Below are 57,671 nucleotides of genomic sequence, written 5' to 3'. Positions count from 1 at the left end.
CCGGCAGAGCGTGCAGCGCGTCGCCGACCTGCTGGTGGAGCGGGGCCTCGCCGCGTACGAGCCGAACCCGGCGCACCGCCGGGCCAAGCTGCTGCGGCCCACCGAGGCCGGGCGCGCGGCCGTCGAACGGATCCGGCCGGGCCACGCGGAGCTCGCGGCGCGACTGCGGGACACCCTCGGCGAGGAGCGGTTCGCCCGCGCCGCCCAGGCCCTGGAGGAGCTGTCGGACGCGCTCGCACGGCTGGAGTCCGCGGAACCGTAGAGGTGCGCCCGGTTCACCAGCGCCGCCGCCTCGGCCGCGGCGGCGGCAGCTCCGCCCACAGCACGTCCTGCCTGGCGTCGCGTAGGCCCCTGCGCAGGTAGAAGGCGCCGCGGCACCGCTCCTTCCAGCCCAGGGCGCAGCGCGGGCAGGTCCGCAGGTGCTCCAGGTAGACCAGGTACGCGGCTTCGGCGCGCCGCTCCAGCGAGGCCGGGTCGGCGGACGTCACGGCACCACCGCCCGCAGCGGGTCCGCCGTGCGGAGCAGCGCGCGCAGGTGCCGGGCGTCGCACAGGCCCCCGGGCGTCCGGGGCTCGACGACCCAGCGGGTGAGCATGGTCGGGTGGCCGGGGCGGGGAACGCCGAGGTAGGTGTCCGTGGAGAGCCGCTCCTCCGGCCCGTCCCACTCGACGCCCGGCCCGACGAGCACGTAGTAGGGACCGAGACCGCTCCGCAGATCTCGAAGCACGGGCCCCGCGAGCCAGTCCCCCAGCGCGTCGGCCACCGTCCGCGGCTGCTCACTGCCCGCCGCGGCGTGCATCCGCTCAGCCGGAACGCGCACCGCGTCGAAGCGACGCCCGAGCGGGATCAGGGCGACGCCGCACCTCTCCCACTGCGCCCAGGCGTTCTCGGGGTCCGGGTCGGCGTGCGCCAGCCAGTCGGCGATCAGCCTTCTGTTCTCCGCTGTGGTCATCCGGCTGCCCTCACGGTCACGGTGCTGTTTCCTCACAACGGCGACCGTAGGGCGGACAGCGACGGGGCGGGGGTAGGAGACCTACCCCTGGGCGAGGGGGTAGGTTCCCTACCCGTCCATCGATCACCTCACAGGGGCACGCCGAGCTCCCTGGCCAGGTCGGCCGCGTCCTCGCGCACCATCCGCGGGCCCGTCCTCGCCAGTTCGGGCAGTGTGCTGCGGGTGTGCAGGTTGTACTGGATCGTCTCCGGGGACTCCCGGAAAGCGCGGTGCAGGTAGCTCACGGCGGCGGCGCCCTCGTCGAGCATGTGGTGCGCGCGGGCCGTCTCGATGAGGTGGTAGGACCGGCGCGTCGCCGACGGGATCTTGTCGAGGTCGAGGCTCGCGGCGACCTCCAGCGCTCTGGCGGGCTGCACCAGGTCGTTGTGCATGGTGATGGCGTAGCCGTCGACGACGCCTCGCCCGAACATGAGCCAGGGGTGGGCGTAGTCCTCGCCGAGCCGGCGTGCCGCGTCGTCGGCCTTGTCCCAGTACCGCCAGGCGTCCCCCGCCTGCCCGGTCTTGGCGTACGACAGGGCGACGGCGAGGTGCAGCAGCCCCCGCCGGGCGATGTGCTCGGGGTCCTCCGTGCCGGGCAGCAGCGCGGCCGCCTGTTCGGCCAGGTCGACCCGGGCCTCCGCGGCTTCACCGGCGTCGCGGTGGACGTGGTTGACGTACCAGGCGGCGGAGGCGATCGCGCGCGGGCTGTCCGCCTCCTGCGCGGCGGTCATGGCCCGGTCCCCGGTGAGCGCGACGAGATCGGGGGCGGGCTGGAAGCTGAGGAACAGTTGAGCGAGGTGGTAGGCCTCGGCCTGCGCCACGAGGGCACGGCGGCGCTCGGCGCCCTCCAGCACCCGGGCGGCGTACCGGGTGTCGTCGAGCAGCGCGGGCAGGAGCCGCGCGATGCGGGTGCGGTTGCCCTCGGTCGCGCCCCGCTGTCCCGCCCGGCGGTCCCGGGCGTGCCACAGCTTCCATGCCTGGCGCAGCCTCGCGGCCAGCACCTCGGCGGGCTCGGGCCGCCGGTCGTCGGGGGCGAGCCGGTAGCTGTTCAGTGCCTGCTTGATGAGCGGGAGTTGCCGGTGCTCCGCCTTGGTGTAGGTGGCGGCCGCGATGCGGTCGTCCCCGGTGAGTTCGGTGAGGTCCTCGACGCCGAGAACCCGTGCGAGCCGCACCAGCTTGGGCAGGCGCGGCATGCCGATGGCGCCCTTCTCGACGGCTTTCACCCATTCCACGGAGTGGCCCATCACGTCCGCCACGTAGGCGCGCGTCCTGCCCGCACGGGTGCGGGCCCGCTGGACACGCTGGCCGAAGGTGAGCTGCGGTACCGGTGCGGTGTCGGCGGTCTCGGGCATCTGGTGCCTCCGTTCAGGGCATGGAACATGTACCTACCCATGGGGGTGGAAGAAGCCGGCCAAGTCCCGTTGCTTCGCTGTCAGGCGGCGCCGCTTGCTCTTGCCGAGGGCGTCCTGGAACGTCTCCCTGGCCATCCGCTGGTGACGCAGCCACTCCGGCGTCTCGTGCCAGAGGGACCACAGGATGTCCGTCGCCTCGTCGCTCTTCCGCAGCATCACGTGGGCCTGCGCGACGTCGAGCAGATGCCGCCGCATGAAGAGCCGCCCCTTCTTGCCCGTCGGGGGCGGCATCCGTTCGGACAGCCGCAGCACGCGGTCCGGCTTCTCCGCCACGAGCTGGTTCTCGATGCCCTGGAAGGCGACGGTGCGCCAGTCGAAGCGCCCCCAGGACGACACGGCGACCGCCTGCCCCGCGCCGAGCGCGACACCGGCCGTGCGGCCGAGTCGCAGGATCTCCCGGGCTTCCCTGGGGCGGTTGTTGCGGGCGGCTGCCGCGCTGCTGTGCACCAGCAGCTTTCCCCACGCCCCGAGGGAGTGGCGGGTGGCCCTGGAGATGCGCGGCTCCACGGCGTCCGCCGTGGTGATGCTCACCTGCTCGGCCTCGTCCAGCCGTCCCTGCCGCATCAGCAGCCAGCCCTGCTGGTAGACGGCTGCGGCCACGCCTCCCGTGTCGTTCACCCGCACGGCGTCCTCGATGGCGTCGCGCAGGGCGATGTGGGCCAGGTCGTATGCGCGGACCTGCGTCAGGTACCGGCCCGCCATCTGGAGCGCGTCGGAGCGGATGCGCAGTGCCTCGCAGTGCTCGGGGCCGTTATCGAAGTGCCGTACGGCGGCGTGCGCCGCGTGTACCAGGCTCGGGAGGAGTTCGGCGACTTCGCCGTAGCGGTCCTGGTGGTAGGCGTTCCCGACCTCCTGGGCGGTCGCCCGGAGGCGGGAGAGGTCCGGTTCTGTGGCCACGGTCTCGGGCACGCCGACCCGTCCGGTGAAGGAGACCGGCGGCGCGACGGCCTGGCGCAGCGGCATCAGGCCGAGGTTGTCGTTGTCGTCGTCGTTCCGGGTGCGGGAGTGGGGGCCGGAGGACTCGAACAGCGCCGACGTGCGGACGTTCAACGCACGGGCGAGGGCGTGGTACGTGTCGAGGCGAGCGGTGCCGCCGCGCTCCAGCTTCTTCAGAACTCCCAGGCTCAGGTTCGCCCGTTGGGCCAGGCCTTCCTGGGTCAGGCCGCGGTCGCGACGGAGTTCGCGCAGCCGGGCACCGGGATGTGCGGACGCGGGGCGAATCGGATCGGGCATCTGGTGCTCCGTTCTCAAGGTCGCACTGGAAACGGTACGCCTGGCGGCCCCCGCCTCGGCGGCCCTTCCGCGCCGCTGTCTCACGGAACTGTCACAGATTCCGTCGACGGCTGCGGAAAGAGCGCCCATGATGTGGGCTAATACGGACCGGAGGGGTGTTCCACGGACCGTGTGAACGGTCCGTAGACTCCTCGGTCTGTTGCACGGCGGCACACGCACAGTCGCCGCCGCGAAGTGGCTGGAACTGGGGGAGGACGGCGCCGCGATGGCCATGGAGAAACTGGGCCCGGGGGATCCGCAGCGGATAGGCGCCTACCGGCTGCTCGCGCGGCTCGGCGCGGGCGGCATGGGCCAGGTGTACCTGGCGCGGTCCGGCCGCGGCCGGACCGTCGCCGTGAAGCTGGTGCGCGAGGAGCTGGCCGCGCAGGACGAGTTCCGCGGCCGCTTCCGGCAGGAGGTGGAGGCCGCGCGGCGCGTCGGCGGCGCCTGGACCGCACCGGTGCTCGACGCCGACACCGAGGCCGCGATCCCCTGGGTCGCCACGGGGTACGTCGCCGGGCCCTCGCTCCAGACCGTCGTCTCGCACGACCACGGGCCGCTGCCCGAGCGGTCCGTGAGGATCCTGGCCGCCGGGCTCGCCAACGCCCTGAAGGACATCCACGCCGCCGGGCTCATCCACCGCGACCTGAAGCCGTCCAACGTGCTGGTCACCATCGACGGCCCGCGCGTCATCGACTTCGGGATAGCCAGGGCCCTGGAGACCGTCACCGACGGAGGCCTCACCCGCACCGGGGCACTCGTCGGCTCTCCGGGGTTCATGGCGCCCGAGCAGGTGCGCGGCGACCGGGTCACCGAGGCGGCGGACGTCTTCTGCCTGGGTTCCGTGCTCGCGTACGCGTCGACGGGCGCGCTGCCGTTCGGCACGGCCAACAGCGGCGTGCACGCGCTGATGTTCCGCATCGCGCAGGAGGAACCGGACCTGGAGCGGGTGCCGGAGTCGCTGCGCGAACTCATCGGGCACTGCCTGACCAAGGCACCGGGCGACCGGCCCTCCCTGGACGACATCCTGGACCGCACCGGGGCCGGGGACACCCTCTTCGAGGGCAAGACCCGCGACCCGTGGCTCCCGGGGGCGCTGGTGGCGCAACTGGGGCGGCATGCCGTGCAGTTGCTGGAGGTCGAGGACCCGGAGGGCGACGCGGGGGCCGAGGCCCGGCCGGACGGCGGCCCGGCACCCGCGCCCGCCCTATGGAACGGCGACCAGCCGGGGCCCCAGCCGGGAGCCCACCAGCAGGGAGCCGCCGCGCGGCCCCAGCAGCCGGGCACGCCGCCGCCCACCGGCCCGCCCCTGCCGGGCACCCCCGCGCAGGCCCCCCCGCCACCCGGCACCCCCGGCCAGGGGTCCGTCGACCACCTGCCCACCATGGTCAGCGGCGTGCCCCCGGCCCCCGCGCCCACGCCCGCCCTGCCCGCCACGCCGCCGCACGGCCACCCGCCCGCCTACGGCCATCCGCAGCCCGCGCAGCCCATGCCGGCCGCTCAGCCCGCGTACGGCTATCCGCAGCCGCCCGGCGGCGTCACACCCCCGTACGGGCCGCCGCCGCTCGACCCGCCGCGCCGCAGCACCCGCTCCACGGTGCTGCTCGTCGCCGTGGCCCTGGTCGTGGCGCTCGGCGCGGGCGGAACCGTGTACGCGGTGATGAAGGACAAGGGCGACCCGAAGGCGCACGGCGACGACAAGGGCCGCCGGAACAGCGCCCCGACGACGCCGGGCACCCCCTCGGAGACCGCCGGCCCCACCTCGCCGACGCCCTCCCCGTCCCCCGAGGACGACGAGGGCACCGTGCCCGACAAGTTCCTCGGCACCTGGAACGGCACGCTCACCGGCGACGCGGGCGTCAGCACCCGGCGCCTGACCATCCAGCAGGGCGAGGTCGGCGACACCGTCCTGTCGCTGACCGCCGACGGCCCGCTGGCGGGCGGCGGCACCTACCACTGCGTCTTCCAGGGCACCCTGACCTCCGCCTCCGACACCGAGCTGCGCATCTCCGCGACCCAGGTCACCGTCGGCCCCGCCACGACCTGCGAGCCGGGCAAGCCGAGCGTCGTCACCGTCCTGCCGAGCGGCGAGCTGCGCCGGGCCGACGCGGACGGCGGCAAGGCGCTGACGTACACCAAGGGCTGACGGACGCCGAGGACTGACGGGCATCCGGGGCGACGGGCACCACGGGCCGGGGGCCGGGCGCCTGCCGCGGGCGGGCGGCGGCGCGTACACGCCGGAGGGGCGCCGGGCCTGTCGGCCCGGCGCCCCCTACATCAGTCCTCCGCCTGTGCTCCCCCGTCGGCTCAGGCGCCTGTGGCCCAGGCCGAGGACGCTCTCCCGCGGCCGGCGACGCCTCAGTAGGCGATCTTGCCGGTGCTGCGGTTGGCTCCCTTGAACTGGATGTAGAAGCCGGCGCCGTCCCGCACGTTCGAGGCGGCCACCTTCCACACGCCCTTCTTCGCCTTCTTCCAGCCGTTGCACTGGCCGGTGTTCTTGAAGCAGACCCGCACGTCACGGGTGTAGTTGACCTTCAGGTTGATGTCGGTGCAGTTCCTGGTGGCGTAGGCGTAGGTGCCCGTGGCCGGCCAGTGGGCGTTGCGGCCGGGGCCGCCCGGCGTACCGGTGTAGTTCCGGGCGCTGCCGTAGCAGGACTGGGCCGTCACGTCGCCCTTGGACTCCGCGGCGCCGGCCGCGCCGGTCGCCAGGACGCCCGTCCCTCCCGCGAGCAGCGCGGTGGTCATGGCGAGCGGCACGATACGGGTCTGCATGCGCACGGGAATTCCCCCTGTGTGTCGGCTGTCGTTCGGTGGCCCCGCCTCCGTCGCCGGGCGGCGGTCGGGCCGTTCAGCAGCGATTCCAGCGGCCGCGGAGTTGTCCCGCAGCCCGCTTCCGTGCCGCGGGACAAAGAACTGCGCCGGGAGCCGGCCGGTGGGACACCCGTGGCGGGCCCGTGAGTTGGCTCGCGCGCCCCTTTGCCGGGCCCCGCCGCCCGGTGTAGGCCTGTCCCTCACGCACGCCGGCGCGCGACACGGAGGACGCGCGGTGGGACGCCGGGGAAGGCCCGGTGGGACACGGGGAGCGCGGTGGGACGCCGGGGACGTGCGGTGGGACGCGGGGAAAGTCCGGTGGGACACGGGACACGGGGGACACGGGGGAGGCGTGGTGGGACGCCGGGAGAAGCCGATCGACCCGGACGCGGGGCCGGTGCAGCGGTTCGCGTACGAGCTGCGCGCGCTGCGCCGCGAGGCGGGCACGCCCACGTACCGGACGATGGCCAAGGGCTCCGGATACTCCGTCACCGCCCTCGCCTACGCGGTCGCGGGCGAGAAGCTGCCGTCCCTGCCCGTCACGCTGGCCTACGTGAAGGCCTGCGGCGGCGACCTCGCCGACTGGGAGCGGCGCTGGCGCGAGGTCCGCCGCGAGGAGGCCGCGCTCCCCGCGCCCGGGGACGACGACGCCGAACCGCCCTACCGGGGGCTCGCCCGCTTCGAGGCCGGGGACAGCGACCGCTTCTTCGGCCGCGACCGGCTCACCGGCGACCTCGTCCGCCTGGTCCGGGAACACCGCCTGGTCGCCGTCTTCGGCCCCTCCGGCAGCGGCAAGTCCTCCCTGCTGCGCGCCGGGCTCATCCCCCGGCTGCGGCAGGCCGGGCCCGGCGCGCCCCGGCCCGCCGCGATCCGCATCCTCACCCCCGGGCCCCGGCCCGCGCACACCCACGGGCGGCTCCTTCGCCCGGCGGCGGGCGAGGGCGAGACCTGGCTGGTGGTCGACCAGTTCGAGGAGGTCTTCACCCTCTGCCGGGACGCGGACGAACGGGAGCGGTTCATCGGCCGGCTCCTGTCCGCCCGCGACCCGGACCGCCGGCTGCGCGTGGTCCTCGGCGTCCGCGCGGACTTCTACGGCCACTGCCTCCAGCACCGCGGGCTCGCCGGGGCGGTGCGCGACGCCGCCCTGCCGGTGGCGCCCATGAGCCCCGCCGAGCTGCGCGAGGCCATCGTGAAACCGGCCGCCGCCCAGGGCCTGCTCGTCGAACGCGCCCTGACCGCCCGGCTGATCGAGGAGACCGCGGCCGAGCCCGGCGGCCTGCCGCTGACCTCGCACGCCCTCCTGGAGACCTGGCGCCGCCACGAGGGCCGCACCCTGACCATGGCCGCGTACGAGGCCTCCGGCGAGGTCGCCGGGGCGGTGGCCCGCACCGCCGAGGAGCTGTACACCGGGCTGCCCGCCGGGCAGCGCGAGGTGGCCCGGCGGGTCCTGCTCCGCCTGGTCACCCCCGGCGACGGCGTGCCCGACACGCGCCGCCCCGTGCCGCGCGCGGAGCTCGACGCGGCCGGCGCCACGGACGTCCTCGACCGGCTGGCCCGCGCCCGCCTGCTCACCCTCGACCACGACACCGTCGACCTGGCCCACGAGGCCGTCATCACCGGCTGGCCCCGCCTGCGCGCCTGGCTCGACGAGGACCGCGAGCGGCTGCGCTGCCACCGGCGGCTCACCGAGGCCGCCGCGGCCTGGCGGGAGCTGGGCCACGACGCCGGGGCGCTGTACCGGGGCACCCGCCTGGCCACCGCCGATGAGCACTTCCCCCGCGCCCACGAGCACCCCGAACTGACGCCCCTGGAACGGGACTTCCTCACCGCGAGCCTCACCGCCCGCGACCGGGAGCGGCGGGCGGCGGCCCGCGTCACCCGCCGTCTGCGCCGGTTCGCCGCGGCCCTGTCCGTGCTGCTCGTCCTCGTCCTGGCGGCCGGACTGATCGCCTGGCGGGAGAGCCGCGACAGCGCGCGCGAACGCGACCGGGCCCGGGCCGCGCAGCGCGTGGCCCAGTCCCGCCAGCTCGCCGCGCAGTCGGCGGCCCTGCTCGGCAGCGACCCCGACCGGGCCGCGCTGCTCGCCGTGCGGGCCCACCACACGGCCCCCACCCCCGAGGCCGCGAGCAGCCTGTACGCCGCGGCCGAGCTGCCGCTGCGGCACCGCTTCACCGCCGACGGCGGGCCGGTCCTCGCGGTGGCGTTCAGCCCCACCCGGGACACCCTCGCCACCAGCGGCAACAGCGGGACCGTACGGCTGTGGGACGCGGCCACCGGAAAGGCGCGGGCCGACCTCACCGGGCACGGGGGCGAGGTCTACTCGGTGGCGTTCAGCCCGGACGGGCGCACCCTCGCCGTCGGCGGCGGCGCCCGGGTCCGGCTGTGGGAGGTGGCCACCGGCACCGTGCGCACCACCCTCGCCGGACGCGGCGACGCGGCCTCCACGCTCGCCTTCAGCCCCGACGGGCGCACCCTGGCCACCGGCGGCGACGACGGCACCGTACGCCTGTGGAACACGGCCACCGGCCGGGCCCGCGCGACGCTCACCGGCCACCAGGGCGAGGTCTCCGGGATCGCGTTCCGCCGCGACGGGCGCACCCTGGCCACGAGCAGCGCCGACAAGACCGTACGGCTGTGGGACACGGCCACCGGCCGCGGGCGCGCCACCCTCACCGGCCACCGGGGCGAGGTCTCCGCGGTGGCCTTCAGCCGCGACGGGCGCACCCTCGCCACCACCGGCTACGACCGGACGGCACGGCTGTGGGACGTCGCCACCCGGGCGCCGCGGGCCGTCCTCACCGGGCACGCGGCCGAGGTGTCCGCCGCCGCGTTCAGCCCCGACGGGCGCACCCTCGCCACGAGCAGCGCCGACCAGACCGTACGGCTGTGGAACACGGCCACCGGCCGGACGCGGACCGTCCTCACCGGTCACACGGCCGCGGTCTCCGGGGTGGCCTTCAGCCCCGACGGGCGCACCCTCGCCACCAGCGGCTACGACCGGACGGTCCGGCTGTGGAACACGGCGCCGCGCACCCCGCACACCACGCTCACCGGGCACACCGCCCCCGTCTCCCTGGTGGTGCCCGGCCCTGACGGGCGGACCCTGGCCACGGGAGGCGCCGACGGCACCGTACGGCTGTGGAACACGGCCACCGGCCGGACGCGGACCGTCCTCAAGGACCGTGGCGGACCGGTGCTCGCGGCCGCCTTCAGCCGCGACGCGCGCACCCTGACCACCGTCGACGACACCCAGCGGGTACGGCGCTGGGACGTGGCCACCGGCGAGCGGCGCGGCGCGTCGGGCGACCGTACCGACGTGCTCGCCGCCGCGGCGATCAGCCCGGACGGGCGCACCCTCGCCACCCTCGTCGAGCAGCAGACGGTGCGGCTGTGGGACCGGGCCGCGAGCCGGACCCGGGCCAGGCTCCACCACTCCGCGGCGGTCCTCGCGCTCGCGTTCGGCCACGACGGGCGGCTTCTGGCCACCGGCGGTGTCGACGGGACCGTACGCGTGTGGCACACGGCCACCGGACGCGTCCGCGCCACGCTGCGCGGCCATCCCGACGCCGTCGAGGCGACGGCCTTCAGCCGGGACGGACGGCTCCTCGCCACCGGCGGCGCCGACGGGGCCGTACGGCTGTGGGACACGGCCACCGGCCGGACGCGGGCCGTGCTCACCGACCGCACCGGCCCGGTCCTCGCGGTCGCCTTCAGCCCCGACGGGCGCACCCTGGCCAGCGGCGGCGCCGACGGGACGGTGCGGCTGTGGGACACGGCCACCGGCCGCGTCCGCGCCCGGCTCGCCGGGCACACCGAGTCCGTCCGCGCGGTGGCCTTCGGCCCCGGCGGGCGGACCCTGGCCACCGGCGGCGAGGACCGGACGGCCCGGCTGTGGCGCCCCGACCTGCCGACGCCGCGCGAGGCGGTCCGGCGGATCTGCCGGGCGCTCGGAAACGGACCGGCCCGGCAGGAGGACGGGAGTCCCCTGCCGGGCCGGTCACGGAGCGGTCCCTGCTAGACGTCCGCGTTGGACGCCCGCGTTGGACGTCCGCCGAGCGCCTGTTGAGTGCCCGCCGAGCGCCTGCTAGACGAAGGAGTTGATCTCGATCGTCTCGTCGCGGCCCGGGCCCACGCCGATCGCGGAGATCGGGGCGCCCGACATCTCCTCCAGCGCCTTCACGTAGGCCTGCGCGTTCTTCGGCAGGTCGGCGAAGGTCTTGGCCTTGGTGATGTCCTCGGACCAGCCCGGCAGCATCTCGTAGACGGGCTTCGCGTGGTGGAAGTCCGACTGGCTGTAGGGCAGTTCCTCGACGCGCTCGCCGTCGATCTCGTACGCCACGCAGACCGGGATCTGCTCCCAGCCGGTGAGGACGTCGAGCTTGGTGAGGAAGAAGTCCGTCAGGCCGTTCACCCGCGTGGCGTAGCGGGCGATGACCGCGTCGAACCAGCCGCAGCGGCGGTCGCGGCCGGTGGTGACACCGCGCTCGCCGCCGATCTCGCGCAGCGCCTCGCCGTCCTTGTCGAACAGCTCCGTCGGGAACGGGCCCGCGCCGACGCGCGTGGTGTACGCCTTCAGGATGCCGATGACGCGGCTGATCTTCGTCGGGCCGACGCCGGTGCCCGTGCAGGCGCCGCCCGCGGTCGGGTTCGACGAGGTGACGAAGGGGTACGTGCCGTGGTCCACGTCCAGGAGCGTGCCCTGGCCGCCCTCGAACAGCACGACCTTGTCGTCGTCGAGCGCGTTGTTGAGGATCAGCGTGGTGTCGGCGACGTACTGCTTGATGTTCTCGCCGTGCTCCAGGAGCTGCTCGACGATCTGCCCGGCCTCGATGGCGCGCCGGTTGAAGACCTTGGTCAGGAGCTGGTTCTTCTGCTCAAGGGCCGCCTCGACCTTCTGCTTCAGGATCGACTCGTCGTAGAGGTCCTGGACGCGGATGCCGGTGCGGTTGATCTTGTCGGCGTACGTCGGGCCGATGCCGCGGCCGGTGGTGCCGATCTTGCGCTTGCCGAGGAAGCGCTCGCCGACCTTGTCGACGGTCACGTTGTACGGCGTGATGATGTGCGCGTTACCGCTGATCAGCAGCTTCGACGTGTCGACGCCGCGCTCGTCCAGACCGCTCAGCTCGGAGAGCAGGACCGACGGGTCGACGACGACACCGTTCCCGATGACCGGCACGCAGTCCGGCGAGAGGATCCCGGAAGGGAGGAGGTGCAGCGCGTACTTCTGGTCGCCTACGACGACCGTGTGGCCGGCGTTGTTGCCGCCCTGGTAGCGCACCACATAGTCCACGGATCCACCGAGCAGGTCGGTGGCCTTTCCCTTGCCTTCGTCACCCCACTGAGCACCGAGCAGCACGAGTGCGGGCACAGGCGTACACCCCTTCCGGGCGGGGCATGTCCAAGGTCGAGGGGCCACGGCCGGGAGCCGTCGCCGCCGGGTGTGGGTGTGCCTTGGACGCCCCGGAATAGACGAAGCCCCTGGCGCAATAGCGCAAGGGGCTCTTGCACAAAGATGCTACCCGAGGACTAAAGAAAGGGCGCACGTGTCGGCCAGCGACCAGCGCGATGACCTCGTCGTGATCATCGATCCGGTCGCCCGGCGCGCGGACGGCGAGTCCGTACGCATCGCCAAGGACGTCCTTGGCGCGGGCGCGTCGCTCAAGGTCTGCCTGCCCGAGGGGCCCGAGGAGTTCGCCCGCGCCCTGCTCCGGCGGGGGACGCGGCGGCCCGTGGTGGTCGGCGACGACGCGGCGCTGCGGCGGGCCGTCGGGGTGCTGCACCGGGAGCGGGCGCTCGGCGGGACCGACCTGGCGGTCGTACCCGTCGCGGGCGTGGCCGCCGGGGTGCGGCTCGCTCGCGGGCTCGGCGTGCCGGCCGGGGCCGTCGCCGCGGCGCGCGCCGTCCTGGACGGGGCGCCCCGGCGGCTCGACCTGCTCGTCGACGACCGGGGCGAGGTGGTGCTCGGGGACGTGCGGATCGCCGTCCTCGGGGGCGGCCCGGCCCCCGTCGCCGGGCCCGCGGGAGGCTCGGCCGCGGCCGGGGAGCGGCACGGGCACGCCTGGCTGCGGACCTGCCAGTCCCTGGTACGGACGCTGGGCGCGCGGCCCGGTGGCGGGCGGGGGGCCGGGCCGGCGCGGCTGCGGGTCGAGGCGGACGGGGTGACGCTCGTCGACCTCGACCAGCCCGTCGAGGGGGTGTCCGTGGTGCCGGGAAGCGGGGGGCTGGCCCGGGTGGAGGTGCGGCCGTCGTCCGTCGGGGCGGGGATCGCGCCCGTGCGGGCGCGCGCCCGCTCCGTGACCGTGGCCGGGCCCGACTTCCACTACCACTGCGACGGGGCCCTGGCGGGACCCGTCCGCCGCCGCACCTGGACCGTACGCCCGGGAGCCTGGTCCCTGACCCTGCCCCGGCCGAGCCTGCCCCGCCCCTGACAGGCGCGGCTCGGCCGGGCGGGCGGGCCCGAGGTGCGGGGCTGTTACGCGAGACCGGGGCGTGGGGCTGTTACGTCGGAGGGCCGAAGCGGGAGGCTCGTTCCGTGCGCCAGCGGCTCATCATGCCCGCCAGCTCCTTCTCGATGAACTCGAAGAACGCCAGGGTCTCCTCCAGGCGGCGCCCGGCCGGCGAGTGCGGGCCGAGGCTCGCCATCCCGTCCCGCAGCGCGGTCTCCCAGCGCTGCAGGACGGAGTCCCGGTTCGTCAGCGCCTCGTACCACTGGTTGCTGTGCACCCGGAAGAGGTCCCGCCGCGAGCCGGGCGCCCGCTCGCGGGTGACCATGTACTGCTGCGTCAGGTAGCGCACGGCCCCGGAGACGGCCGCCGGGCTCACCCGCAGCCGCTCCCCCAGCTCCGCCGCCGTGAGCGCCCCGGCGTCGGAGGCGAGCAGCGCGGCGAAGACCCGCGCGGGCATCCGGGGCATGCCGGCCCACACCAGCTGCGCCGCGAACTGCTCGGTGAACCGCGACGCCGCCGCGAGGTCCTCCTCGCGTCCCGGCCCCGCACCCTCCGCACCCTCCGCGCCCTCGGCACCCCCGGCGCCCGCGCTGTCCCTGCCGTCCGTGGTCATCCGCCGATCATCTCCCCTTCCCCGCACCCCGCCCAAGTTTAGGCAGTTCAGACACTTCATACAGTTTCTTAACTTCACAAATTTGTGAAACCGGCGTACGTTCGCAGGCATGACGACGGCCCACACCGCCCTAGAGGTGTCCGACCTGCGTAAGACCTTCGGCCGCACCCGCGCCCTCGACGGCCTCGACCTGCACGTGCGCGGCGGCGAGGTGCACGGCTTCCTCGGGCCGAACGGATCGGGGAAGTCGACCACCATCCGCGTACTGCTCGGCCTGCTGCGGGCCGACGGCGGGACCGCGCGCGTGCTCGGCAAGGACCCGTGGCACGACGCCGTGGAGCTGCACCGGCGCCTCGCCTACGTCCCCGGCGACGTCACCCTGTGGCGCAACCTCTCCGGCGGCGAGGTCATCGACCTGTACGGGAGGCTGCGCGGCGGCCTCGACCGGGCTCGGCGCGCCGAGCTGGTCGAGCGGTTCGAGCTCGACCCGACCAAGAAGGGGCGCGCGTACTCCAAGGGCAACCGCCAGAAGGTCGCCCTCGTCGCGGCCTTCGCCTCCGACGTGGACCTGCTGATCCTGGACGAGCCGACGTCCGGCCTCGACCCGCTGATGGAGGGGGTCTTCCAGGAGTGCGTCCAGGAGGAGCGGCGGCGGGGGCGGACCGTGCTGCTCTCGTCGCACATCCTCAGCGAGGTGGAGAGCCTGTGCGACCGGGTCTCCCTCATCCGCAAGGGCCGTACGGTCGAGAGCGGGTCCCTCGCCGAGCTGCGGCACCTCACCCGCACCAGCGTGCACGCCGAACTCGCGGCCGAGCCCGACGGCCTGGCCCGCCTCCCCGGGGTGCACGGCCTCGACGTCCAGGGGCGCCGGGTCCGCCTCCAGGTGGACACCGACCAACTCGACGGCGTCCTGCGCGCCCTCACCGCGTCCGGAGTCCGCTCCCTGACCAGTACGCCGCCCACGCTGGAGGAGCTGTTCCTGCGGCACTACCAGGAAGACGCGACCGACGAGCACGTACAGGCGGTGGCGCGATGACCGCCGTCCTCGGTACCGCTCCCGTCCGGCCGGGCCCCGGCGGACTCCACCGCCACCTCGCGGGCACCGCACCCCTGCTGCGGCTGGCCCTGCGCCGCGACCGGGTGCTGATCCCGGTGTGGCTGGGGGTCATCACGCTGATGGTCCTGAGCATGCCGAACACGCTGCGGCAGGTGTACGGCACCCCGGAGAAGCGCGCCGACCTCGTCGCGTCGCTCACCACCGACGCCACCCTGCGCGCCTTCTACGGCCCGGTCTTCGACCAGTCCGTCGGCGGCCTCACCGCCTGGCGCGTGGGCACCTTCGCCGGGGTGCTCGCCGCCGTGATGAGCCTGGTCGTGGTCGTCCGGCACACGCGTGAGGAGGAGGAGACCGGGCGGCAGGAGCTGATCTCGTCCGCCGGGGTGGGCCGCCTGGCGCCGCTGACGGCCGCGCTGCTCGCCGCCCTCGCCGCCAACACCGCGCTCGCGCTGCTCCTCGCGGCCGGTCTCGCGGGCGAGGGCGGCACCGGTGCCCTGGCGCTCGGCCTCGCCGTCGGCTGCACCGGCATGGTGTTCGCCGCGGTGGCGGCGGTCGCCGCGCAGCTCACCGAGAGCGCGCGGCTCGCCAAGGGGATCGCCGCGGCGGTGCTCGGCGCGGCCTTCGTGCTGCGGGCCGCCGGTGACGCGGCGACGAAGGACGGCTCCTCGCTGCTCACCTGGTTCTCGCCGGTCGGCTGGGTGGAGCACACCCGGGCCTTCGCCGACGAGCGCTGGTGGGTCCCGCTGCTGTCCGCGGGCGCGGCCGCCGTGGGGTGCGTCGCGGCGTACGAACTGGCCGGGCGCCGCGACCTCGGCATGAGCTTCCTGCCGTCCCGCCCCGGGCGCGCGCACGGCCGGCTCGCCACGGCGGGCGCGCTCGCCCGGCGGCTCCAGCGCGGCGCGGTCCTCGGCTGGAGCGCCGGCTTCCTGCTGGCGGGGGCCGTCCTCGGCGGCATGGCCGACGGCGCCACCGACCTGGTCGGCGACAACGCCGACACCCGGGCGATCTTCCGGCGCATGGGCGGGCAGGCCGGGCTCACCGACGCCTTCCTGTCCGCGATGGTCGGCGTCGTCGCCATGGTCGGCGCCCTGTACGTCGTCGGCTCGGTGCTGCGCCTGCACGGCGAGGAGACCTCCCAGCGGGCCGAGCCGGTCCTCGCCACCGCCGTCGGGCGGCTGCGCTGGGCCGCGGGCCACCTCGTCGTCGCCTTCGCGGGCACCGCCCTGCTGATGTCCCTCGCCGCCTGCGGCTTCGCCCTCGGCCGCGGCGAGGACGCCGGGCCGATCGCCGCCGCCTGCCTGGTCCAGGTCCCCGCGATCTGGGTGGTCGGCGCGCTCGCGGTGTTCCTGTACGGGCTCTCGCCGCGGCTCGCGCCCGCCTCGTGGGGCGCGGCGGGCGCGGTCCTGCTCATCGGCTGGCTCGGCCCCGCGCTCGACGTACCGCGGGCGGTCATGAACCTCTCGCCGTTCTCCCACCTGCCGAAGCTGCCCGGCAACGACCTCACCTGGACGCCGGTGCTCGTGCTCACGGGCCTGGCGGTGGTCCTCACGGCGGCGGGCCTCGCCGCCCTGCGCCGGCGGGACCTCGCCACCGGCTGAGGCCGGGGGCCCGGCGGACTCAGCAGGCCACGAGCAGCTCCCGCAGCCCCCGGATCACGAAGCCCGGCTTCCGCTCCGGCTCGGCGGCGAGCCGCAGCCCCGGCGCCCGGCGCAGCAGCGCCCCCAGCGACGCGGCGAGCTCGACGCGGGCCAGCGCGGCCCCGACGCAGTAGTGGATGCCCGCGCTGAAGGAGACGTGCGGGTTCTCGGCGCGGCCGAGGTCGAGCGCGTCCGGGTCGCGGAAGACGGCCCCGTCCCGGTTGGCCGAGCCGAACAGCATCGCCACCTCGCTGCCGCGCGGGAGCACCGTCCCTCCGATCTCGATGTCGTCGAGCACCCAGCGCTCGAAGAGCTGGAGCGGGGTGTCGTACCGGAGCAGCTCCTCCACGGCCGTGGGCAGCAGCCTCTCCGGCTCCGCGCGCAGCGCGGCGAGCTGCTCCGGGTGGCGGAAGAGCGCGTACCAGCCGTTGACGGTGGCGTTGACCGTCGCCTCGTGCCCGGCGTTCAGGAGCAGCGCGCAGGTGGAGACCAGCTCCTGCTCGCTGAGCCGGTCGCCCTCCTCGTGGGCCGCGATCAGACGGGTGAGCAGGTCGTCGCCGGGGCGGGCGCGCCGGGCGGCGATCAGCTCCCGCAGGTACGCGGAGAACTCGGCCGAGGCGCGGACGGCCCGCGCGGCGGCCGCCGCCGTCGGGTTCAGCTCGTACATGCCGCAGATGTCCGCCGACCACGGCCGCAGCGGCCCCCGCTCCCCCTCCGGGATGCCGAGCAGCTCGGCGATCACCGCGACGGGCAGCGGTTCGGCGACCCGGGCCAGCAGGTCGCCGCCGCCGTCCGCGACGAGGTCGCGCACCAGCTCGTCCGCGAGCCCCTCCACGTACGGGCGCAGCCGCTCCACCGTGCGGGGCGTGAACGCCTTCGCGACCAGGCGGCGCACGCGGGTGTGGGCGGGCGGCTCCAGGTCGAGCAGGCCGTGGTCGTTGAGGACGTGGAACGGCTCGTGCCCGGGCGGCGGGGCCTGACGCCCGAACTCCTCGTGGCGGTACCGGTGCAGGTAGGTGCGGCCGAGCCGCCGGTCGCGCAGCAGCGCGGCGACGTCCGCGTGGCGCGGGACCAGGTACTGGTCGCTGGGCCCGTAGTAGTGCACCCGGCCCCGGGCGCGCAGCTCCGCGTACGCCGGGTAGGGGTCCGCCACGAAAGCGGCCGACGAGGGTGCGAACAACGCGAACACGTCGGCGGCGTCTGCCGGTTCAGCCATGTACGGACGCTAGCCGCGGCGCCCCGCCCTGTCACCCGTGGGCGCCGCCGGGGCACGGCCCGCCCGCCGTCCGTGGTCCGTCCCTCACCCCGGGGTGACCAGCCGCGCCTCGTACGCGAACACGGCGGCCTGCGTGCGGTCCCGCAGCCCGAGCTTCACCAGGACCCGGCTGACGTGCGTCTTGATGGTGGACTCGGCGACGACGAGCCGCGCGGCGATCTCCGCGTTCGACAGGCCCTGCGCGATGAGGACGAGCACCTCCGTCTCGCGCTCGGTCAGCTCCCCGTACTGGGCCTGCGCCTGGGCGGACGTGCCGAGCCGGGGCCGGTCCGCGAGCCGGGAGAACTCCGTGATCAGGCGGCGGGTCACGCTCGGCGCGAGCAGCGCCTCGCCGGACGCCACCACCCGCACCCCGTCCGCGAGCTGCCGGGCCGAGGCGTCCTTCAGCAGGAACCCGGACGCGCCCGCGCGCAGCGCCTGGTACACGTACTCGTCGAGGTCGAAGGTGGTCAGGACGAGCACCTTGGTGGCGCTGTCGTCGGCGGCGACGATCTCCCGGGTGGCCTCGATGCCGTTGAGCTCGGGCATGCGGATGTCCATCAGGACGACGTCCGGGGCGAGTTCGCGCACCTGGCGCACGGCCTCGCGGCCGTTGACCGCCTCGCCGACGACCTCGATGTCGGGCATGGCGTTGAGCAGCACCGAGAACCCCTCGCGGACCATCATCTGGTCGTCGGCGATGAGGACGCGGATGGGCGCCCCGGTCACGCGGCCTCACCCTCCACCGGGCCGGTGGCCGCCGCGGCGGCCTGGAGCGGGACCGGCAGGAACACCGTGACCTCGTACCCGCCGTCCGCCGTCGCCTCCGCCGTCATCTCCCCGTCGAGCATGGCGACGCGCTCACGCATGCCGGTGATGCCGTGGCCGGCGCCCGGCGAGGGCTTGCGGAGTCCCGTGGGCGGGCCGTTCACGACGCGCAGCCCGAGGCCGCCGAGCACGTACCCGATCTCCACCCGGGCGGCGGCGCCCGGCGCGTGCCGCAGGCTGTTGCTGAGGGCCTCCTGCACGATGCGGTACGCGGACAGCTCCACGCCCTGCGGCAGCTCCCGCACGGCCCCGGTGACGACCTTCTCCACGCTCAGGCCCGTCTCCCGTACGTTGTCCAGGAGCCGGTCCAGGTCGGCGAGCGTCGGCTGCGGGGCGTCCGGCGCCTCGTAGTCCTCCGCGCGTACGACACCGAGCACGCGGCGCAGCTCGGTCAGCGCGACCACCGCGTTCTCGCGGATCGTGGCGAAGGCCTGCGCCAGCTCCGGCGGCGGGTTCTCCACCCGGTAGGGGGCCGCCTCCGCCTGGATCGCGACCACCGACATGTGGTGCGCCACGACGTCGTGCAGCTCGCGCGCGATGGTCGTCCGCTCCTCCAGGAGCGTGCGCCGGTCGCGCTCGACGGCGGTGACGGTGCGCTCGGCGACGACCTCGCGGCGCGCGTGCCGGTTGGCCGTCGCCATCGCCACCAGGGCCAGCACGACGCCGCTGAACGCCAGCATGTCCGCCGTGTTCGAGTCCCAGCTCACCGTGGTCTCCGCGCACAGCGAGTACACGGCGGTCAGCACCCACATCCAGCCCGCCGTGCGCGGCCGGGTGCGCGCCGCGACCACCGCCATCACCGCCGTGTGCCCGGCGATCGAGCCCGGCGCCCAGGGGGCCCACGCGCCGCCGCTCAGGACCAGCACGAACGGCGTCATCACCAGGGAGCACCACCAGGCGAGCACCGGCCGGACCATCGTCAGGAGCACCGCCCCCGCCGGCAGGAGGCCGGTGAGCGCCCACGCGACCTCCCCGCCCGTGTCCCAGCCGCCGAAGCCCCCGGCGTACGCGGCGAAGAGGGTGAACGCCGCGAGCGCGACGACCACGCCGTGCGGCAGCCACACCGCGTACCTGGCGGACCGCCCCGGCATGTTCGCGGCCCACCCGTCGCCCTCCCGCGGCAGCGGCGGCAGCGGCCGGTAGGCGAAGGCGTCGTGGAACAGGTCGGCGCGCAGGCCCTGGAGGGCGTGGTGCGCCAGACGGAACTCGGGACTGCGGGTTCTCTCGGTCACGCCTTCGACGGTACGGGGCCCGGGGAGGCGGGTCGTCCCCTCCCAGACGGGTTCGCGGGGGTCCGTCGCAGGTACTACACGCGCCGCCCGGCCGGGTTCCGGGGCCCGGGGGCGCCCGGGGAGGTCAGAACGCGAGCTGGGCGATCTCCTCCGCCACCACCGCGCACGCGTCCGCCGCCGGGTCGATGAGGGGGAAGTGGCCCACGTCCTCCAGGAGCGTCAGGCCGACGACCTCGCCCGCCTTCGCGGCGGCGTCCGCGTACGCCTCGGCCACGGCCTGCGGCACGACGATGTCGGTGCGGCCCTGGACGACGGTGGTGGCGATGCCGGTGGGCAGCAGCGCGGCGGGGTCGGCGTGGGCGAGGCGCTCCTCGTGGCGGGCCTGTGCGCCGGCCCCGGACGGGTCGTCCGCGCCCAGGAACTGGCGTACCGCGCCGGAGCAGACGTCCAGCTCCTCCGCGACGCGCAGGTCCGCGATCGGGGCCAGCGCGACGACGCCGCGCAGCGGCGCGGGCCGCTGGCGCCGCCAGGGCGAGCCCTCCGGCAGCACGTGCCGGGCGGCCGCCCACAGGGCGAGGTGGCCGCCCGCGGAGTGGCCGGTCACCACGGTGCGGCGGACGTCGGCGGCGGGCAGCGCCTCGCGGACGAGGCCGGGCAGCGCGTCGAGCGCCGCGGCCACGTCGTCGAGGGTCTCCGGCCAGCGCCCCGCCACGGGCCCGGCGCCCCCGCCCTGCGCGGGGATCGGCCCGGAGGCCGAACCGCCCCTGCGGTACTCGACGTTGGCCACGGCGAAGCCCCGCCGGGCCAGGAAGTCCGCGAACGGCGTGACGTGCCGGCGGTCGTAGGGGGCCCGCCAGGCCCCGCCGTGCAGCAGGACGACGAGCGGTGCCGGGCCCTCGGTGCCGCGCGGCGCGTAGAAGTCCACGACCTGGTCGGCGCCCGGCCCGTACGCGGCGGTGGCGTCCGGCTCCACCGCGGGGTGGGCGAAGGCGGACCGCTCCTCGGCCTCGTCACGGGCCACGGCGGCGTCGTCAGGCATACGGCTACCTCCCAGCTCTGCGGATGGCGGGCCCGCCGGGCGCCGGCCGCAACGGGCCGGTGCCCGACGGGCGTTCGTACCGGGGTCCGGACCAGCACACGTACCACGCACGGGTACCACGCACAGGTGTCACGCACACAGGTACCGCGTACGCGGGTACCACGTACGCGGGTACCCCGCACACAGGTGCCATGATCCGGATTGGCCGGACGTTATCAGGTGGCCGCGCCGTCCCCGGGCGTCAGCTCCCCCGAACCGCCGAGGACGCGCCCCAGCACCCGCGCCGCGCGCTCCGTGTCCGCGAACGACACGTACAGCGGCGTGAACCCGAAGCGCAGCACGTCCGGCGCGCGGAAGTCGCCGACCACGCCCGCGGCGACGAGCCGCTCCATCACCTCCCGCGCGTCCGGGCAGCGCAGCGCGATCTGGCTGCCGCGCTCCGCGTGCGCGGCCGGGGTGACGGACGTGACCCGCCCGGCGGGGGCGTAGGCCGCCACGCACTCCAGGAAGAAGTCCGTGAGCGCCAGGGACTTGGCCCGCACGTCGTGCAGCGAGACGCCGTCCCACACGTCGAGGGCGGCCTCAAGGGCCAGCAGCGACAGGATGTCCGGCGTGCCGACGCGGCCGCGCACCGCGTCACCGGCCGGTGCGTAGTCGCGCCGCATCCCGAACGGCTCGGCGTGCGAGTTCCAGCCCGGCAGCGGCGAGTCGAAGCGGGGCTGGAGCTCCCGGCGCACGTACAGGTAGGCCGGCGCGCCCGGCCCGCCGTTCAGGTACTTGTACGTGCAACCGACCGCCAGGTCCACGCCGTGCTCGTCCAGGCCGACGGGCAGCGCGCCCGCCGTGTGGCACAGGTCCCACACCACGCGGGCGCCCGCCGCGTGCACGGCCGCCGTCAGGCCCGGCAGGTCGTGCAGCCGGCCCGACCGGTAGTCGGCGTGGTTGAGCAGCACGGCGGCCGTGCGCGGGCCGAGGACGCCCGGCACGTCGGCCGGGGCGGCCGGGACCACGCGGCAGCCGGTGAGCCGGGCCGCGGACTCGGCGATGTAGCCGTCGGTGGGGAACGTCGTGGCGTCGACGACGACCTCGTCCCGCTCGCCCGGTCCTTCCGCCCGCGCCATGCGGACCGCCGCGACGACCGCCTTGAAGACGTTCACGCTGGTGGAGTCGGCGACGACGACCTGCCCCGGCCCCGCGCCGAGCAGCGGCGCGATCCGCTCCCCGACCCGCTCCGGCGCGGTCCACCAGCCGCTCTCCTCCCAGGAGCGGATGCGCATCCGCCCCCACTCGCGTGTGACGACGTCGGCGACGCGCGCCTCGACGTTCACGGGCAGCGCGCCCAGCGAGTTCCCGTCCAGGTACGTGACCTCGTCGAGCACGAACTCCTTGCGCTTCGCGGCGAGCCGGTCCGCGGCGTCCAGGGCGGCGGCCCGCTCCCGCAGCTCGCGCTCCCGCGCGGGTCCCCCCGTACCGGACACGGCCGCCCTCCTCGTCTCAGACATGGCTGCGCGCCGTCCACAGCTCGGGGAACACGTTCTTCGACGCGCGCTTCTCCAGCCAGGCGACCCCGGCGGAGCCGCCGGTGCCGGTCTTGGCGCCCATCGCGCGGCGCGTGGCCACCAGGTGGTCGTTGCGCCAGCGCCACACCAGCTCGGCCACGTCGGTCAGGGCCTCGCCGAGCCGGGCGAGGTCGCCGCTCTCGTCGCCCGCGTACAGCTCGGTCCACACCGCCTCGACGCGCGGGGACGGCTCGTACTTCAGCGACACGTCCCGCTTCAGCACGTCGTCGGGGATGTCGTACCCGCGCCGGGCGAGCAGCCGCAGCACCTCGTCGTACAGGCTCGGCTCGTGCAGCGCCTTCTCCAGCTCCGCGTGGACGCGGGGCGCGCCCCGGTGCGGGACCAGCATGGACGCGGACTTCTCGCCGAGCAGGAACTCCAGGCGCCGGTACATCGCCGACTGGAAGCCGGAGCCCTCGCCGAGCGAGCCCCGGTAGGAGTTGAACTGCGCGGGGGTGAGCTGGCCGAGCGGCTTCCACGAGTGGTTCAGCGCCTCCAGCTCCCGCACGGACCGCTTGAGCGCGGCCACCGCGGTGGGCACGTCGTCCTCGCGCAGGGCCCGCGACGCGGTCTCCCACTCGTGGACGATCACCGTGAACCACAGCTCCATGACCTGGGTCGTGACCAGGAAGACCATCTCGCCGGGGTCGTCCGAGAGGAGGTGCTGGAGGTGGGTGAGGACGTCCGCCTTGACGTAGTCCTCGTACGGGGTGGTGCCGGCGAAGTCGAGGTGCGGGCTGTCCGGGCTGTCCGGGCTCCCGTCGGGAGTCCCGTGAACCGCATGAGCCGGTCCTGTTTCCCGCGTCTCATGGGTCGCGTGTGCCGCGTTCGCCTCGTGGGACATCGCTGTCTCCTTGATGCGTACTCCGGGTAGCGGTCCGCCCCTGCCGGTACCGGCACGGGGGCCCCGGTCCCCACCGGCATCCTCCGCAACATCCCGGGAAACGGCAAGGCCTGCCTGGTCACACCGGGTGTCCAGGCAGGCCGGGCGGGGGGCGGCGCCGCTAGCCGAGGGTGTCGGCCGCCGTCTGCGAGGAGTCCCGCAGGAAGGTGCTGCAGCGCTCGTACTCCTCCTGCTCGCCGATGGCCCCGGCCGCGCGGGCCAGCGCGTGCAGGGCCCGCAGGAAGCCGCGGTTCGGCTCGTGCTCCCACGGCACCGGGCCGTGGCCCTTCCAGCCGGCCCGGCGCAGCGCGTCCAGGCCCCGGTGGTAGCCGGTGCGGGCGTACGCGTACGACTCGACGACGCGGCCCGCCTCGAACGCCTCGTCGGCGAGGCGCGCCCAGGCGAGGGACGACGTCGGGTACTTGGCGGCGACGTCGGCGGCCGGCGTGCCGCCCGCGAGCAGCTCGCGCGGCTCGGGCTCGTCGGGCAGGTGGGTCGGGGGCGGTCCCCCGAGCAGGTTCTCGTGAATGGCCATGTGCCTCAGTCTGCGCCATGCCCGGCCCGCGCGGGCGGCCGGTCCCGCTTCCGCGGCCGCCTCCCCGGGCAGCGGGCGGGGAGGGCGCCGCGGGCTCGCCCGGTGCTCGGCTCCCGGGGGCGGCCCGGGCTCCCGGTGCTCAGCTCCCGCGGGCCGCGCGCCCCCGCCCGGCGCTCAGGCCCCGTGCCCGGCGGCCACCGCCCGTACGGCCCGGACCAGGGCGTTCACCCCCGCCTCGGCCTTCGCCCTGGGGCAGCCCACGTTCAGGCGGACGAAGCCGGGGGCGCCGTAGGTGGTGCCCGGCATGACGGCCACGCCCTGGCGCTCCACCAGCTCGCGCTGGAGGTCGTCGTCACGGTCCTCGCCCAGGAGCGGGCGCAGGTCGATCCAGGCCAGGTAGCCGGCCTGCGGGGGCTGCCAGCCGAGGCCGGGGAAGGCGGCTTCGAGGGTGTCGGCTACGCGCCGGAGGTTCCCGTGGGTGTAGGCGCGCACGGCGTCCAGCCAGTCGGCGCCCTCGCGGTAGGCGGCGACGTGCGCGGTCAGGGAGAGCACGGCGGGCGAGGCGAGGCCCTCCCCGGTCTCCATCCGGCGGACGAAGGCCTCGTGGTCGCCGGGGTCGGATATCAGCCCGTAACTCCCGCTCAGCGCGGGGAAGTTGAAGGCCTTCGTGGCCGAGGTCACCAGGGCCCAGCGGCCCCGGCCGTACCGCGCCCAGGGGCGGTGCGTGTACCCCGCGTGCGTGAGGTCGGCGTGGATCTCGTCGCTGACGACGGCCACGCCGTGCCGCTCGCACAGCGCGGCCACCGCCGTCAGCTCGGCGTCGTCCCAGACCCGCCCGGTCGGGTTGTGCGGGGAGCACAGCAGCAGGACGCGGCTGTCCGGCCGCGCCAACTCGGCCTCCAGGGCCGCCAGTCCGGGGTCGTCGAGCGGCACCCCGCGCAGCTCGCGGCCGAGGCCCGTGACCACCTTGCGGAAGCCGTCGTACGTCGGGGTGTGCGCCACCACGCCCTCGCCCGGCCGCGTCCACATCCGAAGCAGCTGGGAGACCTGGCTCAGCACCGACGGGGCGTACACGAGCGACGCCGGGTCGACGTCCGTGTCGTGGCGGCCCTTGAACCAGTCGCGGACCGCGCCGCGGAAGTCGTCGTTGCGCCAGTCGGTGTAGCCGAACACGCCGTGGCCGACGCGGCGGCGGAGCGCGTCGAGGACCTCGGGCGCGCACGGGAAGTCCATGTCGGAGATGGTGAAGGGCAGCAGGTCCGGCACCGGGGGTGGGGTCTCCCCTGTTCGAGCGGAGCCGAGAACTCGGGGAAGGTCCTTGACGCCGTCCCACTGCACGCACCAGGTGCCGTGCCGGTCCACGGGGGTGTCGAAGTCGTAGCGCACTGCCAGGGTCCCTCCGGGTACGCCGTCGGGCCCGGCACCCCCAGGGGTACCGGGCCCGACGGACGGTGGACTTACTTGAGCTTGGTGCCGGTGGAGCGCAGCGCGGCGCAGGCCTCGGTCACGCGCTTGGCCATGGAGGCCTCGGCCAGCTTGCCCCAGGTGCGCGGGTCGTAGGTCTTCTTCGAGCCGACCTCGCCGTCGACCTTCAGGACGCCGTCGTAGTTCTTCAGCATGTGGTCCGCGACGGGCCGCGTGAAGGCGTACTGGGTGTCGGTGTCGAGGTTCATCTTCACGACGCCGTTCTCGAGCGCGGTGGCGATCTCCTCGGCCGTGGAGCCGGAACCGCCGTGGAAGACGAAGTCGAAGGGGTTCGCCTTGCCGTACTTGGCGGCGACGCCCTCCTGGAGGTCCTTGAGCAGCTCGGGGCGGAGCACGACGTTGCCCGGCTTGTAGACGCCGTGGACGTTGCCGAAGGACGCGGCGAGCAGGTAGCGGCCCTTCTCGCCCAGGCCGAGGGCCTCGGCGGTGCGCAGGGCGTCCTCGACGGTGGTGTACAGCTCGTCGTTGATCTCGTGGCTGACGCCGTCCTCCTCGCCACCGGTCGGGGTGATCTCGACCTCGAGGATGATCTTCGCGGCGGCGGCCTTGGCGAGCAGCTCCTGGCCGATGGCCAGGTTGTCCGCGAGGGTCTCGGCGGAGCCGTCCCACATGTGGGACTGGAACAGCGGGTTCTGCCCGGCCTTGACGCGCTCGGCGGAGATGTCGAGGAGCGGGCGGACGTAGCCGTCCAGCTTGTCCTTCGGGCAGTGGTCGGTGTGCAGCGCGATCGTGACGTCGTACTTCTTGGCGACGATGTGCGCGAACTCGGCGAGGGCCACCGCGCCCGTCACCATGTCCTTGTTGTGCTGACCGCCCAGGAACTCCGCGCCACCGGTCGAGATCTGGATGATGCCGTCGCTCTCCGCCTCCGCGAAGCCACGCAGGGCGGCGTGCAGGGTCTGCGACGAGGTCACGTTGATGGCCGGGTAGGCGAACTTGCCTGCCTTCGCCCGGTCGAGCATCTCGTTGTAGACCTCGGGGGTTGCGATGGGCATGTGTCCGCTCCTTGTGATGTGCGGGTGAGTGCTGCTGTGCTGCTTGTCCCTGACCTGGGGAACCCGGGGGCGACGCCGATGTCGTCGCCCCCATCTTTCCAGACGTACGGGACGTACCCGGTCCGGTACCGGGACTCGCGCCGAGTCCCGTACCCGTACGGGACCCGGTCCGCTCCTCAGTCCAGTCCGAGCTCGTCCTTGGAGTACGCGAAGAGGTACGGGACCCCGGCGCCCTCGGTGATCTTCTCGGCGGCGCCGGTGGCCCGGTCCACGATCGTGGCGACGCCCACGACCTCGGCGCCGGCCTCGCGCACGGCCTCCACGGCGGTCAGCGGGGAGCCGCCGGTGGTGGAGGTGTCCTCGACGACGAGCACGCGCCGCCCCTTGATGTCCGGGCCCTCGACGCGCCGCTGGAGGCCGTGCGCCTTGGCCGCCTTGCGCACCACGAAGGCGTCGAGGCGGCGGCCCCGCGCGGCGGCGGCGTGCAGCATCGCCGCGGCGACCGGGTCGGCGCCCATGGTCAGGCCGCCCACGGCGTCGAACTCCAGCTCGCCCGTCAGGTCGAGCAGCACCTGCCCGACGAGCGGGGCGGCCTCCCCGTCCAGGGTGATGCGGCGCAGGTCGACGTAGTAGTCGGCCTCCAGGCCCGAGGAGAGGGTCACCTTGCCGTGCACGACGGCCTTGTCCTTGATCTGCCGCAGCAGGTCGCCGCGTACGTCGTTCGTCATGGCTACGAGCTTAAGGGCGCGGCCGGGGCGTCAGAGCCGCCGCCAGGTCCAGGTGGTCGCCGCCTCCAGGGGCTCCAGCGGGGTGACGAGGCGCGGCTGGGTGTTCAGGCCGTTGGGCGGGCCGGTCTGCGGCTCCACGCACACGGCGGCCTCCGGCTCGTCGTAGACGACGACCCACCGTTCACGGCTGGCCACGGTCAGCTCCAGCTGCCCGGGCCAGGTCAGCGTGACGTGCACACCGTCCGGCATGCCGAAGCAGTCGTCCCAGGGGCCCGGCGTGGGCGCGACCCGGTCGCCGGTGGGCAGGTGGTCCTCGCCGCGCAGCTCCTGCCAGGCGGCGTCGAACGCGATCCGTACCGGTTCGCCGTCCTCGCTCAGGCGCCGGTTGAACCAGGGGTGCCAGCCGGCCTGCGCCGGGAAGGAGTCGTCCCACGCCTCCACGCTCATGCGCAGCGTCAGCGCGGTGTCCGACACCTCCACGGACTGGGTGACCCGGCCGGGGTACGGCCACGGGTCCGCCAGGTCGTACGTGAACACGGCCTCGCGGTCGGTCACCCGCGCGGGCTTCCACGCGGTGTCGCGGCCGGTGCCGTGGATGGCGTGCGGCGGGGAGTTGAGGGGCAGGTGGTGCTCGCGGTCGCCGGTCCAAAAGACGCCGTCCCTGACCCGGCCGCACCACGGCACCATCGGGAAGCTGCCGTACCGCTCCCCCTGCCGCAACAGCTCGTGCCCCGCCACCTTGAGGCTTCCGAGGCGGCCACCGTGGCCCGGCCGCACAACGACTTCCGCGTCACCCGCGGTCAACGTGATCTCTTCGCTACTCACCCTGCCGACCCTAAGACCCCCCGAGCCCACCCGCCCCCAATCGGCCTCCGGCCTCGTCCTCAATCGCCGGACGGGCTGACATCGCCCACCTCGCGCCGTCGTCGGCTGACGGCGTGTTTCCCCACCCACCCGCCCTCAATCGGCCTCCGGCCACGTCCTCAATCGCCGGACGGGCTGTAATGCTCCTCTCGCGCCGTCGTCGGCTGTCCGCCGCTCCCGCCCTTGTCGGCGCTCCGCGCCTTGTCCTCAAACGCCGGACGGGCTGGAGTACCTCTGTCTCTCCGTCGTCGGCGGTCCGCCAGTCGACGACGGCGCTCAGCGGACAATTTCAGCCCGTCCGGCGATTGAGGACGAGGCGCGGAGCGCCAATGCGGGGGAGAGGGGCGGAGCCCCAGGTGGGAAGGCGGGGGGCCGGGGGCGGCAGCCTCCGGGTTCGGGAAGGGGTGGGGCTGGGGCGCCCCGCGAAGGCTCAGCGGCGCCTGCGCCACGCCCTCCCCGCCACGATCGCGGAAGCGACCAGCACCGCGGCAGCAGGCGCAGCCCACCGCAACGTCGCCCCACCCCCGAGCGCCTCCGGCGCCGGCACCGGCGCGTACCGCCCCCGGGGCGGCGCGTGGTCGACCTCCTCCGCACTGCGCCCGATCATCGTCCGCCGCGCGTGCGCGGCCTCCGCCGCCACCGGCTCCTCGTCCGGACCGGCATCGGCCCCGGCCCCGGCGACCACGTCGAACTCGTCGGCGAGCGGATCGAGCGCCGGCGGCGGCACCTCACCCTCGAAGAGGCGGGACACATCACCGGGCACCTCGGTCCCGGCCCCCGACGCCGCGCCCCCGCCCTCGCCGCCCGCCGCAGGCGGCTCCCCGGCCGCAGACGCCCCGTCGGCCTCCCCGGCCAGGGGCGCCTCGCCGGACACCACCCCGAGCCCCTCCGCGAACCGCCCGAGCAGCCGCCGCAGCGCGCTCTCCACCGCCTGGGGGGACGTCTTCGCGACCTCGGCGACCCGCCCGTCCCCGGTCGCGGTCCCGGCGAAGGCCACCTGGGTGCCGCCCTCGGGCCCGGCGGCCAGGCGCAGCGCGAGGGAGAACGTTACGGCGCCACTGCCGCGGACCTCCTCGGCCGAGCCGGTCAGCTCGTACGCGCCACCGTCGTCCGGGACGACCCGCAGGCCGCCGCGGTAGGTGATCGAGTGCCCGCCGACGCGCACCTTGAGCCGCCCGCTGACGGGCGCCGCGTCCGCGCCGGGGTCGGCGTCGCGCTGCAGCCCGGGCACCGCGCGGGCCACCCGCCCGGGGTCGGCCAGTGCCTCGCGGAGCTGCTCTTCCGGGACCGGTACGAACACCTCATGCTCCATGGGAGCCGAGGGTACCCACGCCGCCTCGCGGATGTACGCCACTTCGGCCCGCCCGGGCGAGGCGCCGCGCCGTCAGCCGGCGTAGCGCGGGTGGACGAGCGTGGAGGGCGGCAGGGCCCGCCAGCCGGCCGGCCGGACGCGTTCGGCGGCGCGGGTCCCGGCCCGCAGGACGGCGCAGTCGCGGTCCCCGCCCGCCCCGGTCCGTCCGCGCGAGGCGAGCACGAAGCCCCAGTCGCGGGGCGCCCCGCCGGGGCCCGCGATGCGGTCGGGCCCGGCGGCGTACCCGCCGCGGCGGCCGGTGACGCGGTAGGGCTCGGTGCCGTACCCGGCGGCGCGCAGCGTGGCGTCGACGGTCCAGTACGTGTGCGGCCGGGTCGCGGCGGGCCCGGCGTGCACGGCGAGCCGCCCGCCGGGGGCGAGGACGCGGGCGACCAGGCCGTAGAACTCCTGGGAGTACAGCTTGGTGCTGGCGGTGATGCCGGGGTCGGGCAGGTCGGCGAGGACGACGTCGTACGTCCGCCGGTGCGGTCCGCGCAGCCACCGGAAGGCGTCGGCCTCGGTGACGTGCACGCGCGGGTCGCGGTAGACGTGGCCGTTGAGCCCGCTGAGCACGGGGTCGCGGCGGGCGAGGCCGACGACGGCGGCGTCGAGCTCGACGACGTCGACGCGGCGCACCCCCGCGTGGCGGAGCGCCTCGGCGGCGGCGAGCCCGTCGCCGCCGCCGAGGACCAGCACCCGCTCGTGCCGGCCGGCGCGCAGGGCGGGCCGCACGAGGGCCTGGTGGTAGCGGCGCTCGTCGCGGCCGCTGACGCGCAGCCTGCCGTCGAGGAACAGGCGCAGGGACGCGCGGTCGGCGCCGGTGAGGACGACCTCCTGCACCGGGGTCCGGACGGCGACGCGGACATCGGAGCCGTACACGGCGCGGCGCGCGGCACGCTCGAAGTCGTCGACGTGCACGGCGGCGGTGGCGAGCACGGCGAGGACGACGGCGTTCACGGCGAGCAGCAGCCGGCGGCCGCGCGCGGTCAGGTCGCGGCCGAACAGGCCGAGGACGAGCGCGCCGCCCGCGAGGACGTTGACGGCGCCGGTGAGCAGCGCCCCGGTGAGCTGCCCGAACCAGGGCAGCAGCAGGAAGGGGAAGGCCAGGCCGCCGACCAGGGCGCCCACGTAGTCCGCGGCGAACAGGTCGGCCACGGCGCCGCCCGCGTCCTGCCGCCGCACCCGCTGGATGAGCACCATGAGCAGGGGCACCTCGGCGCCGATGAGCACGCCGATGGCCAGGGAGAACGCCACGAACAGGTAGCGGGAGCCGCCGGCCCACATCTCGCCCCGGTCCCCCGCCCACGCGAACGCCGCGTACAGGGCCATGGCGCTGCACCCGCCGACGAGCGCGAGGGCCGCCTCGACGAGGCCGAACCCGGCGGCGGCCCGGCAGCGCAGGCGCTTGGCGAGCAGCGAGCCGAGGCCCATCGCGAAGACCATGACGGACAGCACGACGGAGGCCTGGGTGACGGAGTCGCCGATCAAGTACGAGGCCAGGGCGACGAGTTCGAGTTCGTACACGAGTCCGCAGGCAGCGCAGACGAACACGCCCGCGAGGACGAGGAACCGGCCTGTCCTGGGCGTGACGGGCAGACGCTGACGCGGCTCGATCACGCCCCGAACGCTACGTCACCGCCGCCTCACACCAAGTCCCCCACATGGGTGGAGGTGCTGGCAAGGATGTGTGAAGGCCTTTTCGGCCCCACGCCCGGGGGCCGCTCAGAGCGCCACCGGCGTCCGCACGCCGACCCGCGTGCGCGTCGCCACCAACTGCCCCTCCTGCGGGTACGCGTGCCACGTGCGCCACATCACCGAGCCCTCGTGCCGCTGCGCGAGCAGCGCCGTGAACGCGTGCGGGCTGCCGGGGAAGACCCCGGCGAGACCGTGCGGGTGCTCGGCGACGAGGGCTAGCAACTCCTGCGCGCGGCCCGCGAACTGGCCCCGCGACAGCGTCTCGACCCGGGCCGCGAACTCGTACTCCCACTCGCCGACCCGCTTGGAGACGCCGAGCGGCAGCGGCGTGCTGCTGCCCGGGATGCACGCGACGGTCTCGGAGCAACTGCCCTGCTCCTCTTCGAGGATGACCTGGTGGGAAGCCCCGAGAAGTCGCAACTGCACGTCCGCTCCCGCCAGTTCGAGGTCCAGCGTGGCCAGCGCGGGCAGCGGCTCGCGGCCGAGGGCCCAGGCCAGGTCCCCGGCGCGCGTGTCGGTGTAGACAGTCTTCAGGGTCGTGAGCATGGGTCGGCTCCGCTAACACGCAAAGTGAGGGGGTGGGGCCGGCGCGCCCGGTCGGACACCAGACGGGAAGGAATGCCGGCGCGTGCCCACGGAGACGCCAGGCTGCTCTGCCGAGCCGAGAACGTCCGAGGGCGGTGTGACGGTTAAGAGGGAATCATGAACTGCGACACTGCCACAGCGTTTTTACCCAACTTCGTAGGCTTTCCATTCCAGGGAGGGCCGAACAGTTCATCTGTTCACATGCCTGGGAATCGGGCCGGTCCGAAATCGCCGCCTTCCGGTCGCCGACCGATCTTCACCCCGGTCACCGTCCTGCCGCCCGGTGTCAAGGGGCCGTCCAAAGACGAGACGCCCGGCGGGAGTTGCCTCCCGCCGGGCGCTTCGACCGGTGGACCAGCTGCCCCGTGTCAGCTGCCTCCGCCGCCGCAACCTCCGCCCCCGCCACCGCAGGACGAGGAACCGCCGCCGCACGACGAGGAACCGCCGCACGACGACCCGCCGCCGCACGACGACGCCGAGGCGCACGAGGTGGAGCCGCTGGAGGACGCGTGGGTACCGGACCCCGCCCACCAGCCGGCGCTCCCGGACCGCGTGCTCCTGGTCGTGCCCTGCCTGCCGCGCTGCGCGAGGACGGTCGCCATCACCGCCATGAACACCAGCAAGCCGATGAAGAGAAAGATCAGGATCATTCCTCCCCACCTTCCTTTCTTTTCCCCCGTGGGCCCCGAGGGCCCCTGAGACGGTCCCGGCCGTTTCCCCCGATCCGGTCCCGCCGTGCGGATGTCGTGCCCGCGCCGTTGCGTGACAAGGGCATGCCCCTCGCCGCACACCGCCAAAGCAGAGTTGAGGAAGACCAGAGGTTCGGCGGAGGATGACGGCCATGACGTCAACTCCCGGTGCCTCCCGCGACGGCCGCCCGCTGCTCAACAGCCGCCTCGCCGAGTTCGGCACGACGATCTTCGCCGAGATGTCCGCGCTCGCGGTGGCGACCGGAGCGATCAACCTCGGCCAGGGCTTCCCCGACACGGACGGCCCGGAGGAGGTGCGGGAGGCGGCGGTGCGCGCCCTGCGCGACGGCCGCGGCAACCAGTACCCGCCGGGACCCGGCGTCCCCGAGCTGCGCACGGCGATCGCCGCCCACCAGGAGCGCCGCTACGGCCTCACCTTCGACCCCGACCTGGAGGTCCTCGTGACCGCGGGCGCCACCGAGGCCATCGCCGCCTCGCTGCTCGCCCTGGTCGAGCCGGGCGACGAGGTCATCGCCCTGGAGCCGTACTACGACTCGTACGCCGCCTCGATCGCCCTGGCCGGGGGCACCCGGGTGCCCGTCACGCTGCGGCCCGACGGGGACGCGGGTGCCGGACGCCGCTTCACGCTCGACCTGGACGAGCTGCGCGACGCCGTCACCCCGCGCACCCGGCTGCTCCTGCTCAACACCCCGCACAACCCGACCGGCACCGTCCTCAGCCGCGAGGAGCTCGCCGAGATCGCCCGGCTCGCCGTCGAGCACGACCTCCTCGTCGTCACCGACGAGGTGTACGAGCACCTGGTCTTCGACGCCCCCGGCCACCTCCCGCTCGCCACCTTCCCCGGCATGCGCGAGCGCACGGTGACCATCTCCTCGGCGGGCAAGACGTTCTCCTTCACCGGCTGGAAGGTCGGCTGGATCACCGCGCCGCCGGACCTGGTCGCGGCCGTGCGCTCGGCGAAGCAGTTCCTCACGTACGTGTCCTCGGGTCCGTTCCAGTACGCGGTCGCGGAGGCCCTGGCCCTGCCGGACGCGTACTTCACGTCCTTCCTCGACGACATGCGCGCCAAGCGCGACCTGCTGGCCGCCGGCCTCGCCGCGGTCGGCTTCGCGGTCCACCGCCCGGCGGGCACCTACTTCGTCACCACCGACATCCGCCCCCTCGGCGAGGAGGACGGCATCGCCTTCTGCCGCGCCCTGCCGCAGCGCGCCGGCGTCGTCGCCATCCCGAACGCGGTCTTCTACGACCACCGCGAGGCGGGCGCCCCCTTCGTCCGCTTCGCCTTCTGCAAGCGGACGTCCGTACTGGAGGAGGCGGTGGCCCGCCTCAAGTCCCTGTAGCCGTCGCGGGCGGGGCGGCGGCCACCCGCACGGACCACCCGGCTCGCGCCCGCCCCCGAGGGCCCGCAAGGTGCCGGTGTGACCCACCCGACCCCCACCGTCCCCGCCCCCGTCCGGCGCTCCCCCCGCGCGGAGTACGAGCGGACCGGGAGCCACCGGGAACCGGCGCCCGCGGCACGGGCCGTCGCCCAGGCCGTCGCCGCGTTCGCCGCCGCCCGCCTCACCGGCCTGCTCGCCGTGGCCGTCGCGGCCCACACCGGCGACCAGAACGCCCTGCGGCTCCTCGGCCGCTCCTGGGACTCCCGCTGGTACACCGGGATCGCCGCCCAGGGCTACGGCCGCACCCTGTTCTTCGACGAGGGCGTCGCCCAGAGCGACCTCGCCTTCTTCCCGCTCTACCCGGCCCTGATCCGCGCGGTGCACACGGTCACCCCGTTCGGCTTCGGCGCCTGCGGCCTCGTCGTCTCCTGGCTCGGCGCCGTCGCCGCCGCCGTCGGCATTTACAAGATCGCCGCCCGGCTGCACGACCACCGCACGGCCACGGTCCTGGTGCTGCTGTGGGGCCTGCTCCCGCACTCGGTGATCCTGACGATGGCGTACACCGAGCCGGTCCTGACCGCGCTCGCCGCCGGTTCCCTGTACGCGCTGCTGACCGGCCGCTGGATCTGGGCCGGGACGCTCGCCGCGCTCGCCGGCCTGTCCCGCCCGAACGGCTTCGCGGTGGCCGCCGCCGTCGCCGCCACGGCCGCGCACGAGCTCGTGCGGCGGCGCGGCCGCGTCTCCCCCAGGCTGTGGACGGGGGTGGCGCTCGCCCCGGCCGGCTGGTGCGCGTACGTGCTGTGGGTGGGGTTCCGCCGGGGCGACCCGCTGGGCGGCTACTTCACCGTGCAGCGCGAGTGGGGCTCGCGCTTCGACTTCGGCCGGGGTTCGTGGCGGTTCGTCCAGCACCTGCTCCTGGACGGCGACAAGGTCGTGTTCACCGTGACGGTCGCGCTCGTCGCGGTGGCGCTGCTCCTGTACGGGCTGCTGCTCTGCGACCGGGCGCCGCTGCCGCTGCTCGTCTACACCGGCGTGCTGCTGGTGATCACGGTCGGCGGCTCCGGCTTCTTCGAGTCGAAGCCGCGCTTCCTGCTGCCCGCGTTCCCGCTGCTGCTGCCGCTCGCCTGCGCCCTGGTCCGCACGGCGAGAGCCCGGCCACGGCACGCCGCCCTGGTGGTCGGCGCCCTGGCCGGGCTCTCGCTGGCGTACGGGACGTATCTGGTGACGACGGCCCGTATGCCGCTGTGACGGGTCGGGCTCAGGCCTCGTCGCCGGGCTTCTCGTCGCCCTCCGCCGAGTCGACGGCCTGCTCCAGGCCGAGCTGCTCCACGAGCCAGCGGTCGAACTCGATCGCGGCCCGCACCCAGCTCACCGTCGACGACACGAAGTGCTCCAGGGAGACACCCGTGCCGATCAGCATCTGCGCCTCACCGATGAGGCGCACGGTGCCGTCGTCGTGCGTGTGCGTGTAGACCTTGGGCCACAGGGTGCGGCGGTTCCAGTCGTCGATGGCCTCCAGGATCTGCGGCTTCTGCTCGATGCCGTGCGGCCGGTCGTAGAAGGTCCGCACGGAGAAGACCTGCTGGTCGTCCTCGCCGCGGAACATGAAGTAGGTGCGGAACTCCTCCCACGGCGCCGCGAGGTCACCCTCGTCGTCGACGACGTACTTGAGCTCCATCTGCTCCAGGAGCTGCTTCACCAGGTCCTGGTCCGGGACGACGGGGCCCGCCGGTCCTTCATTGGGCTGCGGCTCAGGCTGGCCCCCGAAATTCGGAATCGAGGACGGGTCGATGCTCACCGTGTATTTCCCTTCGTACGGATTCCGCCATCCTCTCCCAAGAGGGGGCCCCGCCCGCAACCCCGGCACCGCCTTCGCCCGGTTTCCGCCGTGGCCGCGCCCTGCCGGAGCGCCCCGCAAGGTGCGCGGGGCCGGGCGAGGCGCCCCCTCAGGGGCGCGGGGAACTGCGCGAGCAACCACGACCTGCCGCGGACGGCACACGACCGACCACGGCAGACGCGGCCCCGCTCACAACGACTTGCCCGCAGCCTCGCCCGCAGGGCCCACGCTGAGCCCCTCCCCGGACGTGTCCACGCGGACCACGTCACCGTCCTTCACCTCGCCCGCGAGAATCTCCTTCGCCAGCCGGTCCCCGATCGCGGTCTGGATCAGGCGGCGCAGCGGCCGGGCGCCGTACGCCGGGTCGTTGCCCTGGTCCGCCAGCCACTCCAGCGCCGCGGGCGTGATGTCGAGCGCGAGCCGCCGGTCGGCGAGGCGCTTGGCGAGCCGGGCGATCTGGAGCTCGGCGATCCGGGCCAGCTCGTCCTTGTGCAGCGCGGAGAACACCACCAGGTCGTCGAGACGGTTCAGGAACTCCGGCTTGAAGGAGGCCCGCACGACCTCCAGGACCTGCTCCTTCTTCTCGTGCTCGCTGGTCAGCGGCTCGACCAGGAACTGGCTGCCGAGGTTCGAGGTCAGGATGAGGATGGTGTTGCGGAAGTCCACGGTGCGGCCCTGGCCGTCCGTGAGCCGCCCGTCGTCGAGCACCTGGAGCAGGACGTCGAAGACCTCCGGGTGCGCCTTCTCCACCTCGTCGAGCAGCACGACCGAGTACGGGCGCCGCCGCACGGCCTCGGTGAGCTGGCCGCCCTCCTCGTACCCGACGTAGCCGGGCGGGGCGCCGACGAGCCGGGCCACGCTGTGCTTCTCGCCGTACTCGCTCATGTCGATGCGGACCATGGCCCGCTCGTCGTCGAAGAGGAAGTCCGCGAGCGCCTTGGCCAGCTCGGTCTTGCCGACGCCGGTGGGGCCGAGGAACAGGAAGGAGCCGGTGGGCCGGTCCGGGTCGGCGATCCCGGCGCGGGTGCGGCGTACGGCGTCGGAGACCGCGCGCACCGCCTCGCCCTGGCCGATCAGGCGCTTGCCGAGCTCGTCCTCCATGCGCAGCAGCTTCTGCGTCTCGCCCTCCAGGAGCCGCCCGGCGGGGATGCCGGTCCAGGCCGCCACGACGTCGGCGATGTCGTCGGGCCCGACCTCCTCCTTGACCATGGTGTCGGCCTTCGCGCCGGTCTTGGCGGCCTCCTCCTCGGCCTCGGAGGCGGCCTCCAGGTCCCGCTCGAGCGCGGGGATCTCGCCGTAGAGCAGCTTGCTCGCGGTGTCGAAGTCGCCGTCGCGCTGGGCGCGCTCGGCCTGGCCGCGCAGCTCGTCGAGCTTCTCCTTCAGCTCACCGACGCGGTTGAGGGACTGCTTCTCCTTCTCCCAGCGGGCGGTGAGGCCGCGCAGCTCCTCCTCCTTGTCGGCGAGGTCGCGGCGGAGCTTCTCCAGGCGCTCCTTGGAGGCCTGGTCGGTCTCCTTGCTGAGCGCCAGCTCCTCCATGCGCAGCCGGTCCACGGCCCGCTGGAGCTCGTCGATCTCCACCGGCGAGGAGTCGATCTCCATCCGCAGCCGGGACGCCGACTCGTCCACCAGGTCGATGGCCTTGTCGGGCAGGAACCGCGAGGTGATGTACCGGTCGGAGAGGGTGGCGGCCGCGACCAGGGCGCTGTCCGCGATCTGCACCTTGTGGTGGGCCTCGTAGCGGCCCTTGAGCCCGCGCAGGATCGCGATGGAGTCCTCCACGGACGGCTCGGCGACCAGCACCTGCTGGAAGCGGCGCTCCAGGGCGGGGTCCTTCTCGATCCGCTCGCGGTACTCGTCCAGGGTCGTCGCGCCCACCATGCGCAGCTCGCCGCGGGCGAGCATGGGCTTGAGCATGTTCCCGGCGTCCATGGCGGAGTCGCCGCCCGCGCCGGCCCCCACGACGGTGTGCAGCTCGTCGATGAAGGTGATGATCTGCCCGTCGGAGTCCTTGATCTCCGCGAGCACGGTCTTCAGGCGCTCCTCGAACTCGCCCCGGTACTTGGCCCCGGCGACCATGGCGCCGAGGTCCAGCGAGACGAGCCGCTTGTCCTTCAGGGACTCCGGCACGTCGCCCTTGACGATGCGCTGGGCGAGGCCCTCCACCACGGCGGTCTTGCCGACGCCGGGCTCGCCGATGAGCACGGGGTTGTTCTTCGTCCGCCGCGACAGCACCTGCACGACCCGGCGGATCTCCGGGTCCCGGCCGATCACGGGGTCGAGGCGGCCCTCACGGGCGGCGGCGGTGAAGTCCGTGCCGAACTTCTCCAGGGCCTTGTACTGGCCTTCGGGGTCGGGGGTGGTCACGCGGCGCCCTCCACGGATGCGCTGAAAGGCGGCGAGCAGCTTCTTGTCGGTCGCGCCGTTCTCGGACAGTACGTGGGCGGCGGGGCCGCCCTTGGCCGCGAGCCCGATCAGCAGGTGCTCGGTGGACAGGTAGTCGTCGCCGAGGTCCTTGGCGCGCTCGGCGGCGTCCGCGACCACGGCGAGCAGCTCCCGGTCGGGCTGCGGCGGGGCCACCGTGGAGCCGGTGACGCTCGGCAGCGCGGCGAGCGCGCGCTCGGCGGCGGCGCGCACCGCGGCCTGGTCGGCCTCGACGGCGGCCAGCAGGTCGGTGATGTTCTCGTTGTCCTGGCCCTCGAGCAGCGCGAGGAGCAGATGCGCGGGGGTCAGGTCCGGATGGCCTTCGGACACGGCCCGGCTCGTCGCCGCGTTGATCGCGTCCCGGCTCCTGTTCGTCAGCTCGGCGTCCACTGGGGGGTGCTCCTCCTCTTGCGGCTTGCGGCTCGCGGCTCGCGGCCTGTGACGGCTCGCGGCTCGCTCGTGCGGTGGGCGGTACGGGGCGGGTGCGTACGGGGCGGGTGCCCAGGGAAGCACCCCCTCATACTGACTCAGTCAACGTACACAAAGTTGAGTCTATTCCACTCAAGGCGAGCTCGGGTAGCCCGGAGGGGCTACCGTCCGGCCCATGGCCATCGACCTCGGCGCCCCGCCCGCGCCCTACCTCAGCTTCTGGCGGGAACGCCACCTGTGCACCCTGACGACACTGCGCCCCGACGGCACCCCGCACGTGGTGCCCGTCGGCGTGACGTACGACCCGGACACGGGTGTCGCCCGCGTGCTCGCCAGCAGGGGCAGCCGCAAGGTCCGCAACGTGCTGGCCGCCGCGGAGGGGCCCGGCCCCGGCGCCCGGGTCGCCGTCTGCCAGGTCGACGGTCGCCGGTGGGCGACGCTGGAGGGGCTCGCCACGGTGACGACCGACCCCGGGCGGATCGCGGAGGGCGAGCGGCGCTACGCCGAGCGGTACGGGAGGCAGCCGCGGGTCAACCCCGACCGGGCGGTGATCGAGATCGCGGTGGACCGGGCCCTGGGGAACGTGCGGCCGGCCCCGGCGCGGGCGCGGGAGGACGGGCCGGGCCCGGCGCGGGGACGGGTGACGGCCTGAAAACAACCCCCGCACACCACAGCGGCGCCACCGTGTTCAGGTCCACGGTGGCGCCGCTGCTGGGGGAAGCACCTGCGCGATTTACAACGACGGGGGAATCGCGTCAGGCGCTGCGGGGGGTGGCTGTGAGGGGGTCGGAAGCGGTGGCGTGCTGCTCCGCGCCGCGCTTCCGTTTGCCGATGACCTGGTGGTCGCGCTGGTCGAGGTTGACGAAGACCATGCCGTAGCGGACCGCGCACCGCACCGGCTGGGGCGCGCCGCGGGGACGGCGCAGGCACCGGTAGGCGCGGATGTCCTCGTCGTCGTCCCGCACGATGATGACGGGCTCGCCGACCAGGGTGACCATCAACGAGTCGCCGGGGTGGGGGATCGCGGTGACGAGGTCGATGAAGTGCCAGCCGGAACGGTAGGCCGTGGCCATTTCCCGGCGGAAGGTGCGGTCGTCAGGAGGAGTGGTCATCACGCACCTTCTCCCGTCGGCGCAACGTTCCAGATGATGTCCAGTGCCGCCGATTGCGGCGTCAACATCTCAGCGGCTCCTGGATCGGTATGTTCGCGCGCTTCAAGACCACCCATCGTCGCGCACATGGCCAATCCGACAGAGAAGGCGCCGATAAGCACCGAGCGAAGCGTTCCCTTGCACATAGCGGGCTTCGTCCTCACTTCCGTAGCGGCTCTCCCCCGGCTCCTGAAGACGATGACTCATTCAGCCATGCCAACACCACAGGAGGGATGCATCATGTTCCTGCATGTTCAGGACCCTGGGGGGTGGAGCTATGGCAACAAATGGCCCAATTCGGGCACATCCGCATTCCATGGCGGATCTTTGCGACGCAGGCAAGAAGCTCTACGCCAGCGCACTGCGATCAGGGCGCATCGCACGCGGCGAAGTTGCCGAGGCGCCCTGCTTGGTGGAGTTCGCGCTGCTGCATCCGGACCCGGACGATCCGGAGTGGCTGCACCCCGTCCCACCCACCACAGTCCTCGCGCAGCGGCTGCGCCCGCTGGAACGTGAGATCCAGGAGCGCAGGGTCCTGGCCGTCGAGCTGACCGACACCTTTGAGCCATTCATGGCCATCAGTGCACAGGACCAATCCGCCGTCCATGCGATCACAGTTCTGGAAGGCGTCAACCGCATCAACGCGGCCATACAGGTGGCAACAGCCGAATGTCAGACGGAGATTCTCACCGTCCAACCCGGTGGTGCGCGCAGTGAGGAGACACTCACCGAAGCGGTGAAGCAGAGTCAGAGCATCATCGACCGAGGCATCACGATGCGGACGCTGTACCAGCACACTGCCCGGCACAGTCAGGCGACGATCGCCTATGCCGAGTACATGAAGCAGGGCAAGGTGGAGGTCCGCACCCTGGAGGAGCTCATAGAGCGCCTCATGATCTTCGACCGCACCGTTGCCTTCATACCGGCGCGCGACGACCGCCAAGTCGCCTTGGAGCTGAGGCATCCAGGCCTGGTGGGATACCTGGCGAAGGTTTTCGACCAACTGTGGCAGCGCGCGTCACCGCTCCTGGAGGAGATGCCGTACGATCCCCCAACCGACGGAATCACCGGTGTTCAGCGCTCCATCGCCCGACTCCTCATCGAAGGCCACGTGGACGAAGCCATCGCCCGCCGCCTCGGCATGAATGTCCGTACCTGCCGCGCCCACATCGCCAAGATAGCCGCAGCGCTCGGGAGCGGCAGTCGCGCCCAACTGGGCTACCTCATCGCCCGGTCAGGCATCCTCGAGCAGGACAAACCGAAATGACCACCGAACCTCAGCGTCACGTGCACGACCACGGCCCCGACGAGCTGTGCGAGGCCGGCTCCTCCTTGTACGCCCGCGCTCTGCACGAGGGTCGCGTCGCGCACCAGGAGGCTGATGCCGCTCCCTGCCTGATCGACTTCGGTCTGCTGCAACCCGACGTCGAGGACATGCAGTGGCTGCGCCCCACCGCCCCCGCCATCGCCCTGCCCCAGCTCCTGCGCGGCATAGAGGACCGCATCGCCCAGCAGCGCCGCCGCGAGGAGCGCCTGACGGCGATGTTCGAGCCCCTGATGGCCCTGGACGCCCGCCAGACCGCGGGCGCCGAGAACCCGGAGATCACCGTCCTCGACGGCTTCGAGCGCATCAACGCGGCGATCACCCGGGCCACCGCCGACGCCACCGAGGAACTGCGCACCGTCCAGCCCGGCGGCGCCCGCTCCCCGGAGATCCTGGCCGACGCCCTCCCCCGCGAGCAGGAGTTCCTGTCCCGGGGCTGCCGCATGCGCACGCTCTACCAGCACACCACGCGCCACTCCCTGCCCGCCCTCGCCCACTACGAGCGCCTGGACGGGGACGTAGAGGTCCGCACGCTCAACGAAGTAACCGAGCGCTTGGTCGTCATGGACCACACGGTGGCTTTCATACCGGCGAGCAAGGACCGCACGGTGGCCCTGGAAATACGCCAGCCCGCGATCGTCGACTACCTCATCACCACCTTCGAACGCCTGTGGCGCCTCGCCACCCCCATGTACCCGCACGCGGCCCAGCTCCCCGCCGAGAACGGCGTCACCACACGCCAGCGCGCCATCGCCGAACTCCTCATCGAGGGCCTCACCGACACGGAGATCGCCGAGCGCCTGGGCATGAACGTCCGCACCGCCCGCGAGCACATCGCCAAACTCGCCGCGATCCTCGGCAGCAGCAGCCGCGCGCAACTCGGCTACCTCATCGGCCAGTCAAGGATCCTGGACCAGGCTCCCTAGCCGCTGGAATCCACGCCTCAACACGCGTGGTTCGTATCTCGTTGGACACGCGTGGATCCTGAACCAGAATCACTAGGTGTTGCGTGTGAGTCATGCCCGGGGTGAGGGGTGGGAGGGTCGACTGCATGATGAGGGAGCACGTCCCGCACAGCCGTGATGAACTGTGCGAAGCGGGACAGGAAGCATATGCCCGCGCTCTCGAGCACGGGCGTATCCACGAGAACGAGGCAGTTCGCAACCCCTGCCTGTCGGATCTCGGCCTGATCCAGCACGACGAGCGGGATCGAGGGTGGGCCAGGCCCGTCGCACCTTCGGTGGTCCTGCCCCAGCTGTTGTACAGGCTGGAGACCGACATCGCGGAGCAGCGTGCTCTCGCAGCACGTCTGGGCGCCGCGTTCCAACCGCTGACGGCCCATCGCATGCCGCGGTGCAGCCAGCCCTCCCACGGCATCACCGTGCTGGAAGGGATGCAGAGCATCGACGAGGCCATCGACCGCGCGACGGCCGATACGTACGAGGAGTTGCTGGTCATACAGCCCGGGGGGAAACGCAAGGCAAACATGCTGCAGCAAGCGGTGGGCCGTGCACAGCTGATACTCGGGCGCGGCGGGCGCATGCGGACCCTGTACCAGGAGACGACAAGGTACTCCTTGGCGGCCGTCGGTCATTACGCTCAGCTCGAGGGGGATGTCGAGGTACGCACCTTGGACGAATTGCCGCAACGGCTCTTTCTCTTCGACCGCACTGTGGCTTTCATCCCGGCGAGCAAGACACGGCTGGACGCCGCACTGGAGCTGCGCAACCCCGCTCTCATCACCCACCTGGTCGCCACCTTCAAGCTCCTGTGGCAGCTGGCGACCCCCATGTGGCCCGAGTCGGTGCCGCAGCGTTCCCGAAACGGCGTCACCCCCCGCCAGCAGGCCATCGCCGCGCTGCTCACCGAGGGCCTGACCGACACCGAGATCGCGACGCGCCTCGGCATGAACGTCCGCACCGCGCGCGTCCACATCGCCAAGCTGTCCGCCCTGCTGCAGAGCAGCAGCCGCACACAGCTCGGCTACCTCATCGGCCGGTCGGGCATCCTCGACCAGCGGCGGTGAGCGGCAGCCCGCGGGGCTAGGGGTGGATCGCCCGCTGCCAGGGCAGGCCGACCGCCCGCAGAGCCTCGCGGACCACCCGCTCGCCGTCCAGGCTCGCGGCCCCCAGCTCCAGGGTCGCCGACTGCTCCCACCGCACCGACGAGGGGCGTCCCATGCTGACCCGCCACACCAGGGCGCCGTCGTCCCCGCGTACGTCCAGGGCGATGTTCAGGACCCGCACCACGGAGACCTTCGCCACCACCTGGAGCGGGAAGTCGCCGTCCAGGAGGCGGCGGTCGACGACCCAGGTCACGGGGTAGCCGCGGCCGTTGAGGTCGTCGGCGACCGCGTGCACGGCCGCCGTGTGGCCGGCGGGGGTGAGGGCCGGTGGCGCCGCGGCGTCCGCGCCGCGCGCCGTGTCCTCCGCGCCGCACGGCACGGCCTCCGCGCGGCGTTCCGGTCCGGGCCCGCTCGCCGTCCTCACCGCGGCGGCTGCCTCCATGTCGCCATCACCTCATCGTCCGGGACGTACAGGGGCGTTCAGTGTGCTCCGACAGCTCGGATGGTCGCCGTCATCCGGTCTCGGTCGTTCAGTCTCGGTCGTTCAGGTCGTCCGGGTCGAGTCGCGGTCGAAGAGCAGCACCACGTGCCGCGCCCCGCGCGAGCTCGCGGGCTCCGACACGAGCACCGTCACCGTGCCGGGGCCCAGGGTGGGGTGGCGCAACGGCAGCACCTCCTCCTTGGTGTACAGCGAGAGCTCCGGGCTGCGCCGGTAGATGGGTCCGGCCACGCCGTCACGCAGGACGTCGTGGTGCAGTCGGTCGAGCGCGCGGTTGCCGGGGTGCTGGATGCGGGCGAACCGCAGCTCGGCCAGGAGCAGCGGCGCCCACCGCGTCGCCCAGTCCGGCAGGATCCCGGCGCGCGCCTCCGGCGCCAGCACCACCCAGCGCAGCGCGTTCGCGGGCACCGTCCCGTCCGTGAACAGCTCCGCGAACCGCTCGTTGTACGCGACCACGTCCCACTGGGCGTTGATGACGTACGCCATCTCGCGCTGCCCGGCGACCGCCCGCTGCCAGGCGGCGCGGGACGGCAGGGCGATGCCGGCGTCGGGCGACAGCGGGTGCGGCGGCTGCTGCCCGAGCGCGAGCAGGTACACCTGGGTGAACTCGTCCTCGGTCATACGGAGAATGTGGCCGACCTGGCGCAGATAGTCGTCGCGCGGGGATAACCGGCCGCTCTCGAATCGGTGGTACGTGCCCACGGCCCGGTTCGTGAGAAAGTCCATATCCGGCTGCGAGAGCCCGATAACGCGCGGGCCGGGCCGCCGCGACGGTTTGGGATTCAGCCCGACTTCCTCGGGCCTGATTCTGGCGCGCAGCCTCCGGAGTATTTCCCGCAGCCCGTCCTCGTCCACTCCTGCCCCCTCCTCCACGCACACGGTCCCCCCGGTTCCGCGCGCGCGTTCTCTGCACCATAAGCCAGGGAGCGCCCGGAGGGCCGCCCCATGGCCCTGTGGATCCGCGCCCCCGCGCTCGTCGGCTTCCAGGCCGCCCTGTCGGACCGGCTGTGGACCCTGGCCACCATCGCCCAACTCCGCACCAAGGCCTCACCGACGCACGGACCACCGAGTGGCTCGGCGTGCACGTCCCGCTTCGCGCCCGCATCGCCGGACTGGCCAGCGCCCTCGGCACCACCAGACGGACCAGCTCGGCTACCGCATCGGTCAGTCGGGCATCGTCGGCCCCGAGGGACCCGGGGGTTTCTCCCTCACCCGCTGAATCACGAAAGTCCGTAATTGGCAGTACTTGCCCCCACCTCCGCCCCTTGCACCGCAACAAGATGACGGTGGTGCGCGGGGCACGCACCGTTGCATGGTGGTGGAGGCGGCGGACGGGTCGGTGCCATCCGGTACGGCACCGGCCCGAGCCCGGCGTCATGTGGCTCTGTTGTGGTCTCCCCCCGCAGAGCCGCGCTTCCCTAAGGTCGCCCCGGCCGGCTACGCCCCGTAGGCCCGGCCGGGGCGTCACCAGGCCCCTGGGCCTTGAGCGGGGCTTCGGCGCTCCACGCCTCGTCCGCAAACGCCGAACAGGCTGAGGCCGTTGCGCTTCCCGCCAGCGTCGGCCTCCCGTGCTCCGCCGCTACGCAGCTCGTCCTCAAACACCGGAACAACATCACGCCGCTCCGCGGATCGTGCTCGAGCACCGGGCGGGCCAGGACCTCCCCGCCCCGCCGTACCCGGCCGTCCGCCCTGTGAAGGGCGGGTGGGGGAACATCCGCCGCGGAGCGGCGGATCACGGTCAGCCGACGACGGCGAAGCGGCAGGGATGGAGCCCGTCCGGCGATTGAGGACCAGCCGCGCAGCGGCGGAGCGCCGTCAGCCGACCACGGCGGCCAAGCCGCAGGGGTAGAGCCCGTCCGGCGATTGAGGACCAGCCGCGCAGCGGCGAGGGGCCCGCGGCCCCGGCGGGGCCGGCAGGACCAGGCACGCAGCGGCGAGGGGCCCGCGGCCCCGGCAGGGCTAGGTCTCCAGCCAGGTGGACAGGAGCTGCTCCCTGGCCTCGCGGCGCGGCGTCCCGCCCTCGTGGGCGCGGCCCCACGCCGCCATCGCCGACAGCGTGGTCAGGAGGGTGGCCGCACCCTCGGTGAGCCGGGCCAGCAGGGCGCGGGAGAGGTCGTACTCCCGCTGGGAGTACCCCGCGGCCGCGGCCGCGTACGCGGTCAGCTCCCGCTCCCCCTCGGCCGTCTCCAGGCGCACCGTCATCGCCGGCGCCTCGTCACCCCCGCCGAGCCCCACCGTGAGCGCCAGGTCGACCACCATCCCGACGTGCCGCTTGAGGGACTTCACGGGCACGCCCTCGACGGTCAGCGCGCGGACGTCGTCCCACAGCCACAGCCCCGCCTGCCGGTGCCCGAGCCCGGTCACGCCCTCGGGCGTCAGCCGCACCCCGGGCGCGAGCCCGGACGGCTTCGCGCCCACGTACACATCGCCCTCGGCGATCCAGAACAGCCCCACCATGGCCATGGCGAACCCACTTCCCCCGATGTCTTCCCGCGGTCAGCAGTCAATGTACGGCCGGGGAACAGGGCACGCGAACACGCGAAAAGGGGCCGGGAGGGATCCCACCTGCGGAATCCCTCCCGGCCCCGGCACGCGCGCACCCGCGCGCACGCGCCCGCGCGCTACTGCTCGGACGTCCGCTTCGGCCGCCACACCACCAGGGCGCTGGCCTGCTGCACGTCCTGGTACGGCACCAGGTCGCGGCGGTAGGAGGCGTGCACCGCCGCCTCGCGCTGCTGCATGGCGGCCGCGGCGCCGTCGAGGGCCGCGGACAGCTCGGCCACGCGGGACTGGAGCGCGGCGACCTGGTTCTCCAGCTCGATGATGCGCTTGATGCCCGCGAGGTTGATGCCCTCCTCCTGGGAGAGCTGCTGCACGGTGCGGAGCAGCTCGATGTCCCGGGCGGAGTACCGCCGGCCCCGGCCGGCCGTGCGGTCCGGGGAGACCAGGCCCAGACGGTCGTACTGGCGCAGGGTCTGCGGGTGGAGACCGGAGAGCTGGGCCGCCACCGAGATGACGTACACCGGGGTCTCGTCCGTCAGTTGATACGGGTTGCGTCGGCGGCCGTCCCGCTCCATGAGGTCACGCTCCCTTCGCGGCCTTGAACAGTTCTGCCCGCGGATCGACGTCCGCAGTCGCCTTCCGGTACGCCTCCAGGGCCTCCTTCGCCTCCGGCGACAGCGTCGTCGGCACGGTGACCTCCACGGTCACCAGGAGGTCGGCGGGCGTGCCGTCCTTGCGGGCCGGGCCCTTGCCGCGCACCCGCATCGTGCGGCCGTTGGGCGTGCCGGGCGGCAGCTTCAGGGTGACGGGCGCCCCACCGAGGGTCGGCACCCGCACCTCGCCGCCGAGCGCGGCCTCGGCGACGGTCACCGGGACCGTCACCGTGAGGTTGTCGCCCCGGCGGCCGAAGACCGGGTGGGCGTCCACGTGCACCACCACGTACAGGTCGCCCGCGGGGCCGCCGCGCTCGCCGGGCGCGCCCTTGCCGCGCAGCCGGATCCGCTGGCCGTCGCTGACGCCCGCCGGGATGCGCACCTGCATCGTCCGCGACGACTTGGCGCGGCCGCTGCCGTGGCACACCTCGCAGGGCGTCTCGGCGATCAGGCCGCGGCCCTTGCAGTCCACGCAGGGGTCGGTGAGGGAGAACCCGCCACCGCCGCCGCGCGAGACCTGCCCGGTGCCCACGCAGGTGGGGCACACCCGGGGCGTGCCGTTCTTGTCGCCGGTGCCCGAACACGCCTTGCAGGGCGCCTGGGAGGACATGCGCAGCGGAACCGTCGCGCCCTCCACCGCCTCCGTGAAGCTCAGCGTCACCTCGGACTCGACGTCCTGGCCGCGGCGCGGCTGCGTACGCGTGCCCGCGCCCGGGCCCGTGCCGCCGCGGTTGAACAAGCCCCCGAAGACGTCACCTAGGCCGCCGCCGAAGCCGCCGGCGCCCGCTCCCCCGCCGCCCGGGCCGCCGCCTCCGAAGAGGTCGCCCAGGTCGAAGTTGAACGTGCCGCCGCCCGCTCCGGGGCCTGGCCTGAATCCGCCGTTGCCGAAGAGCGCGCGGGCCTCGTCGTACTCCTTGCGCTTCTTCGGGTCGCCGAGGACGTCGTTCGCCTCGGAGATCTCCTTGAAGCGCTCCTCGGCCTTCGCGTTGCCCTTGTTGGCGTCCGGGTGGTTCTCGCGCGCGAGCTTCCGGTACGCCTTCTTGATCTCGGCTTCGGTGGCGTCCTTGGGGACGCCGAGGACCTTGTAGTAGTCCTTCTCGATGAAGTCCTTGGTGCTCATCCCCGACGTCCCTCCTTCCTCGTCGTCAGGTCGACGCCGTCGTCCGTGTCAACGTCAGCCCTCGTCCGGGCCACCGTTCTCCTTGTTGCCGTCCTGCTCGGCGGTCTCGCCGTCGGCCTTGGCGGCGCCCGCCGTCTCCGGCGCCTCCGCCGCGGGCTTGTCGCCCTCGCCGCCGGAGCCCTCCGGCGTCTCGGACTTCACCGTCTGCGCGCCGGGCTGCGGCTCGGCCACCGCCACGCGCGCGGGACGGATGACCCGCTCGCCGATGCGATACCCCGGCTGGAGAATCGCGACGCACGTCGTCTCCGTGACGTCCGGCGCGTAGCTGTGCATCAGGGCCTCGTGGATCGTCGGGTCGAAGGGCTCGCCCTCCTTGCCGAACTGCTGGAGGCCCATCTTGGCGACGACCGTCTCCAGCGACTCGGCCACCGACTTGAAGCCGCCGACCAGCTCGCCGTGGTCCCGCGCGCGGCCGATGTCGTCGAGCGTCGGGAGCAGCTCGGTCAGGAGGTTCGCCGCGGCGATCTCCTTCACCGTCACCTTGTCCCGCTCCACCCGGCGCCGGTAGTTCTGGTACTCGGCCTGCAGGCGCTGGAGGTCCGCCGTGCGCTCGGCGAGCGCGGAGCGGGCCTGGTCCAGCTGGGCCGTCAGGCCTGCGTCTCGCATCGCGTCCCCGTCCGGGGCCGCCGTGCCCTCCGCGGAGGAGGACTCGGCGGCCTTCGGCGCCGCTTCGTCAGGGGTGGCGCCGGAGGGGACGTCGGGCTGCTCGGCGCTCTCGCCGAAACCCGGGGTCTCCTCCGTCATCAGGCAGCGCCGCCCTTCGCGTCACCGGGCTTCTCGTCGTCGACGATCTCGGCGTCCACGACGTCGTCGTCCTTCGACATGTTCGGCGTCTCGCCGCCGGGGGCCGCGCCCTCGGCGCCGGCCGTGGCGCCCGCCGCCTGCGCGTCGGCGTACATGGCCTGGCCCAGCTTCTGGGAGACGGCCGCGACCTTCTCCGTGGCGGTGCGGATCTCGGCGGTGTCCTCGCCCTTGAGCTTCTCCTTCAGCTCGGCGACGGCGGTCTCGACCTCGGTCTTGACCTCGGCCGGGACCTTGTCCTCGTTGTCCTTGAGGAACTTCTCCGTCTGGTAGACGAGCTGCTCGCCCTGGTTGCGCGACTCGGCGGCCTCGCGGCGGGCGTGGTCCTCGTCCGCGTACTTCTCGGCCTCCTGGCGCATCCGGTCGACCTCTTCCTTCGGCAGCGAGGAGCCGCCGGTGACGGTCATCTTCTGCTCCTTGCCGGTGCCGAGGTCCTTGGCCGTGACGTGCATGATGCCGTTGGCGTCGATGTCGAAGGAGACCTCGATCTGCGGCACGCCGCGCGGCGCCGGGGGAAGGCCGGTCAGCTCGAACATGCCGAGCTTCTTGTTGTACGCCGCGATCTCGCGCTCGCCCTGGTAGACCTGGATCTGCACGGACGGCTGGTTGTCCTCGGCCGTCGTGAAGATCTCCGAGCGCTTCGTCGGGATCGTGGTGTTCCGCTCGATGAGCTTGGTCATGATGCCGCCCTTGGTCTCGATGCCGAGGGACAGCGGGGTCACGTCGAGGAGCAGGACGTCCTTGACCTCACCCTTGAGGACACCGGCCTGGAGCGAGGCGCCGATGGCGACGACCTCGTCCGGGTTCACACCCTTGTTGGCCTCCTTGCCGCCGGTCAGCTCCTTGACGAGCTCGGCGACGGCCGGCATGCGGGTGGAGCCACCGACGAGAACGACGTGGTCGATCTCGGAGAGCTGGATGCCCGCGTCCTTGATGACGTTGTGGAACGGCGTCTTGCAGCGCTCCAGGAGGTCGCTGGTGAGCTGCTGGAACTGGGCGCGCGTGAGCTTCTCGTCCAGGTGCAGCGGGCCCTCGGCGGAGGCGGTGATGTACGGCAGGTTGATCGTGGTCTCGGTGGACGAGGACAGCTCGATCTTCGCCTTCTCCGCGGCCTCGCGGAGGCGCTGGAGGGCCATCTTGTCCTTGGCCAGGTCGACGCCGTGGCCGTTCTGGAACTGCTTGACCAGGTAGTCGACGACGCGCTGGTCCCAGTCGTCACCACCGAGGTGGTTGTCACCGTTGGTGGCCTTCACCTCGACGACGCCGTCGCCGATCTCGAGCAGCGAGACGTCGAAGGTGCCGCCACCGAGGTCGAAGACGAGAATGGTCTGGTCGTCCTTGTCGAGGCCGTAGGCCAGGGCGGCGGCGGTCGGCTCGTTGACAATACGCAGGACGTTCAGGCCCGCGATCTCGCCGGCCTCCTTGGTCGCCTGGCGCTCGGAGTCGTTGAAGTACGCCGGGACGGTGATGACCGCGTCCGTGACCTTCTCGCCCAGGTACGCCTCGGCGTCGCGCTTCAGCTTCTGCAGGATGAAGGCGCTGATCTGCTGGGGGTTGAAGTTCTTCTCGTCGATCCCCACCTTCCAGTCGGTGCCCATGTGGCGCTTGACCGACCGGATGGTCCTGTCGACGTTGGTGACGGCCTGGCGCTTGGCGACCTCGCCGACGAGCACCTCACCGTTCTTCGCGAAGGCGACGACGGACGGCGTGGTCCTGGCACCCTCGGCGTTGGTGATGACGGTGGGCTCGCCGCCTTCGAGAACGCTGACGACGGAGTTAGTCGTGCCCAGGTCGATGCCGACCGCACGTGCCATTTCGGTGCCTCCAGATGACTTCTTGAGTGGAACTGACTCAAGGATGCCCCACGGGTTCCCCCGAGTCAACAGACCTGAGCCACCCCGACTCAACTCTTATCCAGCGCTTACACGCAACCCCTGAGCCTCGGCGGGGCCGTCCAGCCCGTCCGGCGCGTTTGAGGACGAGGCGCGAAGCGCCAACACGGGGGAAAGGGGCGGAGCCCCATAAGAAGGAGCCCCATAAGAAGAAGGGCGGGACACAGGGCCGAGGCCCGGGGGCCACGGGGCGGAGCCCCGGGGGAAAGGGAAGCCTGAGCGACGCAGATCACCGCCGCGCTGGCTACGCTGCCGCGCAGTATGTGGGTAGTCTCGTACGGACTGCATAAGTTACCGCTTAGTAATAGCTGGAAAGCCCACCCGCAGGCCCGAGGAGCCCCGAAATGCAACTCGCCGCGATCATCGTGTCGCTGGTCCTCATCGCAGTCGGCGTCGCCCTGTTCGGCCGTGCCATCCTGCAGATCATCCGCTTCATGATGCTCGGCCGCCCCGTGCCGGCCGGGGCCCGGAGCAACGATCCCGTCCTGCGCACCCTCACGGTGGTGAGGGAGTTCCTCGGCCACACCCGGATGAACCGCTGGGGCATCGTCGGTGTGGCGCACTGGTTCGTCGCGGTGGGCTTCTTCTCCCTGCTGCTCACGATCGTCAACGCCATCGGCCAGCTCTTCAAGGCCGACTGGGTGCTGCCGGTGATCGGCGACTGGGCGCCGTACAACGTCTTCGTCGAGTTCCTCGGCACCATGACCGTGCTGGGCATCCTCACCCTCATCGTCATCCGCCAGCTCAGCAGGCCGGACCGGCCGGGCCGCAAGTCCCGCTTCGCGGGCTCCAACACCGGCCAGGCGTACTTCGTCGAGGGCGTCATCCTGATCGTCGGCGTCTGCATCTTCACGCTGCACGCCCTGGAGGGCGCCCAGCACCACGTGGACGGCTACGAGGCCTCGTTCTTCCTCTCGTACCCGCTGGTCTCGGCGCTCCAGGACCTGGACGTCTCCACCCTGCAGAACCTGACGTACTTCTTCGCGGGCCTGAAGATCGCGACCTCGTTCATCTGGATGATCACGGTCTCCCTCAAGACCGACATGGGCGTCGCCTGGCACCGCTTCCTGGCCTTCCCCAACATCTGGTTCAAGCGCAACGCCGACGGCGCCACCTCGCTCGGCGCGCTGCTCCCGATGACCTCCGAGGGCAAGGAGATCGACTGGGAGGACCCGGACGAGGACACCGTCTTCGGCGTCAGCCAGGTCGAGCAGTTCTCCTGGAAGGGCATCCTCGACTTCTCCACCTGCACCGAGTGCGGCCGCTGCCAGTCGCAGTGCCCCGCCTGGAACACCGGCAAGCCGCTCTCCCCGAAGCTGCTCATCATGTCGCTGCGCGACCACGCGCACGCCAAGGCCCCGTACCTGCTCGCGGGCGGCGGCAAGTCCATGGAGGGCGAGGAGAAGGCCACCGAGGAGCAGCTCAAGGACGTTCCCGCCGCCGCCCTCGCGGAGGCCGAGCGGCCGCTCGTCGGGACGCTGGAGGAGAACGGCGTCATCGACCCGGACGTGCTGTGGTCCTGCACCACCTGCGGCGCCTGCGTCGAGCAGTGCCCCGTCGACATCGAGCACATCGACCACATCGTCGACATGCGCCGCTACCAGGTCATGATCGAGTCCGCGTTCCCGTCCGAGGCGGGCACGATGCTCAAGAACCTGGAGAAGAAGGGCAACCCCTGGGGCCTCTCCAAGAAGCAGCGGCTGGAGTGGACGAAGGAGGTCGACTTCGACGTCCCGGTCGTCGGCAAGGACGTCGAGGACCTCACCGAGGTCGAGTACCTGTACTGGGTCGGCTGCGCGGGCGCCCTGGAGGACCGGGCCAAGAAGACCACGAAGGCCTTCGCCGAGCTGCTGCACATGGCGGGCGTGAAGTTCGCGATCATGGGCGGCGACGAGAAGTGCACCGGTGACTCGGCCCGCCGCCTCGGCAACGAGCCGCTGTTCCAGCAGCTCGGCCAGGAGAACGTCATGGCGCTCAACATGGCGTTCGGCGACGAGCTCGACGACGACGGCAAGCCGGTCGAGGCGACGAGGAAGCCGAAGACCGCGAAGAAGATCGTCGCGACCTGCCCGCACTGCCTCAACACCCTCGGCAACGAGTACCCGCAGCTCGGCGGCGACTACGAGGTCATCCACCACACCCAGCTCCTGCAGCACCTCGTCGACGAGGGCAAGCTCGTCCCGGTCACGCCGGTCGAGGGCCTGATCACGTATCACGACCCGTGCTACCTGGGCCGCCACAACAAGATCTACACGCCGCCGCGCGAGATCATGGACAAGGTCCCGGGCCTGCGCCAGCAGGAGATGCACCGCCACAAGGAGCGCGGCTTCTGCTGCGGCGCCGGCGGCGCGCGGATGTGGATGGAGGAGCGGATCGGCAAGCGCATCAACACGGAGCGCGTGGACGAGGCCCTCAGCCTCAACCCCGACATCGTGTCGACGGCGTGCCCCTTCTGCCTCGTGATGCTCACGGACTCCGTGAACGGCAAGAAGAACGACGGTGACGCCAAGGAGTCCCTCCAGGTCGTCGACGTCGCCCAGCTCCTGCTCGACTCCGTCAAGACGCCCACCGACACCCCGCCCCCGGCGGGCGAGGCCGAGTCGGCGGACGAGCCGGAGCCCGAGCCGGTGAAGTGAGCCGTACGGCATGAGCGTGGGGCCGGTTCCGCCGCGGGGCGGGGCCGGCCCTTCGCCGTTTCCTGCCGCGCGCGGTGGTGGCGTTCCCGTTCTCCGGCGTCCGCGGTGGTCTTCCCGGCCGCCTGCCGTGCCGTTCCCCGGCCGTCCGCCGTACTGTCCCCCGGCCGTCCGCGGTGGCGCGCTGCGGGCGGCTCCGGTCCCGCGCCACGACGGCCGCGCCGAACGCCCTCGCCCGGGGAGGAAACCCGGCCACGGGAACCCGTAACGTTCCGGCCACTCCCCCGCCGCCCCCGCACAACCTTCCGTACGCCTCACCTGTCACATCCCCCGAAGCACATCTCACTTACGGGGAGCCTCAGTGCACGTGAGAGACCTGGTCACCGGCAGCCCCCGGGCGGCCGACGGCGGTGCCGTCGGCGTCCGCCGCGGCGCCGACGGCACCTCGTGCGACGGCCTCGCCCCCGGGGAGCGCCCGCCCGCCCCCGGCGGCTTCGGCGGGGCCTTCGGCGAGACGCTCCGCTGACCTCCCCGACCTCCCTTCGTCTTCCGCGGCCGTGCGGCCGCGTTCCCCCGGCGGGGCCACCGCCCCGCCCGCTCACCTCAGGTAAGGAAACTCGTGCGCAAGAAGACTCTCCCGGCCGTGGTCCTGTGCGCCGCGACCGTGCTCGGCGTCGCGGGCCTGTCCGCCACGCCCGCCCTGGCCACCGGGGCCGCGCCGAAGCCGGCGGCCGACTTCAACGGCGACGGCTACGCGGACCTCGCGGTCGGCGTACCGGAGGCGACCGTCGGCGGCAAGGCCAAGGCCGGCTACGTCAACGTCGTCTGGGGCGGCAGGAAGGGCCTCGGCGCGCACGGCTCGACGACGGTCAGCCAGGCGAGCGCCGGGGTGCCCGGCACGGCCGAGAGGAACGACGGCTTCGGGTACGCGGTGACGCCCGCGGACATGAACGGCGACGGCCTCACCGACCTGGTGGTCGGCACCCCCGACGAGGACAACGGCGCCGCGCTCGACGCGGGCACGGTCACCGTCCTGTGGGGCGCGAGGACCGGCATCAAGGGCGGCGTCACGGCCGTCAACGGCGCGGCCGGCAGCCGCCTCGGCCGCCTGGTCACCACGGGCGACTACGACGGCGACGGCGACCGGGACATCGCGCTCAGCACCACGGGCGAGGAGAGCGGCGGGATGGCCCTGCGCCCCGGCCCGGTCACCACCGGCTCCACGGCGCCCCTGCGGCGCATCGCGGGCTGGCACTTCGGCGGGCCCAAGGCGGTGGCGTCCGCCGACTTCGACGCGGACGGGCGCGACGACCTCGCCGTGTCGTACGGCGACGGCGAGATCACCGGCACGGACGTGCGCTCCTGGGCGGGCGCCGACGCGCAGGAGTGGGAGCGGACGTGGCACGTCGGTGACTACACCAGGGCGCTCGCGGCGGGCGACTTCGACGGCGACGGCACGGCCGACCTGGCCCTCGGCAACGTCACGAAGAGCTCCGAGGCCGAGGAGGGCGGGGTGTGCCCGGACACCCTCGGCGGCTCCGTCGCCACCGTCTACGGCAGGTCCGGGACGACGCTGGGCGGCCCGACGGCGTGCACCGACCAGGGCAGGCCCGGCGTCGGCGGCGAGGACGAGGTGGGCGACGCCTTCGGCGCGCACCTCGCCGTCGCCAACCTCGACCGCGACGGCATCGACGAGCTGGTCGTCGGCTCGGGCAGCGAGGCCGTGGGCACCGCGAAGAACGCGGGCAGCTACTGGGTGCTCGCCTCCCTCGGCACCGGCAAGCCCTTCGTGGGCCCCGCCCGCAGCCAGAACACGGCGGGCGTCCCCGGCACGGCCGAGGCCGGTGACCGCTTCGGCGCGGCCGTCGCCACCGGTGACTTCAACGGCGACGGCTACCCCGACACGGCCGTGGGCGCCCCCGGCGAGGACGGCGCCAAGGGCGGCGTCTGGTACGGGGCCACGCCGAAGGACGGCCCGAACCCGGCGCAGGTCTCCGTGACCCCCGGGAAGCTGGGCCTCACCGGCGCCCGCGCGTACGGCGCCGTGCTGGGCCGCTAGGCCACCACGCCCCGCGAACGGCCGGGCCCGCGCCACCCCGCGCGGGCCCGGCTCCTTCTCTTCTCGGCCCGGCCCCGGAGACGAGGAAAAAGCCGATGGCCCTTACCGGTTCGGTAAGGGCCATCGGCTTCTGCTGGAGCGCCCGGCAGGCCTTGCACCTGCATTTCCCATCGGATGATGGGCGTCTTTCCTTAAACGACAGACGCGTGACTTCCGTGCTGTGCGCCGGAGTTACGTTGTAGATCATACACAGGATCCCGGCCCGGCCGAAATCGCCGCCGGGCCCCGCCCCAACTCCCGGCGACGAGCGGGCGGCTTCAGGGAGCGGACGTACAACCTCCGCCCGCCACCGGCGGTCTCCCACTTCGGCGGTGTCCTCAAGAGCGGCGGCTTCGACGGCGACGGCAAGAAGGACCTGATCGTCAACGGCTACGAGAACGACACCGAGCGCGGCTACAACGCCAACTTCTGGATCCCCGGCTCGCGTTCGGGCCTCAAGGTGTCGGCGGCCCAGAAGCTGACACCGGGCGTGATCACGGACCTCGGCGACACCGACGAGGACGGCTACGACGACGTCGTCATCGGCAACTCCTGGGACAGCGGCATCGCGGGCTCGACCCGGGGCGGCGCGGTGCACGTCGCGCACGGCTCCGCGCGCGGCCCGGCCCACGGCGAGCGGGAGAAGTTCACCCAGAACACCCCCGGTGTCCCCGGCGGCAGTGAGAAGGGCGACGCCTTCGGCAACGAGCTCGACCTCGGCGACGTCGACGGCGACGGCAACCTGGACCTGGTCGTCGGCGTCCCGGGCGAGACCGTCGACGGCGTCGAGGACTCCGGCGCGGTCACCGTCCTGTACGGTGCGGCCGACGGCTCCGGCCTCACCGGCGACGGCGCGAGGCTCCTCACCCAGAACAGCCCCGGAGTGCCGAACGCCGACGAGAAGCACGACTTCCTCGGCACGGACGTGCGCGCCGACGACCTCAACGGCGACGGCCGCGCGGACCTCGTCCTCGGCGCGCACGGCGAGAACGGCGGCAACGGCGCCGTCTACCCGCTGCTCTCCCGCCCCGACGGCTCCCTGCGCGGCACCACAGGCATCTACACCTCCACCGCCGCCATCCCCGGCACCGGCACCCCGCGCCTCGGCGCCAACTTCGCCGACTGACCTCCCCTCCCCTCCGACGGCCGGGCCCACCCGGGGCCCGGCCGCGGCACCCGCCCGGCCCGCTCCGGCGAGCCCCGCCACAACCCTTGGCCAACGTCACGTGTCCCACAGGTGAACCCCACCTCTTCCGACCGACGTTGGAGTACCTGTGCGCGCACGATCCCTCGCCCTGGCGGCCGCCACCGCCCTCGCGGCGACCGGCCTCACCCTGCCGCTCGCCGCGACGGCGTCCGCCGCCGGCACGGCCACCGGCCCGGCCAGGGCCGACTTCAACGGCGACGGCTACGAGGACCTCGCCGTCGGCGTGCCCTCCGCCTCCGTCGGCGGCAAGGCCAGGGCCGGGTACGTCAACGTCGTCTGGGGCGGCCCCCGGGGGCTGCGCGCCGCCGGCAACGTACGGATCTCGCAGGCCACCGCGCACGTGCCCGGCACCCCGGAGGCGGGCGACCGCTTCGGCGCGGCCGTCACCGTCGCGGACGTCGACGGCGACGGCACCACGGACCTGGCGGTCGGCGCGCCCGGCGAGGACATCGACGGGCGCGCCGACACCGGCAGCGTCACCGTCGTGCACGGCGGCAGGAACGGCTTCGGCGCCGCCCACACCGCCGCGCGCGGCGCCAAGGCCAAGGACACCTACGGCAACGCCCTCACCGCCGCCGACCTCAACGGCGACCGGCGGACCGACCTGGCCATCGGCGGCACCGACAAGGTCATCGTCAACTACGACCCGCGCACCGACGGCATCCAGCCGGGCATGGGCGACCGCATGGGCGGCCGCGCCCCCGTCCTGTCCACGGGCGACTTCAACGACGACGGCCTCACCGACCTGGCCGTCGCGTTCCACACCCGGCAGCAGCCGTACACCCAGTCGCACGTCCGGCTCTACCGCTACGACAAGCAGGAGCGCCGCCTCCTCCTCGACCAGTCCACCAGCAACGGCGCCACCTCCGCCTTCGCCACCGGCGACTTCGACGGCGACGGCCTCGACGACCTCGCGCTCGGCAACTGCCGCGAGATCGCCGACGAGAACATCGACGACCCGTGCGGCCCCGAGGAGCTGACCAAGGGCGGCGGCGTCCACATCAAGTACGGCAACCCCAACGGCAGCATCGGCGCCCGCTCGCAGACCTTCAACCAGGACACCCCGGGCGTGCCCGGCGTCGCCGAGAAGGGCGACGGCTTCGGCGAGGCCGTCACCGCTCGCGACGTCAACGGCGACGGGTACACCGACCTGGTCGTCGGCGCCCCGGGCGAGGCCATCGGCAGCAAGAAGGGCGCGGGCAGCGTCACCGTCCTGTACGGCTCCAAGAAGGGCGTCCTCGACGCCGACGACGAGCTCGGCGACGGCGCGGCCCGCGGCCACGCCTTCCAGCAGGACACGGACCGGGTCCCGGGCGCCGCCGAGACCGGCGACCGCTTCGGCGCCGCCCTCGCCACCGGCGACTACGACCGGGACGGCACGCCCGACCTGGCCGTCGGCGCCCCCGGCGAGAACGCCTCCTCCGGCGGCGTCTGGGCCGTGCCCGGCGCGCTGCCGCCCGGGACGACCACCCTCACGCCGAAGTCCCTGAAGCTGCCCGCGTCGGCGACCGCGCTGACGTACGGCACCGTCCTCGGCCGCTAGGTCCTGTCTGATAATTGATCTTGTGGTGGGTCGTGGTGAGTTGACGGATGCGGCATGGGATCGGATTGCGCCCA

Annotated in this window: 49 protein-coding genes (1 of these 49 running past the window's edge); 17 read left to right on the top strand and 32 right to left on the bottom strand. The window is 73.5% G+C overall.

The genetic code is table 11. From position 1 onward, the window contains the following. A protein-coding gene (locus QK440_RS01420) for a MarR family transcriptional regulator (protein ID WP_282791064.1) crosses the window boundary here: on the top strand, positions 1-262 show its 3' portion. Its footprint begins 254 nt before the window's first position; 262 of the gene's 516 nt are visible here — the last part of the coding sequence; the start codon falls outside the window, past its left edge; the stop codon is at positions 260-262. 13 nt (positions 263-275) lie between these two features. On the opposite strand, the gene QK440_RS01415 is transcribed toward QK440_RS01420, so the two are convergent. The 4 genes from QK440_RS01415 to QK440_RS01400 form a co-directional block, all read right to left on the bottom strand. After that, positions 276-488, bottom strand: coding sequence for a hypothetical protein (locus tag QK440_RS01415; protein ID WP_282791063.1), 213 nt, complete (start codon positions 486-488; stop codon positions 276-278). Beyond that, positions 485-952, bottom strand: coding sequence for a hypothetical protein (locus QK440_RS01410; RefSeq protein WP_282791062.1), 468 nt, complete (start codon positions 950-952; stop codon positions 485-487). Before QK440_RS01410 ends, QK440_RS01415 begins: the two co-directional genes overlap by 4 nt. A 128-nt stretch (positions 953-1,080) precedes the next feature. Continuing rightward, a complete protein-coding gene (locus QK440_RS01405) occupies positions 1,081-2,343 on the bottom strand; it encodes a helix-turn-helix domain-containing protein (protein ID WP_282791061.1) in 1,263 nt (420 codons plus the stop codon). A gap of 33 nt (positions 2,344-2,376) precedes the next feature. Then, on the bottom strand, positions 2,377-3,636 hold the full coding sequence (locus QK440_RS01400) for a helix-turn-helix transcriptional regulator (RefSeq protein WP_282791060.1): 1,260 nt from the start codon (positions 3,634-3,636) through the stop codon (positions 2,377-2,379). Positions 3,637-3,907: 271 nt separating this feature from the next. Between QK440_RS01400 and QK440_RS01395 the strand changes: the two genes are divergently transcribed. Then, complete coding sequence (locus QK440_RS01395; protein WP_282791146.1) at positions 3,908-5,821, top strand: serine/threonine-protein kinase; 1,914 nt, start codon at positions 3,908-3,910, stop codon at positions 5,819-5,821. A gap of 212 nt (positions 5,822-6,033) precedes the next feature. Here the strand turns inward: QK440_RS01395 and QK440_RS01390 are convergent, their stop codons facing one another. Then, a complete protein-coding gene (locus QK440_RS01390) occupies positions 6,034-6,447 on the bottom strand; it encodes a hypothetical protein (RefSeq protein WP_282791059.1) in 414 nt (137 codons plus the stop codon). Positions 6,448-6,841: 394 nt separating this feature from the next. Here QK440_RS01390 and QK440_RS01385 point away from each other — a divergent pair, with 394 nt between their 5' ends. Further along, the gene (locus tag QK440_RS01385; protein WP_282791058.1) at positions 6,842-10,504 is read left to right on the top strand and encodes a hypothetical protein; all 3,663 of its coding nucleotides are present in this window, start codon (positions 6,842-6,844) and stop codon (positions 10,502-10,504) included. Between the two features lie 66 nt (positions 10,505-10,570). On the opposite strand, the gene QK440_RS01380 is transcribed toward QK440_RS01385, so the two are convergent. Beyond that, on the bottom strand, positions 10,571-11,854 hold the full coding sequence (locus QK440_RS01380) for an adenylosuccinate synthase (protein ID WP_282791057.1): 1,284 nt from the start codon (positions 11,852-11,854) through the stop codon (positions 10,571-10,573). 175 nt (positions 11,855-12,029) lie between these two features. Here QK440_RS01380 and QK440_RS01375 point away from each other — a divergent pair, with 175 nt between their 5' ends. Next, positions 12,030-12,914 (top strand): diacylglycerol kinase, encoded by an 885-nt coding sequence (locus tag QK440_RS01375; RefSeq protein WP_282791056.1) that lies wholly within the window; start codon positions 12,030-12,032, stop codon positions 12,912-12,914. Between the two features lie 70 nt (positions 12,915-12,984). Here QK440_RS01375 and QK440_RS01370 read toward each other — a convergent pair whose 3' ends face one another. Then, positions 12,985-13,545, bottom strand: a complete 561-nt coding sequence (locus QK440_RS01370) for a MarR family transcriptional regulator (protein WP_282791055.1) — start codon at positions 13,543-13,545, stop codon at positions 12,985-12,987. Positions 13,546-13,654: 109 nt separating this feature from the next. Here QK440_RS01370 and QK440_RS01365 point away from each other — a divergent pair, with 109 nt between their 5' ends. Both QK440_RS01365 and QK440_RS01360 read left to right on the top strand, forming a co-directional pair. Continuing rightward, positions 13,655-14,581: an ABC transporter ATP-binding protein gene (locus QK440_RS01365; protein WP_282791054.1), complete on the top strand. Its 927-nt coding sequence runs from the start codon at positions 13,655-13,657 to the stop codon at positions 14,579-14,581. After that, positions 14,578-16,200, top strand: coding sequence for an ABC transporter permease (locus QK440_RS01360; RefSeq protein ID WP_282791053.1), 1,623 nt, complete (start codon positions 14,578-14,580; stop codon positions 16,198-16,200). Before QK440_RS01365 ends, QK440_RS01360 begins: the two co-directional genes overlap by 4 nt. 19 nt (positions 16,201-16,219) lie before the next feature. Here the strand turns inward: QK440_RS01360 and QK440_RS01355 are convergent, their stop codons facing one another. From QK440_RS01355 to QK440_RS01290, 14 genes are all read right to left on the bottom strand, one after another. Next, a complete protein-coding gene (locus QK440_RS01355) occupies positions 16,220-17,455 on the bottom strand; it encodes a cytochrome P450 (protein WP_282791052.1) in 1,236 nt (411 codons plus the stop codon). A gap of 84 nt (positions 17,456-17,539) precedes the next feature. Continuing rightward, entirely contained in the window at positions 17,540-18,223 is a 684-nt protein-coding gene (locus QK440_RS01350) for a response regulator transcription factor (RefSeq protein ID WP_282791051.1), read from the bottom strand. Then, the gene (locus tag QK440_RS01345; protein ID WP_282791050.1) at positions 18,220-19,554 is read right to left on the bottom strand and encodes a histidine kinase; all 1,335 of its coding nucleotides are present in this window, start codon (positions 19,552-19,554) and stop codon (positions 18,220-18,222) included. Before QK440_RS01345 ends, QK440_RS01350 begins: the two co-directional genes overlap by 4 nt. A gap of 124 nt (positions 19,555-19,678) precedes the next feature. Next, positions 19,679-20,593, bottom strand: coding sequence for an alpha/beta hydrolase (locus QK440_RS01340; protein WP_282791049.1), 915 nt, complete (start codon positions 20,591-20,593; stop codon positions 19,679-19,681). 215 nt (positions 20,594-20,808) lie between these two features. Next, positions 20,809-22,095 carry a kynureninase gene (gene kynU, locus QK440_RS01335; protein ID WP_282791048.1) on the bottom strand — a complete coding sequence of 429 codons (1,287 nt, stop codon included), beginning with the start codon at positions 22,093-22,095 and terminating at the stop codon, positions 20,809-20,811. Continuing rightward, a complete protein-coding gene (locus QK440_RS01330) occupies positions 22,088-22,996 on the bottom strand; it encodes a tryptophan 2,3-dioxygenase family protein (protein ID WP_282791047.1) in 909 nt (302 codons plus the stop codon). Before QK440_RS01330 ends, kynU begins: the two co-directional genes overlap by 8 nt. Positions 22,997-23,156: 160 nt before the next feature. Further along, positions 23,157-23,570: a DUF3151 domain-containing protein gene (locus QK440_RS01325; protein WP_282791046.1), complete on the bottom strand. Its 414-nt coding sequence runs from the start codon at positions 23,568-23,570 to the stop codon at positions 23,157-23,159. A 174-nt stretch (positions 23,571-23,744) separates the two neighbouring features. Then, positions 23,745-24,962 (bottom strand): MalY/PatB family protein, encoded by a 1,218-nt coding sequence (locus QK440_RS01320; protein WP_282791145.1) that lies wholly within the window; start codon positions 24,960-24,962, stop codon positions 23,745-23,747. Positions 24,963-25,027: 65 nt separating this feature from the next. Continuing rightward, entirely contained in the window at positions 25,028-26,050 is a 1,023-nt protein-coding gene (gene fbaA, locus QK440_RS01315; RefSeq protein ID WP_282791045.1) for a class II fructose-bisphosphate aldolase, read from the bottom strand. Positions 26,051-26,226: 176 nt separating this feature from the next. Further along, complete coding sequence (gene pyrE, locus QK440_RS01310; RefSeq protein ID WP_282791044.1) at positions 26,227-26,778, bottom strand: orotate phosphoribosyltransferase; 552 nt, start codon at positions 26,776-26,778, stop codon at positions 26,227-26,229. Positions 26,779-26,808: 30 nt separating this feature from the next. Then, entirely contained in the window at positions 26,809-27,603 is a 795-nt protein-coding gene (locus QK440_RS01305) for an aldose 1-epimerase (protein WP_282791043.1), read from the bottom strand. Positions 27,604-28,072: 469 nt separating this feature from the next. Next, positions 28,073-28,954, bottom strand: coding sequence for an SRPBCC family protein (locus QK440_RS01300; protein WP_282791042.1), 882 nt, complete (start codon positions 28,952-28,954; stop codon positions 28,073-28,075). Between the two features lie 72 nt (positions 28,955-29,026). Continuing rightward, a complete protein-coding gene (locus QK440_RS01295; protein WP_282791041.1) occupies positions 29,027-30,610 on the bottom strand; it encodes a polyamine aminopropyltransferase in 1,584 nt (527 codons plus the stop codon). 105 nt (positions 30,611-30,715) lie between these two features. Next, a complete protein-coding gene (locus QK440_RS01290; protein ID WP_282791040.1) occupies positions 30,716-31,234 on the bottom strand; it encodes a DUF2617 family protein in 519 nt (172 codons plus the stop codon). Between the two features lie 871 nt (positions 31,235-32,105). Between QK440_RS01290 and QK440_RS01285 the strand changes: the two genes are divergently transcribed. Continuing rightward, positions 32,106-33,323: a pyridoxal phosphate-dependent aminotransferase gene (locus tag QK440_RS01285; RefSeq protein WP_282791039.1), complete on the top strand. Its 1,218-nt coding sequence runs from the start codon at positions 32,106-32,108 to the stop codon at positions 33,321-33,323. 228 nt (positions 33,324-33,551) lie between these two features. Continuing rightward, a complete protein-coding gene (locus QK440_RS01280) occupies positions 33,552-34,610 on the top strand; it encodes a hypothetical protein (protein ID WP_282791144.1) in 1,059 nt (352 codons plus the stop codon). A gap of 10 nt (positions 34,611-34,620) precedes the next feature. Here QK440_RS01280 and QK440_RS01275 read toward each other — a convergent pair whose 3' ends face one another. Together QK440_RS01275 and clpB are read right to left on the bottom strand one after the other, a co-directional pair. Then, complete coding sequence (locus QK440_RS01275; protein ID WP_190138324.1) at positions 34,621-35,160, bottom strand: YbjN domain-containing protein; 540 nt, start codon at positions 35,158-35,160, stop codon at positions 34,621-34,623. A gap of 228 nt (positions 35,161-35,388) precedes the next feature. Beyond that, positions 35,389-38,010: an ATP-dependent chaperone ClpB gene (gene clpB / locus QK440_RS01270; RefSeq protein ID WP_282791038.1), complete on the bottom strand. Its 2,622-nt coding sequence runs from the start codon at positions 38,008-38,010 to the stop codon at positions 35,389-35,391. Positions 38,011-38,224: 214 nt separating this feature from the next. Here clpB and QK440_RS01265 point away from each other — a divergent pair, with 214 nt between their 5' ends. Continuing rightward, positions 38,225-38,701, top strand: a complete 477-nt coding sequence (locus QK440_RS01265) for a TIGR03618 family F420-dependent PPOX class oxidoreductase (protein WP_282791037.1) — start codon at positions 38,225-38,227, stop codon at positions 38,699-38,701. Between the two features lie 103 nt (positions 38,702-38,804). Here QK440_RS01265 and QK440_RS01260 read toward each other — a convergent pair whose 3' ends face one another. After that, positions 38,805-39,161, bottom strand: a complete 357-nt coding sequence (locus QK440_RS01260) for a hypothetical protein (RefSeq protein ID WP_282791036.1) — start codon at positions 39,159-39,161, stop codon at positions 38,805-38,807. After that, complete coding sequence (locus tag QK440_RS01255) at positions 39,161-39,322, bottom strand: hypothetical protein (protein WP_282791035.1); 162 nt, start codon at positions 39,320-39,322, stop codon at positions 39,161-39,163. Before QK440_RS01255 ends, QK440_RS01260 begins: the two co-directional genes overlap by 1 nt. A 128-nt stretch (positions 39,323-39,450) precedes the next feature. Between QK440_RS01255 and QK440_RS01250 the strand changes: the two genes are divergently transcribed. The 3 genes from QK440_RS01250 to QK440_RS01240 all read left to right on the top strand — a co-directional run bounded on the left by QK440_RS01250 (position 39,451) and on the right by QK440_RS01240 (position 42,550). Beyond that, the gene (locus QK440_RS01250) at positions 39,451-40,467 is read left to right on the top strand and encodes a helix-turn-helix transcriptional regulator (protein ID WP_282791034.1); all 1,017 of its coding nucleotides are present in this window, start codon (positions 39,451-39,453) and stop codon (positions 40,465-40,467) included. Further along, positions 40,464-41,450 (top strand): helix-turn-helix transcriptional regulator, encoded by a 987-nt coding sequence (locus tag QK440_RS01245; RefSeq protein WP_282791033.1) that lies wholly within the window; start codon positions 40,464-40,466, stop codon positions 41,448-41,450. Before QK440_RS01250 ends, QK440_RS01245 begins: the two co-directional genes overlap by 4 nt. Before the next feature lie 125 nt (positions 41,451-41,575). Further along, positions 41,576-42,550: a LuxR C-terminal-related transcriptional regulator gene (locus tag QK440_RS01240; RefSeq protein WP_282791032.1), complete on the top strand. Its 975-nt coding sequence runs from the start codon at positions 41,576-41,578 to the stop codon at positions 42,548-42,550. 16 nt (positions 42,551-42,566) lie between these two features. Here the strand turns inward: QK440_RS01240 and QK440_RS01235 are convergent, their stop codons facing one another. From QK440_RS01235 to dnaK, 7 genes are all read right to left on the bottom strand, one after another. After that, positions 42,567-43,031: a hypothetical protein gene (locus QK440_RS01235; protein WP_282791031.1), complete on the bottom strand. Its 465-nt coding sequence runs from the start codon at positions 43,029-43,031 to the stop codon at positions 42,567-42,569. 102 nt (positions 43,032-43,133) lie between these two features. Continuing rightward, positions 43,134-43,790 carry an XRE family transcriptional regulator gene (locus QK440_RS01230; RefSeq protein WP_282791030.1) on the bottom strand — a complete coding sequence of 219 codons (657 nt, stop codon included), beginning with the start codon at positions 43,788-43,790 and terminating at the stop codon, positions 43,134-43,136. Between the two features lie 1,257 nt (positions 43,791-45,047). Then, a complete protein-coding gene (locus QK440_RS01225; RefSeq protein WP_282791029.1) occupies positions 45,048-45,551 on the bottom strand; it encodes a hypothetical protein in 504 nt (167 codons plus the stop codon). A 158-nt stretch (positions 45,552-45,709) separates the two neighbouring features. Then, positions 45,710-46,165: a helix-turn-helix domain-containing protein gene (locus QK440_RS01220; protein ID WP_282791028.1), complete on the bottom strand. Its 456-nt coding sequence runs from the start codon at positions 46,163-46,165 to the stop codon at positions 45,710-45,712. A 4-nt stretch (positions 46,166-46,169) separates the two neighbouring features. Beyond that, positions 46,170-47,363: a molecular chaperone DnaJ gene (dnaJ, locus tag QK440_RS01215; protein WP_282791027.1), complete on the bottom strand. Its 1,194-nt coding sequence runs from the start codon at positions 47,361-47,363 to the stop codon at positions 46,170-46,172. Positions 47,364-47,417: 54 nt separating this feature from the next. After that, on the bottom strand, positions 47,418-48,167 hold the full coding sequence (grpE, locus tag QK440_RS01210) for a nucleotide exchange factor GrpE (RefSeq protein WP_282791026.1): 750 nt from the start codon (positions 48,165-48,167) through the stop codon (positions 47,418-47,420). Continuing rightward, on the bottom strand, positions 48,167-50,038 hold the full coding sequence (gene dnaK / locus QK440_RS01205; protein WP_282791025.1) for a molecular chaperone DnaK: 1,872 nt from the start codon (positions 50,036-50,038) through the stop codon (positions 48,167-48,169). The genes grpE and dnaK overlap by 1 nt, the downstream gene beginning before the upstream one ends. A 422-nt stretch (positions 50,039-50,460) precedes the next feature. Here dnaK and QK440_RS01200 point away from each other — a divergent pair, with 422 nt between their 5' ends. The 5 genes from QK440_RS01200 to QK440_RS01180 all read left to right on the top strand — a co-directional run bounded on the left by QK440_RS01200 (position 50,461) and on the right by QK440_RS01180 (position 57,597). Then, positions 50,461-52,752, top strand: coding sequence for a (Fe-S)-binding protein (locus QK440_RS01200; RefSeq protein WP_282791024.1), 2,292 nt, complete (start codon positions 50,461-50,463; stop codon positions 52,750-52,752). A gap of 358 nt (positions 52,753-53,110) precedes the next feature. After that, on the top strand, positions 53,111-53,275 hold the full coding sequence (locus tag QK440_RS01195) for a hypothetical protein (RefSeq protein WP_282791023.1): 165 nt from the start codon (positions 53,111-53,113) through the stop codon (positions 53,273-53,275). Positions 53,276-53,368: 93 nt separating this feature from the next. Then, the gene (locus tag QK440_RS01190) at positions 53,369-54,808 is read left to right on the top strand and encodes an FG-GAP-like repeat-containing protein (protein WP_282791022.1); all 1,440 of its coding nucleotides are present in this window, start codon (positions 53,369-53,371) and stop codon (positions 54,806-54,808) included. Positions 54,809-55,028: 220 nt separating this feature from the next. Continuing rightward, a complete protein-coding gene (locus QK440_RS01185; protein ID WP_282791021.1) occupies positions 55,029-55,973 on the top strand; it encodes an FG-GAP repeat protein in 945 nt (314 codons plus the stop codon). A 148-nt stretch (positions 55,974-56,121) separates the two neighbouring features. Then, positions 56,122-57,597, top strand: a complete 1,476-nt coding sequence (locus tag QK440_RS01180; protein ID WP_282791020.1) for an FG-GAP-like repeat-containing protein — start codon at positions 56,122-56,124, stop codon at positions 57,595-57,597. Positions 57,598-57,671 lie beyond the last annotated feature (74 nt).

The sequence above is a fragment of the Streptomyces sp. CC224B genome (genome assembly GCF_030010595.1).
Lineage (GTDB): Bacteria > Actinomycetota > Actinomycetes > Streptomycetales > Streptomycetaceae > Streptomyces > Streptomyces longispororuber.
The sequence above is the reverse complement of the archived record's forward strand: the minus strand, read 5'-3'. Positions and strand labels throughout refer to the sequence as shown.

Coding starts and splice junctions, on each gene's coding strand:
- QK440_RS01410 (WP_282791062.1), bottom strand. CDS start 952: ATGACCACAGCGGAGAACAGAAGGCTGATCGCCGACTGGCTGGCGCAC.
- QK440_RS01405 (WP_282791061.1), bottom strand. CDS start 2,343: ATGCCCGAGACCGCCGACACCGCACCGGTACCGCAGCTCACCTTCGGC.
- QK440_RS01400 (WP_282791060.1), bottom strand. CDS start 3,636: ATGCCCGATCCGATTCGCCCCGCGTCCGCACATCCCGGTGCCCGGCTG.
- QK440_RS01395 (WP_282791146.1), top strand. CDS start 3,908: ATGGAGAAACTGGGCCCGGGGGATCCGCAGCGGATAGGCGCCTACCGG.
- QK440_RS01390 (WP_282791059.1), bottom strand. CDS start 6,447: ATGCAGACCCGTATCGTGCCGCTCGCCATGACCACCGCGCTGCTCGCG.
- QK440_RS01370 (WP_282791055.1), bottom strand. CDS start 13,545: ATGACCACGGACGGCAGGGACAGCGCGGGCGCCGGGGGTGCCGAGGGC.
- QK440_RS01365 (WP_282791054.1), top strand. CDS start 13,655: ATGACGACGGCCCACACCGCCCTAGAGGTGTCCGACCTGCGTAAGACC.
- QK440_RS01360 (WP_282791053.1), top strand. CDS start 14,578: ATGACCGCCGTCCTCGGTACCGCTCCCGTCCGGCCGGGCCCCGGCGGA.
- QK440_RS01355 (WP_282791052.1), bottom strand. CDS start 17,455: ATGGCTGAACCGGCAGACGCCGCCGACGTGTTCGCGTTGTTCGCACCC.
- QK440_RS01340 (WP_282791049.1), bottom strand. CDS start 20,593: ATGCCTGACGACGCCGCCGTGGCCCGTGACGAGGCCGAGGAGCGGTCC.
- kynU (WP_282791048.1), bottom strand. CDS start 22,095: ATGTCTGAGACGAGGAGGGCGGCCGTGTCCGGTACGGGGGGACCCGCG.
- QK440_RS01330 (WP_282791047.1), bottom strand. CDS start 22,996: ATGTCCCACGAGGCGAACGCGGCACACGCGACCCATGAGACGCGGGAA.
- QK440_RS01325 (WP_282791046.1), bottom strand. CDS start 23,570: ATGGCCATTCACGAGAACCTGCTCGGGGGACCGCCCCCGACCCACCTG.
- fbaA (WP_282791045.1), bottom strand. CDS start 26,050: ATGCCCATCGCAACCCCCGAGGTCTACAACGAGATGCTCGACCGGGCG.
- pyrE (WP_282791044.1), bottom strand. CDS start 26,778: ATGACGAACGACGTACGCGGCGACCTGCTGCGGCAGATCAAGGACAAG.
- QK440_RS01300 (WP_282791042.1), bottom strand. CDS start 28,954: ATGGAGCATGAGGTGTTCGTACCGGTCCCGGAAGAGCAGCTCCGCGAG.
- QK440_RS01290 (WP_282791040.1), bottom strand. CDS start 31,234: ATGCTCACGACCCTGAAGACTGTCTACACCGACACGCGCGCCGGGGAC.
- QK440_RS01285 (WP_282791039.1), top strand. CDS start 32,106: ATGACGGCCATGACGTCAACTCCCGGTGCCTCCCGCGACGGCCGCCCG.
- QK440_RS01265 (WP_282791037.1), top strand. CDS start 38,225: ATGGCCATCGACCTCGGCGCCCCGCCCGCGCCCTACCTCAGCTTCTGG.
- QK440_RS01260 (WP_282791036.1), bottom strand. CDS start 39,161: ATGACCACTCCTCCTGACGACCGCACCTTCCGCCGGGAAATGGCCACG.
- QK440_RS01250 (WP_282791034.1), top strand. CDS start 39,451: ATGTTCAGGACCCTGGGGGGTGGAGCTATGGCAACAAATGGCCCAATT.
- QK440_RS01245 (WP_282791033.1), top strand. CDS start 40,464: ATGACCACCGAACCTCAGCGTCACGTGCACGACCACGGCCCCGACGAG.
- QK440_RS01240 (WP_282791032.1), top strand. CDS start 41,576: ATGATGAGGGAGCACGTCCCGCACAGCCGTGATGAACTGTGCGAAGCG.
- QK440_RS01235 (WP_282791031.1), bottom strand. CDS start 43,031: ATGGAGGCAGCCGCCGCGGTGAGGACGGCGAGCGGGCCCGGACCGGAA.
- QK440_RS01225 (WP_282791029.1), bottom strand. CDS start 45,551: ATGGCCATGGTGGGGCTGTTCTGGATCGCCGAGGGCGATGTGTACGTG.
- QK440_RS01220 (WP_282791028.1), bottom strand. CDS start 46,165: ATGGAGCGGGACGGCCGCCGACGCAACCCGTATCAACTGACGGACGAG.
- dnaJ (WP_282791027.1), bottom strand. CDS start 47,363: ATGAGCACCAAGGACTTCATCGAGAAGGACTACTACAAGGTCCTCGGC.
- grpE (WP_282791026.1), bottom strand. CDS start 48,167: ATGACGGAGGAGACCCCGGGTTTCGGCGAGAGCGCCGAGCAGCCCGAC.
- dnaK (WP_282791025.1), bottom strand. CDS start 50,038: ATGGCACGTGCGGTCGGCATCGACCTGGGCACGACTAACTCCGTCGTC.
- QK440_RS01200 (WP_282791024.1), top strand. CDS start 50,461: ATGCAACTCGCCGCGATCATCGTGTCGCTGGTCCTCATCGCAGTCGGC.